The 56,855-nt window shown below is 65.2% G+C and carries 50 protein-coding genes and 1 pseudogene (2 of these 51 only partly in view); 24 read left to right on the top strand and 27 right to left on the bottom strand.

Features of this window, described 5'->3' with window-relative positions; all coding sequences use genetic code 11:
- The 6 genes and pseudogenes from rlmH to ACVJ5M_RS05300 form a co-directional block, all read left to right on the top strand.
- A protein-coding gene (rlmH, locus tag ACVJ5M_RS05325; protein WP_014490595.1) for a 23S rRNA (pseudouridine(1915)-N(3))-methyltransferase RlmH crosses the window boundary here: on the top strand, positions 1–270 show its 3' portion. 213 nt of this gene lie to the left of the window's left edge; only the last 270 of its 483 coding nucleotides appear in the window; its start codon lies off the left edge, out of view; the stop codon is at positions 268–270.
- Positions 271–302: 32 nt separating this feature from the next.
- Positions 303–1,640: a murein hydrolase activator EnvC family protein gene (locus tag ACVJ5M_RS05320; RefSeq protein WP_063980429.1), complete on the top strand. Its 1,338-nt coding sequence runs from the start codon at positions 303–305 to the stop codon at positions 1,638–1,640.
- Positions 1,637–2,992 carry a S41 family peptidase gene (locus ACVJ5M_RS05315; RefSeq protein ID WP_014490597.1) on the top strand — a complete coding sequence of 452 codons (1,356 nt, stop codon included), beginning with the start codon at positions 1,637–1,639 and terminating at the stop codon, positions 2,990–2,992. The genes ACVJ5M_RS05320 and ACVJ5M_RS05315 overlap by 4 nt, the downstream gene beginning before the upstream one ends.
- 145 nt (positions 2,993–3,137) lie before the next feature.
- Positions 3,138–4,362 (top strand): annotated as a pseudogene (locus ACVJ5M_RS05310) (divergent polysaccharide deacetylase family protein).
- Positions 4,363–4,434: 72 nt separating this feature from the next.
- Positions 4,435–4,938 (top strand): RNA pyrophosphohydrolase, encoded by a 504-nt coding sequence (locus ACVJ5M_RS05305; protein WP_063980427.1) that lies wholly within the window; start codon positions 4,435–4,437, stop codon positions 4,936–4,938.
- 63 nt (positions 4,939–5,001) lie between these two features.
- Positions 5,002–5,502 (top strand): RNA pyrophosphohydrolase, encoded by a 501-nt coding sequence (locus tag ACVJ5M_RS05300; RefSeq protein WP_063985996.1) that lies wholly within the window; start codon positions 5,002–5,004, stop codon positions 5,500–5,502.
- A 136-nt stretch (positions 5,503–5,638) separates the two neighbouring features.
- Here the strand turns inward: ACVJ5M_RS05300 and ACVJ5M_RS05295 are convergent, their stop codons facing one another.
- The 6 genes from ACVJ5M_RS05295 to ACVJ5M_RS05270 all read right to left on the bottom strand — a co-directional run bounded on the left by ACVJ5M_RS05295 (position 5,639) and on the right by ACVJ5M_RS05270 (position 12,572).
- Positions 5,639–7,315 (bottom strand): adenylate/guanylate cyclase domain-containing protein, encoded by a 1,677-nt coding sequence (locus tag ACVJ5M_RS05295; protein WP_063980426.1) that lies wholly within the window; start codon positions 7,313–7,315, stop codon positions 5,639–5,641.
- Positions 7,316–7,464: 149 nt separating this feature from the next.
- A complete protein-coding gene (locus tag ACVJ5M_RS05290) occupies positions 7,465–7,872 on the bottom strand; it encodes a F0F1 ATP synthase subunit epsilon (protein ID WP_063980425.1) in 408 nt (135 codons plus the stop codon).
- 96 nt (positions 7,873–7,968) lie between these two features.
- Positions 7,969–9,411, bottom strand: a complete 1,443-nt coding sequence (atpD, locus tag ACVJ5M_RS05285; protein ID WP_063980424.1) for a F0F1 ATP synthase subunit beta — start codon at positions 9,409–9,411, stop codon at positions 7,969–7,971.
- A gap of 54 nt (positions 9,412–9,465) precedes the next feature.
- Positions 9,466–10,341, bottom strand: a complete 876-nt coding sequence (locus ACVJ5M_RS05280; RefSeq protein ID WP_063980423.1) for a F0F1 ATP synthase subunit gamma — start codon at positions 10,339–10,341, stop codon at positions 9,466–9,468.
- Positions 10,342–10,482: 141 nt separating this feature from the next.
- Positions 10,483–12,012, bottom strand: a complete 1,530-nt coding sequence (atpA, locus tag ACVJ5M_RS05275; RefSeq protein ID WP_063980422.1) for a F0F1 ATP synthase subunit alpha — start codon at positions 12,010–12,012, stop codon at positions 10,483–10,485.
- On the bottom strand, positions 12,012–12,572 hold the full coding sequence (locus tag ACVJ5M_RS05270) for a F0F1 ATP synthase subunit delta (RefSeq protein ID WP_063980421.1): 561 nt from the start codon (positions 12,570–12,572) through the stop codon (positions 12,012–12,014). The genes atpA and ACVJ5M_RS05270 overlap by 1 nt, the downstream gene beginning before the upstream one ends.
- Before the next feature lie 635 nt (positions 12,573–13,207).
- Between ACVJ5M_RS05270 and ACVJ5M_RS05265 the strand changes: the two genes are divergently transcribed.
- On the top strand, positions 13,208–13,717 hold the full coding sequence (locus ACVJ5M_RS05265) for a septal ring lytic transglycosylase RlpA family protein (protein WP_028150468.1): 510 nt from the start codon (positions 13,208–13,210) through the stop codon (positions 13,715–13,717).
- Positions 13,718–13,944: 227 nt separating this feature from the next.
- On the opposite strand, the gene ACVJ5M_RS05260 is transcribed toward ACVJ5M_RS05265, so the two are convergent.
- Positions 13,945–16,155, bottom strand: a complete 2,211-nt coding sequence (locus ACVJ5M_RS05260; protein ID WP_063980420.1) for a primosomal protein N' — start codon at positions 16,153–16,155, stop codon at positions 13,945–13,947.
- A 122-nt stretch (positions 16,156–16,277) separates the two neighbouring features.
- Here ACVJ5M_RS05260 and ACVJ5M_RS05255 point away from each other — a divergent pair, with 122 nt between their 5' ends.
- Both ACVJ5M_RS05255 and ACVJ5M_RS05250 read left to right on the top strand, forming a co-directional pair.
- Positions 16,278–17,243, top strand: a complete 966-nt coding sequence (locus ACVJ5M_RS05255; RefSeq protein ID WP_063980419.1) for a tyrosine recombinase XerC — start codon at positions 16,278–16,280, stop codon at positions 17,241–17,243.
- A gap of 88 nt (positions 17,244–17,331) precedes the next feature.
- Entirely contained in the window at positions 17,332–17,919 is a 588-nt protein-coding gene (locus ACVJ5M_RS05250) for a DUF4337 domain-containing protein (protein WP_063980418.1), read from the top strand.
- A 177-nt stretch (positions 17,920–18,096) separates the two neighbouring features.
- Here ACVJ5M_RS05250 and ACVJ5M_RS05245 read toward each other — a convergent pair whose 3' ends face one another.
- From ACVJ5M_RS05245 to ACVJ5M_RS05190, 12 genes are all read right to left on the bottom strand, one after another.
- A complete protein-coding gene (locus ACVJ5M_RS05245) occupies positions 18,097–18,627 on the bottom strand; it encodes a hypothetical protein (RefSeq protein WP_063980417.1) in 531 nt (176 codons plus the stop codon).
- Positions 18,628–18,662: 35 nt separating this feature from the next.
- A complete protein-coding gene (gene lpdA / locus ACVJ5M_RS05240; protein WP_063980416.1) occupies positions 18,663–20,063 on the bottom strand; it encodes a dihydrolipoyl dehydrogenase in 1,401 nt (466 codons plus the stop codon).
- Between the two features lie 38 nt (positions 20,064–20,101).
- Positions 20,102–20,863 (bottom strand): SDR family oxidoreductase, encoded by a 762-nt coding sequence (locus tag ACVJ5M_RS05235; RefSeq protein ID WP_094183824.1) that lies wholly within the window; start codon positions 20,861–20,863, stop codon positions 20,102–20,104.
- A 56-nt stretch (positions 20,864–20,919) separates the two neighbouring features.
- Positions 20,920–22,167: a 2-oxoglutarate dehydrogenase complex dihydrolipoyllysine-residue succinyltransferase gene (gene odhB, locus ACVJ5M_RS05230; RefSeq protein WP_354098225.1), complete on the bottom strand. Its 1,248-nt coding sequence runs from the start codon at positions 22,165–22,167 to the stop codon at positions 20,920–20,922.
- A gap of 176 nt (positions 22,168–22,343) precedes the next feature.
- Complete coding sequence (locus tag ACVJ5M_RS05225) at positions 22,344–25,313, bottom strand: 2-oxoglutarate dehydrogenase E1 component (RefSeq protein WP_063980415.1); 2,970 nt, start codon at positions 25,311–25,313, stop codon at positions 22,344–22,346.
- Positions 25,314–25,450: 137 nt separating this feature from the next.
- Positions 25,451–26,335, bottom strand: a complete 885-nt coding sequence (gene sucD / locus ACVJ5M_RS05220) for a succinate--CoA ligase subunit alpha (protein ID WP_025575976.1) — start codon at positions 26,333–26,335, stop codon at positions 25,451–25,453.
- 33 nt (positions 26,336–26,368) lie between these two features.
- Positions 26,369–26,848: a DUF1579 family protein gene (locus ACVJ5M_RS05215; protein WP_063980414.1), complete on the bottom strand. Its 480-nt coding sequence runs from the start codon at positions 26,846–26,848 to the stop codon at positions 26,369–26,371.
- Between the two features lie 4 nt (positions 26,849–26,852).
- Positions 26,853–28,049, bottom strand: a complete 1,197-nt coding sequence (gene sucC / locus ACVJ5M_RS05210; RefSeq protein WP_063980413.1) for an ADP-forming succinate--CoA ligase subunit beta — start codon at positions 28,047–28,049, stop codon at positions 26,853–26,855.
- Positions 28,050–28,254: 205 nt separating this feature from the next.
- Complete coding sequence (gene mdh, locus ACVJ5M_RS05205) at positions 28,255–29,223, bottom strand: malate dehydrogenase (RefSeq protein ID WP_063980412.1); 969 nt, start codon at positions 29,221–29,223, stop codon at positions 28,255–28,257.
- A 264-nt stretch (positions 29,224–29,487) separates the two neighbouring features.
- On the bottom strand, positions 29,488–30,672 hold the full coding sequence (gene zapE, locus ACVJ5M_RS05200; protein WP_063980411.1) for a cell division protein ZapE: 1,185 nt from the start codon (positions 30,670–30,672) through the stop codon (positions 29,488–29,490).
- 240 nt (positions 30,673–30,912) lie between these two features.
- Positions 30,913–31,449 (bottom strand): RNA 2',3'-cyclic phosphodiesterase, encoded by a 537-nt coding sequence (thpR, locus tag ACVJ5M_RS05195; protein WP_063985994.1) that lies wholly within the window; start codon positions 31,447–31,449, stop codon positions 30,913–30,915.
- Between the two features lie 174 nt (positions 31,450–31,623).
- On the bottom strand, positions 31,624–32,259 hold the full coding sequence (locus ACVJ5M_RS05190; protein ID WP_063985993.1) for an arylesterase: 636 nt from the start codon (positions 32,257–32,259) through the stop codon (positions 31,624–31,626).
- Positions 32,260–32,314: 55 nt separating this feature from the next.
- Between ACVJ5M_RS05190 and ACVJ5M_RS05185 the strand changes: the two genes are divergently transcribed.
- The 4 genes from ACVJ5M_RS05185 to ACVJ5M_RS05170 all read left to right on the top strand — a co-directional run bounded on the left by ACVJ5M_RS05185 (position 32,315) and on the right by ACVJ5M_RS05170 (position 37,497).
- Positions 32,315–33,037 (top strand): ABC transporter ATP-binding protein, encoded by a 723-nt coding sequence (locus ACVJ5M_RS05185; protein ID WP_063980410.1) that lies wholly within the window; start codon positions 32,315–32,317, stop codon positions 33,035–33,037.
- Complete coding sequence (locus tag ACVJ5M_RS05180) at positions 33,034–35,604, top strand: ABC transporter permease (RefSeq protein WP_063980409.1); 2,571 nt, start codon at positions 33,034–33,036, stop codon at positions 35,602–35,604. Before ACVJ5M_RS05185 ends, ACVJ5M_RS05180 begins: the two co-directional genes overlap by 4 nt.
- Before the next feature lie 270 nt (positions 35,605–35,874).
- A complete protein-coding gene (locus tag ACVJ5M_RS05175; protein ID WP_014490629.1) occupies positions 35,875–36,666 on the top strand; it encodes a Bax inhibitor-1/YccA family protein in 792 nt (263 codons plus the stop codon).
- A gap of 303 nt (positions 36,667–36,969) precedes the next feature.
- Complete coding sequence (locus ACVJ5M_RS05170; protein WP_063980408.1) at positions 36,970–37,497, top strand: GNAT family N-acetyltransferase; 528 nt, start codon at positions 36,970–36,972, stop codon at positions 37,495–37,497.
- A gap of 148 nt (positions 37,498–37,645) precedes the next feature.
- Here ACVJ5M_RS05170 and ACVJ5M_RS05165 read toward each other — a convergent pair whose 3' ends face one another.
- The 3 genes from ACVJ5M_RS05165 to acnA form a co-directional block, all read right to left on the bottom strand.
- Positions 37,646–38,017 carry a DUF2794 domain-containing protein gene (locus ACVJ5M_RS05165; RefSeq protein WP_063980407.1) on the bottom strand — a complete coding sequence of 124 codons (372 nt, stop codon included), beginning with the start codon at positions 38,015–38,017 and terminating at the stop codon, positions 37,646–37,648.
- A gap of 612 nt (positions 38,018–38,629) precedes the next feature.
- Positions 38,630–39,406, bottom strand: a complete 777-nt coding sequence (locus ACVJ5M_RS05160) for a DUF1223 domain-containing protein (protein WP_063985992.1) — start codon at positions 39,404–39,406, stop codon at positions 38,630–38,632.
- A 217-nt stretch (positions 39,407–39,623) separates the two neighbouring features.
- Positions 39,624–42,344, bottom strand: coding sequence for an aconitate hydratase AcnA (gene acnA / locus ACVJ5M_RS05155; protein WP_063980406.1), 2,721 nt, complete (start codon positions 42,342–42,344; stop codon positions 39,624–39,626).
- A 243-nt stretch (positions 42,345–42,587) separates the two neighbouring features.
- Here acnA and ccmA point away from each other — a divergent pair, with 243 nt between their 5' ends.
- The 5 genes from ccmA (at position 42,588) to ACVJ5M_RS05130 (ending at position 45,744) form a co-directional block, all read left to right on the top strand.
- Entirely contained in the window at positions 42,588–43,190 is a 603-nt protein-coding gene (gene ccmA, locus ACVJ5M_RS05150; RefSeq protein ID WP_063985991.1) for a heme ABC exporter ATP-binding protein CcmA, read from the top strand.
- Positions 43,191–43,467: 277 nt separating this feature from the next.
- Positions 43,468–44,136, top strand: coding sequence for a heme exporter protein CcmB (gene ccmB, locus ACVJ5M_RS05145; RefSeq protein ID WP_028150494.1), 669 nt, complete (start codon positions 43,468–43,470; stop codon positions 44,134–44,136).
- A gap of 90 nt (positions 44,137–44,226) precedes the next feature.
- The gene (locus ACVJ5M_RS05140; RefSeq protein WP_063980405.1) at positions 44,227–44,958 is read left to right on the top strand and encodes a heme ABC transporter permease; all 732 of its coding nucleotides are present in this window, start codon (positions 44,227–44,229) and stop codon (positions 44,956–44,958) included.
- Entirely contained in the window at positions 44,955–45,140 is a 186-nt protein-coding gene (gene ccmD / locus ACVJ5M_RS05135) for a heme exporter protein CcmD (RefSeq protein WP_014490637.1), read from the top strand. The genes ACVJ5M_RS05140 and ccmD overlap by 4 nt, the downstream gene beginning before the upstream one ends.
- 10 nt (positions 45,141–45,150) lie before the next feature.
- Positions 45,151–45,744, top strand: a complete 594-nt coding sequence (locus ACVJ5M_RS05130) for a DsbE family thiol:disulfide interchange protein (protein WP_063980404.1) — start codon at positions 45,151–45,153, stop codon at positions 45,742–45,744.
- A gap of 196 nt (positions 45,745–45,940) precedes the next feature.
- Here the strand turns inward: ACVJ5M_RS05130 and ACVJ5M_RS05125 are convergent, their stop codons facing one another.
- The gene (locus ACVJ5M_RS05125; RefSeq protein WP_063980403.1) at positions 45,941–46,543 is read right to left on the bottom strand and encodes a septation protein A; all 603 of its coding nucleotides are present in this window, start codon (positions 46,541–46,543) and stop codon (positions 45,941–45,943) included.
- A gap of 2 nt (positions 46,544–46,545) precedes the next feature.
- A complete protein-coding gene (ftsY, locus tag ACVJ5M_RS05120) occupies positions 46,546–47,493 on the bottom strand; it encodes a signal recognition particle-docking protein FtsY (RefSeq protein WP_063980402.1) in 948 nt (315 codons plus the stop codon).
- A gap of 60 nt (positions 47,494–47,553) precedes the next feature.
- Here ftsY and ACVJ5M_RS05115 point away from each other — a divergent pair, with 60 nt between their 5' ends.
- Together ACVJ5M_RS05115 and ACVJ5M_RS05110 are read left to right on the top strand one after the other, a co-directional pair.
- A complete protein-coding gene (locus tag ACVJ5M_RS05115) occupies positions 47,554–48,255 on the top strand; it encodes an RluA family pseudouridine synthase (RefSeq protein ID WP_063985990.1) in 702 nt (233 codons plus the stop codon).
- A 248-nt stretch (positions 48,256–48,503) separates the two neighbouring features.
- Complete coding sequence (locus tag ACVJ5M_RS05110) at positions 48,504–49,613, top strand: DUF2336 domain-containing protein (protein WP_071908656.1); 1,110 nt, start codon at positions 48,504–48,506, stop codon at positions 49,611–49,613.
- A 133-nt stretch (positions 49,614–49,746) separates the two neighbouring features.
- Here the strand turns inward: ACVJ5M_RS05110 and mtaB are convergent, their stop codons facing one another.
- Positions 49,747–51,000, bottom strand: a complete 1,254-nt coding sequence (mtaB, locus tag ACVJ5M_RS05105) for a tRNA (N(6)-L-threonylcarbamoyladenosine(37)-C(2))-methylthiotransferase MtaB (RefSeq protein WP_063980400.1) — start codon at positions 50,998–51,000, stop codon at positions 49,747–49,749.
- The gene (dapF, locus tag ACVJ5M_RS05100; RefSeq protein WP_063980399.1) at positions 51,000–51,875 is read right to left on the bottom strand and encodes a diaminopimelate epimerase; all 876 of its coding nucleotides are present in this window, start codon (positions 51,873–51,875) and stop codon (positions 51,000–51,002) included. Before dapF ends, mtaB begins: the two co-directional genes overlap by 1 nt.
- Positions 51,876–52,081: 206 nt before the next feature.
- On the opposite strand from dapF, the gene ACVJ5M_RS05095 reads away from it, so the two are divergent.
- Complete coding sequence (locus ACVJ5M_RS05095; RefSeq protein WP_071908659.1) at positions 52,082–52,825, top strand: GyrI-like domain-containing protein; 744 nt, start codon at positions 52,082–52,084, stop codon at positions 52,823–52,825.
- 5 nt (positions 52,826–52,830) lie between these two features.
- Entirely contained in the window at positions 52,831–53,550 is a 720-nt protein-coding gene (locus ACVJ5M_RS05090) for an SIMPL domain-containing protein (protein WP_063980398.1), read from the top strand.
- 158 nt (positions 53,551–53,708) lie between these two features.
- On the opposite strand, the gene ACVJ5M_RS05085 is transcribed toward ACVJ5M_RS05090, so the two are convergent.
- A complete protein-coding gene (locus tag ACVJ5M_RS05085; protein WP_063980397.1) occupies positions 53,709–54,773 on the bottom strand; it encodes an MBL fold metallo-hydrolase in 1,065 nt (354 codons plus the stop codon).
- A 448-nt stretch (positions 54,774–55,221) separates the two neighbouring features.
- Here ACVJ5M_RS05085 and ffh point away from each other — a divergent pair, with 448 nt between their 5' ends.
- Together ffh and rpsP are read left to right on the top strand one after the other, a co-directional pair.
- Positions 55,222–56,766, top strand: a complete 1,545-nt coding sequence (ffh, locus tag ACVJ5M_RS05080) for a signal recognition particle protein (RefSeq protein WP_354098224.1) — start codon at positions 55,222–55,224, stop codon at positions 56,764–56,766.
- An 85-nt stretch (positions 56,767–56,851) separates the two neighbouring features.
- Positions 56,852–56,855, top strand: partial view of a 30S ribosomal protein S16 gene (rpsP, locus tag ACVJ5M_RS05075; RefSeq protein ID WP_063980395.1) — the start only. Its footprint extends 329 nt past the window's final position; 4 of the gene's 333 nt are visible here — the first part of the coding sequence; its start codon is at positions 56,852–56,854; the stop codon falls past the right edge of the window.

Genomic DNA, 56,855 nt, shown 5'->3' with positions numbered 1-56,855 from the left:
ATCCTGGTGGCGCTGGACGAGCGCGGCCAGAATCTCGACTCCACCGTATTCGCACGGCACCTCGGTCGCTGGCGCGACGAGGGTGCCGGACATACTATCTTCGTGATCGGAGGGGCGGACGGACTTTCGCCCGAATTGCGCCGTAAGGCCAAGCTCGCGATCGCGTTCGGCTCTGCGACCTGGCCGCACCAAATGGTCCGCGTCATGCTTCTGGAACAGCTTTATCGGGCCGCCACCATTCTGGCCGGCCACCCCTATCACCGCGCGTGATGCGCGCACAACGAGCACCTTTGCGTAAAGCGATGCGAGCGCCGATCCTCAACCTGCTGCTGATCGCCGGCGTCACGGGCGCAAGCCTCGCGCAAGCTCAGACGCAAGGTCCGATAATTGCGCCCGCGCCACAGACGGCGGCCGCCTCGCCCGATGCGATCAAGCAGCGCGAGCAGGAGCTCGAGGCCGCCCGCGCGAGGCAGAAGAGCGCCGAGGAAGCGCAGGCCAAGCTCAAGGCCGAAATCACCTCGCTCGGCCAGGACCGCACCCAGCTCAATCAGCAGCTGATCGATACCGCAGCCAATGTGCGGGCCGTCGAGACCAAGATCGACGAAGCCGAAGCGCGGCTGCGCTCGCTCAACGGCCGCGAGCAGCAGATGCGCACCTCGCTGGAGTCGCGCCGCGCCGACATCGTCGAGGTGCTGGCGGCCCTGCAGCGCGCCGGCCGGCGCACGCCGCCGGCGCTGTTGGTGCGGCCAGAAGATGCGCTGCAATCACTGCGCACCGCCATGCTGCTCGGCGCCGTGGTGCCGGAATTGCGCGGCCGCGCCGAGAAGCTCGCCGGCGACCTCGGCGAGCTCGTGGCCTTGCGCAAGAACATCGCCGCCGAACGCGACCAGCTTGCCACCGACCGCGACAAGGTCCGCAACGACCAGACCCGGCTGACCGCCCTGGTCGACGAGCGGCAGCGTCAGCAGGCGTCGCGCGAAAAAGACCTAGACGCCGAGAACTCGCGCGCCATCGCGCTCTCCAGGCAGGTCGGCGATCTCCAGGGGCTGATCACCAAGATGGAGCAGGATCTGCAGAGCGCCGCCAAGGCCGCCGAGAAGGCGGCTGAGGCCGCCAAGCAGGCCGAGGCCAAGGCGGCCGCCAGCGCCAAGCCCGGTCCGGGCACTTTCAAGGACCGGTCCCGGACCACCCCGGCGATCGCCTTCGCGGCGGCCAAGGGGCTCCTGCCTCTCCCGGTTAACGGTAACAAGATCAGGGATTTTGGCGGTTCCGACGGGGTCGGCGGTGTCCAGAAGGGCATTTCGCTGGCAACCAGGCCCGGCTCCCAGGTCACGACGCCGTGTGATGGCTGGGTTGTCTATTCCGGCCCGTTCCGCAGCTATGGACAACTCTTGATCCTCAACGCCGGGGGCGGGTATCATGTCCTGATCGCCGGGATGGAGCGCATTTCGGTTAACATCGGTCAGTTTGTGCTCACGGGGGAGCCGGTCGCGACCATGGGATCGACCTCACAAGTCGCCTCCATTCTCGCCACGAACGCGAGTCAACCTGTGCTGTATGTCGAGTTCCGTAAGGACGGCACTCCAATCGATCCAGGCCCATGGTGGGCCGCAAATGAAGGCGAGAAGGTTCGCGGATGATGCGCAAGACTTCAGTTATCCTCCTCAGCGCGGCCACCGGTGCTGCGCTGACGCTGTTCGTGACCCAGCCGCGCGCGGTCTTCATGGGCTCCAGCGCGCGAGCCGCAACTGCAGACACTTATCGCCAGCTCAATCTGTTCGGCGATGTGTTCGAGCGCGTGCGCTCGGACTATGTCGAGAAGCCCGATGACACGAAGCTGATCGAATCCGCCATCAGCGGCATGCTCACCGGCCTCGATCCGCATTCGAGCTACATGGACGCCAAGAGCTTCCGCGACATGCAGGTGCAGACCCGCGGTGAGTTCGGCGGCCTCGGCATCGAAGTCACGATGGAGGACGGCCTGATCAAGGTGGTCTCGCCGATCGACGACACCCCCGCTTCGCGCGCCGGCGTCATGGCCAACGACATCATCACCAATCTCGACGACGAAGCCGTGCAGGGCCTGACCCTGAACCAGGCGGTCGAGAAGATGCGCGGTCCGGTCAACACCAAGATCAAGCTCAAGATCATCCGCAAGGGCCAGGACAATCCGATCGACGTCACCCTGGTGCGCGACAACATTCGCGTCCGCTCGGTGCGCGCGCGCATCGAGGCCGACGACATCGCCTATATCCGCATCACCACCTTCAACGAGCAGACCACCGAAGGCCTGAAGCGCGAGGTCGCCAACCTCTCGAATCAGATCGGCGACAAGCTCAAGGGCTACATCATCGATCTCCGCAACAACCCGGGCGGCCTGCTCGAGGAAGCGGTCACCGTCTCCGACTCGTTCCTGGAGAAGGGCGAGATCGTCTCGACCCGTGGCCGCAATGCCGAGGAGACCCAGCGCCGCACCGCGCATGCGGGCGACCTCACCAAGGGCAAGCCTGTTATCGTGCTGGTCAACGGCGGTTCGGCTTCGGCATCGGAAATCGTCGCCGGCGCGCTGCAGGACCACAAGCGCGCGACCATCGTCGGCACGCGCTCGTTCGGCAAGGGCTCGGTGCAGACCATCATTCCGCTCGGCTCGGGCAACGGCGCGCTGCGCCTGACCACGGCGCGCTACTACACGCCGTCGGGCAAGTCGATCCAGGCGAAGGGCATCGTGCCCGACATCGAAGTGCTCCAGGATGTGCCGGACGAGCTGAAGTCGCGCACCGACACCAAGGGCGAGGCTTCGCTGCGCGGCCATCTCAAGAACGACGGCGACGAGAAGACCGGCTCGCAGTCCTACGTCCCGCCGGACGCCAAGGACGACAAGGCGCTCAAGCTCGCGGACGACCTGCTCCACGGCATCAAGAACAGCGCCTCCGCGGCGCCGACGCCGGGCGACAACAAGGCCACGACCGACAAGCCCAAAGCGGCGAACTAAGTCGGCGCGTCACCTCATCTCTCGAAAAGGGCGGCTCCTGGAGCCGCCCTTTTTGCTTGGGGCTCCTGCTACCCCCGGCCTATCCCGGCCTGACGCCGCTTGACCTCGGCGTGGTATCGTCGGCGGGAGTGATTCGGGATCTCGCATGACTGAAACGGCCGATGATCTGAGCGCCCCGCTCGGACAGGACAAGCCGCGCCGGAAACGGCGGCTGCGGCTGCCGTTCACAGCCATGCAGGCCCTCACGGTCATGCTCGGCCTGTTCCTTGGTCGCCTTCGCCGGCTTCGCCATCTTCAACAAGGATCCGCTCGGCGGTGAGCCGATGACGCGGATTGCGATCCGCGAGCCCAGGGCCACCGACGAGAAGCCGGCCGCCGCGAGCCTTGGCCAGGAGAGCAAGCCAGAGAGCAAGCACGAGGCCAAGGAGGCGCCGAAGCAGGCGGGCGAGCAGAAGACCGTCACCATGATCGACGGTTCCACCGGCACGCGCCACGACGTGGTGATCGGTGGCGGCGATGCCGCCGACAAGGGGGACGCGGCAGCCGCCTCCGCCCCTCCGCCCGTCATGGCCGGGATCGACCCAAAACTGCTGGAAAAATCGCGCTACGGCATGATCCCCGTGACGGCCGAGGGCGCGAAGCCGTTCAACGTCTACGCGGCGGATGCCGACCGCGCCAAGGCGGCAAAGATGCCTGTGGTCGCGATCCTGATCGGCGGCCTTGGCGTCGGCGCGGCCAAGACCACCGACGCGATCATGCGGCTGCCGCCGGCGGTGACGCTGGCCTTCACGCCCTATGGCGCCGATCCCGGCAAGCTCGCCGAGCGGGCCCGCGCCCAGCGGCACGAGATCTTCCTCCAGATCCCGATGGAGCCCTACGACTTCCCGGACAACGACCCGGGCCCGCAGACGCTGCTGACCTCGCTCACCACCGACCAGAACATGGACCGCCTGTACTGGCACCTGAGCCGGATGCAGGGCTATGCCGGCCTCACCAATTTCATGGGCGCCCGTTTCGTGGCGACCGACGCCGCGATGCAGCCGATCATCCGCGAGGCGGCCAAGCGCGGCCTCGGCTTCTTCGACGACGGCTCCTCGCCGCGCAGCATCGCGCCCCAGGCCGCGGGCAGCCAGGCGATGCCGTTCGGCAAGGGCGATATCGCGATCGACGTGGTGCCGACCCCGGCGGAGATCGACCGCGCCCTGAACAAGCTCGAATCGATGGCGCGCGAGCGCGGCGTTGCAATCGGCACCGCCTCCGCCCTGCCGGTCTCGATCGAGCGCATCGGCAGCTGGACCAAGACATTGAGCGACCGTGGTATCCTTTTGGTGCCGTTGACAACCGCGATGCTGAAATCAAAATCTAGCTAAATCAACGGATTGGTACGTTACGGGCCCTCGGGACCGGCATACCCACCAAAAGCACGCGAGAGGTCTGGCGGAATGGCACGTTACGAGGATCTGCCCTACCGTACCTGCGTCGGTGTGATGCTGATCAACATGAAGGGTCTGGTGTTCATCGGCCGCCGCGCCGGTGGCATCGAGCATGTCGACGACGCCCATGTCTGGCAGATGCCGCAGGGCGGCGTCGATCCCGGCGAGGACACCTGGGATGCCGCCAAGCGCGAGCTCTATGAGGAGACCAGCGTGCGCTCGGTCGAGCGGCTCGGCGAGGTCCCGGACTGGCTCGTCTACGACATCCCGCGCACGGTTGCCGGGCGCGCCTGGAAGGGCCGCTATCGCGGCCAGCGCCAGAAATGGTTCGCGGTCCGGTTCACCGGCAAGGACAGCGAGATCAATGTCGAAAAGCCCGGCGGCGGCCACAAGGCCGAGTTCGTGAGCTGGCGCTGGGAGCCGATGAAGAACCTGACCGGTTTGATCATCCCGTTCAAGCGCCCGGTCTATGAGCGCGTGGTGAAGGAATTTTCCGCGCTGGCGGATGAATAAATCAAATCGTCATCCCGGGTTCGGTGCTAATGCATCGCCGGAATGACGATGAAAGACGCGCGCGTGACCAATCAAAAACCCTACCGTCCCAACGTGGGGATCGCCCTCTTCAATGCCGATGGCCGCGTGCTGATCGGCCACCGCTTCAAGGGCGACGGCCCCGAGATCATCCTGCCGGGCCTCGACTGGCAGATGCCGCAAGGTGGTGTCGATGAGGGCGAGAACCTGCGCGATGCGGCGCTGCGCGAACTTTGGGAAGAGACCAGCGTCAAGAGTGCGGACTATCTCGGCGAGACAGACTGGCTGACTTACGAGTTCCCGCCCTACGACGGGCCGCAGACGCATCGGCTGGCGAAGTTCCGCGGGCAGCGCCAGAAATGGTTCGCGCTGCGCTTCACCGGCCGCGATGACGAGATCGATCCGCTGACGCCGCGCAACGAACAGCCCGCGGAGTTCGACGCCTGGCGCTGGGAGCGGCTCGACCGCGTCACCGAGTTCGTGGTGCCGTTCCGTCGCGACGTCTACCGCGCGGTCGCGCAGCAGTTTGCGCCCTTCGCAAACTAAAACCGCGAAAACAACCCCATGCACAGTAGCCGGCGATTGCCGGCGCGATGCGCGGTGGTTGTGGCGAAGTTTTTGAAGCGTCAAAGAGAATCGGCCGCGGGGCACAAGCGGCGTGGCGGCCTACGTCCAGCAAGCTCTAATTCGTCGGTCCGACCGTGAACGGGCCGATCGCGATGACGTGGCAATCGCTGTCGCGCTTGGCGCAGTCGGCGAGCGCGGAGTTGACGGCGGTCTGCTCGTCCGCCACCTTCAGGCCGAGGCCCGGCCGGCCCGCGGTTCCGACCGCGACCGCGTTCCAGCCCATGCCATCGGCGAGCTTGCGTACGACCTCGGCCCGCGCGTCGGCGGCGATCGAGGCGTTGGAAGCGGCATGGAAGAAGCCGGTGATCCTGAGCAGGGTCGGGATCGGCACGACGAAATTGTCGTCGACCGCGACGATCAGACAGGCCATGCCGGCGATGGCGCCGCACGATTCCAGCGAACGCCGCGCCGAATCGTCGACGGATGACGCGCCCAGCACCATGAAATATTGACCGCCCGGGCCGAGCGCGATCGCGCGGGATTTCGCCGCCGGCACGAACATGTTCTCGAGCCGGACTTTTGCCGGATCGCGCACCATAGGAAAATCCTTCGGCACGAAGGCCCGCTCGGTCATGGCGTCGTGGCGCACCCAGGGCTGCGGCGGCATCGGCGGCTTGCCGTGCGTGTAGACGACGTCGTTGCCGACCGCATAGAGCTCGCAGCGCCGCGGCGATTGCGCGGCATCGGCGCGCTTCTGGCATTGCTCGAGCGCCATGTTGCGCGCGGCTTCCTCGGTCGGCTGGTTCAACGCCGCGCCTGTGAAGCCGCCGACATTGAGCGCGAAGGCCTTGTAGTCGCCGGAGGCGGAATAGTCGCCAGCCAGATAGTTGCGGATGCGCTCGTTGATGAAGGGCACGCTGTCGGCGGCCAGCTTGCCCGATAGCGGCGCGGCGGATGGTGAGGACGCGGGCATCGGCGCCATCGCAGCGCCGGCTGGGCTCATCGGAGCCATCGGCGCCTTTGCCATCTGGGTCGGCATCGGGCTCGGCGCCACGGCATCTGCCGCTGGCGCTGCGCTTGGCATTGCAGCACTTGGCGTCGCGGCCGGCGCGACTGCGGCGGTGACCGTCTGCTTGAGCTTGGTGTTGTAGAGGAAGCCGGTGACAAGGATGGCGACGACCGAGACGACGGCGACCACCAGCGGCCACATCCAGACGGGTGCCGCGGCCAGCTTGGAGGCGGGCTTCTTCAGTTTCGGCGTGGCGTAAGTGCCGTCCTCGCGCCGCATCGCCACCATGTAGGCATGCACCGGCGTCGGGATGTTCTTGATCTCCTGCGCGCCGATGTCGGCGAACTGCACCGACAGCTTGTTGGCGACCTGCTCGTGCACGGCGCGGGAGACGCAAATGCCGCCGACCTCGGCGAGGCCTTCGAGCCGGGCGGCGATATTGACGCCGTCACCGAGCAGATCGCCGTTGCGCTCGACCACGTCACCGATGGTGATGCCGATGCGGAACGACATCTGCCGGCTCGGCGGATAGGCCATGTTGCGGGTTCGCAGGGATTCCTGGATGTCGATCGCGCAACGCACCGCATCGACCGCGCTCGGAAACTCCGCGAGCACGGCGTCACCCGCCGTGTTGAAGATGCGGCCGTTGGCCTTCGCGATGAAGTCGTCGACGACCTCGCGATAGGAGGCGAGACGCCGCAGCGTCTCCTCTTCGTCTTCCGCGACCAGTCTTGAGTAACCGGCAATATCGGCTGCGAAAATCGCTGCGATCTTGCGTTTCATCTGCTGCCAGCCCCGAAACAAATTCGCGGGCGCAGAATGCCGCTATCGGCGGCGCGGTGCAACAAAGTTTCAGCGCCCGCCACTTTCGTGACGAGCGCTGAACCTGTTCAGGAATTTTTAGCTTGAGCCCCGGAGCAGTGCACCGGGGCTTAGTGCATAGCCGTGCTGTTGAGCTGCTGCTGGATGCTCTTGAAGTGGTCGAGCCGCTCGATGGCCTGATCGAGCTCGCCGCCCTCGTGCTCCTTCAGGCCGTCTTCCATCTCGGAGATGGTCGCGGCGAACTGGGCACGGTCGAGTTCGTCGAGCGACGTCGCGACGTCGGCGAGCACGGTGAGGCCCTTTTCGGAGACTTCGGCGAGACCGCCGAGCACGATGATCTTCACGTGCCTGCCGCCCGTGGTCACGGTGAGGATGCCGGGCCGGATCGCAGCCACGACCGGCGCATGTCCCGCCAGCACGCCGAAGTCACCCTCGACGCCGGGGATATCGACCTGATCGACCTGGCCCGAGAATGCGAGCTTTTCCGGCGAGACGAGATCGAAGTGGATGGTGGCCATTGGAAACCTGCGAATGGTGAGTAGCGAACGCGCGAGTGACGAGCAGCGAATGGCGAATAGATTCTACTCGCCACTCCCTATTCGCTATTCGCCAGCTTAGGCGGCTTCCGCCGCCAGCTTCTTGCCCTTCTCGACTGCCTCTTCGATGGTGCCGACCATGTAGAAGGCGGCTTCCGGCAGGTGGTCATACTTGCCTTCGCAGAGGCCGCGGAAGCCCTTGATGGTATCCGCGAGGTCGACGAACTTGCCGGGCGAGCCGGTGAAGATTTCGGCGACGTGGAACGGCTGCGACAGGAAGCGCTCGATCTTGCGGGCGCGGGCCACCGTCAGCTTGTCCTCTTCCGAAAGCTCGTCCATGCCGAGAATGGCGATGATGTCCTGGAGCGACTTGTAGCGCTGCAGCACCTGCTGGACCTGACGCGCGGTGTCGTAGTGCTCCTGACCGACGACGAGCGGCGAGAGCATGCGCGAGGTCGAGTCGAGCGGGTCCACCGCGGGGTAGATGCCCTTTTCCGAGATCGCGCGGTTCAACACCGTGGTCGCGTCCAGATGCGCGAACGAGGTCGCGGGCGCCGGGTCGGTCAAGTCGTCGGCCGGAACGTAGATGGCCTGCACCGAGGTGATCGAGCCCTTCTGCGTGGTGGTGATGCGCTCCTGCAGCGCGCCCATGTCGGTGGCGAGCGTCGGCTGATAACCCACCGCCGAAGGAATACGGCCGAGCAGCGCCGACACTTCCGAGCCGGCCTGGGTGAAGCGGAAGATGTTGTCGACGAAGAACAGCACGTCCTGGCCCTGGTCGCGGAAGTGCTCGGCGACGGTGAGACCGGTGAGGCCGACGCGGGCGCGGGCGCCCGGCGGCTCGTTCATCTGGCCGAACACCAGCGCGCACTTGGATTTCACGCTCGGATCCGGATTGTGCGGATCGGCGTTGACCTTGGACTCGATGAACTCGTGATAGAGGTCGTTGCCTTCGCGGGTACGCTCGCCGACGCCGGCGAACACGGAGTAACCACCGTGCGCCTTCGCGACGTTGTTGATCAGCTCCTGAATCAGCACGGTCTTGCCGACGCCGGCGCCGCCGAACAGGCCGATCTTGCCGCCCTTCGCATACGGAGCAAGAAGATCGACGACCTTGATGCCGGTGACGAGAATTTCAGCTTCGGTCGACTGGTCGGTGTAGCTCGGCGCTTCCTGGTGGATGGCGCGGAGACCTTCGGACTTGATCGGGCCGGCTTCGTCGATCGGCTCGCCGATGACGTTCATGATGCGGCCGAGCGTGCCGTCACCCACCGGAACCGCGATCGGCTGGCCGGTGTCGGTCACTTCCTGGCCGCGCACCAGACCTTCGGTCACGTCCATCGCGATCGTGCGGACGGTGGACTCACCGAGATGCTGCGCAACTTCCAGCACGAGGCGGATGTTGCCGTTCCGGGTTTCCAGCGAATTGAGAATGGCGGGCAGGTGGCCCTCGAACTGCACGTCGACGACGGCGCCCATGACCTGGGTGACGCGACCGACCTGGTTAGCTGCTGTAGCCATGAATAGCTCTCCTTCGAAATTCTGGACTTGAACGACCGTCGTTTGGTTCGTGCGTCAGACCGCCTCGGCGCCGGAGATGATCTCGATCAGCTCCTTGGTGATCTGGGCTTGACGGGTTCGGTTGTAGATCTGGGTTTGCTTGCGGATCATTTCGCCGGCATTGCGGGTGGCGTTGTCCATCGAACTCATCTGCGCGCCATAGAACGAAGCGTTGTTTTCCAGCAGCGCGCGGAAGATCTGCACCGCGATGTTGCGCGGCAACAGGCCGGACAGCAGTTCGTCCTCCTCCGGCTCGTAATCGTAGGACGTCGTCGGCGCGTTCGCCGCCTTTTCCTCGACGACCAGCGGGATGATCTGCTGCGCGGTCGGGATCTGGGCGATCACCGACTTGAACTGCGCGTAGAACAGCGTGCAGACGTCGAACTCACCGTTGTCGAAACGGGCCAGCACCTTCTTGGCGATGTCCTCGGCGTTGACGAAGCCGAGCTGACGAACGCTACGCAGGTCGAGGTGCTCGACGATCTGCTTGTCGAACAGGCGGCGGAGCTGCTCATAGCCCTTGCGGCCGACACAGAAGAATTTCACTTCCTTGCCCTGCGCGATCAGCGCCTGGGCGCGCTCGCGGGCGAGGCGCACGATCGAGGAGTTGAAGGCGCCGGACAGACCGCGCTCGCCGGTGCAGACCAGCAGCAGGTGGACCTGGTCCCTGCCGGTGCCGGCCAGCAGCGCCGGCGCGCCGGGCGAACCCGCAGCGGCGCTGGCGATGTTGGAGATCACCGCGCTCATCTTGTCGGCATAGGGCCGCGCCGCCTCGGCCGCTTGCTGGGCACGGCGCAACCTCGACGCCGCGACCATCTGCATCGCCTTGGTGATCTTCTGCGTCGCCTTGGTGGAGGCGATGCGGACGCGCATGTCTTTAAGTGACGCCATTCTTCGTCCCCGACGATCCGACCCTTTGGCCTGATCGCAAACCTATCCAGTCGTCATGCCCGGGCTCGCCCCGGGCATCCACGCGGTGCCTCACACGCCGTTAGACGTGGATGGCCGGGACAAGCCCGGCCATGACGGCATTTACGCGAAGCTCTTCGCGAAGCCTTCGACCACCGACTTCAGCTTGGCGGCGGTGTCGTCGGAGAGATCGCGGCTGTCGCGGATCGCGTTGAGGATCTCGGCGTTCTTGCCGCGCAGCAGCGACAGCAGACCGTCCTCGAACGCGCGCACCTTGTTGAGCGGGAGCGGATCGAGATAGCCGTTGGTGCCGGCCCAGATCACGCAGACCTGCTCTTCCATCTTCAGCGGCGCGAACTGCGGCTGCTTGAGCAGCTCGGTCAGGCGCGAACCGCGGTTGAGCAGGCGCTGGGTCGAGGCGTCGAGATCGGAGCCGAACTGCGCGAACGCCGCCATTTCGCGGTACTGCGCGAGCTCGCCCTTGATCTTGCCGGCGACCTTCTTGGTGGCCTTGGTCTGCGCGGACGAACCGACGCGCGACACCGACAGACCGACGTTCACCGCGGGACGGATGCCCTGGAAGAACAGGTCGGTTTCCAGGAAGATCTGGCCGTCGGTGATCGAGATGACGTTGGTCGGAATGTAGGCCGACACGTCGTTGGCCTGGGTTTCGATGACCGGCAGCGCCGTCAGCGAGCCCGAGCCCTGGTCCTTGTTCAGCTTCGCCGCGCGCTCGAGCAGGCGGGAGTGCAGATAGAACACGTCGCCCGGATAGGCTTCGCGGCCCGGCGGGCGGCGCAGCAGCAGCGACATCTGACGGTAGGCGACGGCCTGCTTGGACAGATCGTCATAGATGATGACGGCGTGCATGCCGTTATCGCGGAAGTACTCGCCCATGGTGCAGCCGGTGAACGGCGCGATGTACTGCATCGGAGCCGGATCCGAAGCGGTGGCGGCGACGATGATCGAGTATTCGAGCGCGCCCTGCTCTTCCAGCACCTTCACGAACTGGGCGACGGTCGAACGCTTCTGGCCGATCGCGACGTAGACGCAATACAGCTTGATGTTCTCGTCCGGCTGCGCGTTGAGCGGCTTCTGGTTCAGGATGGTGTCGAGCGCGATCGCGGTCTTGCCGGTCTGACGGTCGCCGATGATCAGCTCGCGCTGGCCACGGCCGATCGGGATCAGGGCGTCGATCGCCTTGAGGCCGGTCGCCATCGGCTCGCTCACCGACTTGCGCGGAATGATGCCGGGCGCCTTGACGTCGACGCGCATGCGCTTGTCGGCCTGGATCGGGCCCTTGCCGTCGATCGGGTTGCCGAGCGCGTCGACGACGCGGCCGAGCAGGCCCTTGCCGACCGGCGCGTCCACGATGGCGCGGGTGCGCTTGACGGTCTGGCCTTCCTTGATCTCGCGGTCGGCGCCGAAAATAACGATACCGACGTTGTCGGTTTCGAGGTTCAGCGCCATGCCGCGGGTGCCGTTCTCGAATTCGACCATTTCGCCGGCCTGGACGTTGTCCAGACCATAGACGCGGGCAATACCGTCGCCGACGGACAGCACCTGTCCGACTTCGGAGACTTCAGCTTCCTGGCCGAAATTCTTGATCTGGTCCTTCAGGATCGCGGAAATTTCCGCGGCGCGGATGTCCATCAGCCTGCCTCTTTCATCGCGTGCTTGATCGAATTGAGTTTGGTGCGAAGCGAACTATCGATCATGCGGCTGCCAAGCTTGACCACGAGGCCACCGATGATCGAGGGATCGACCTTCACGTTGAGCGCGACGTCCTTGCCGGTCACCGACTTCAGGGCAACCTTGAGGGCGTCGAGATTCTTGTCCGAAAGCGCCTCCGCCACGGTGACGTCGGCCGTCGTCTCGCCCTTGAACCTGGCGACGAGGGCGCGATAGGCGCGAATGACGTCAGCCACCGCGAACAGGCGGCGGTTGGCGGTCAGGACTTTCAGGAAATTGGCGGAGATGCCGGCGATGCCCGCCTTGTCCAGAACGGCCGAGAGGGCCCTGGACTGGGTATCGGCCGCAAACACCGGGCTGCGGACGAGGCGCGTCAGATCGGCGCTTTCGCTCAGCAAGCCCTCGAATTTATCGAGATCGGCTTTGACCTCGTCGACCACATTCTGGTCGCGGGCCAGTTCAAACAAGGCCGTTGCATAACGGCCGGACACACCGGAAACGGACGTATCTTCTGCAGCCACAGACGCGCTCTTTTTGCTGTCAAACTCGCAAGGGAAAAACCGTCGCCACAAAGCGGCGCCAAGCGATCCAAGCCCTTGGAATTCAAGCGGGACTTCGATTTTCGGCCGACACGGGAGGTGCCGGGTCCGTTAAAATCGCGGCTTTGCTAACATAGCAGGCGCGCACGTGCAACATGACGCCAAATTAAAGGCACGACCTTCTGTCGCCAGTTCGTCGCAGCCGACGGCACCGCGACAGCGGCCTGCCACGTCGCGGAATGACGCGCCCCCTCGGCGGCATCGCGGCCATTCGTTCCTGCCCTCAGCGCATAGCGGCCATGAACACGAATCGCTGAGGCGTGAGTCGGACGTGACGAGCGGCCTCCCCTGAATACTTTCCTAATTCTAAACATGAAGTATAATGACCTCGTTTTACAGTATTAATGAGTAATAAAATAGTTAAATAATTGTTAAAGCGAAAGATTCCAGAACATCGGCTGCAACATTGATGCCAATCACAGAATATTTCATGACGACACAGAACGGATTTACTGCCCAATTCACGCCTCATTAGGAATCGAAACGCGATCCCGCTCACAGACTTACGGGGGCTCCACTTGCCACATATGTGGCAATACTAGATTAGGGACCACTAAATGCTGTCTTTGAAGACGCTGGGCTCCGTGCCCCGGCCGCGCACGGCGATCGCTTTCGTTGCCGCCACTCTCCTCGTCGGTGGAACCGCCACCGAAGCTTCTGCCAAATCCCGGCATCACCACCGGTACTCTCACCATCATCACCGCCACCACGCCCAGAGCGATGCCAACACGACCTCCGATTGGCGCAACGCCAACGCGTCGATGACGCCGTCGTCGGGCACGGGCCGCAGCTTCTCCGGCATGGCCTCCTATTATGGCAACGAATCCGGCAGCCGGACTGCATCGGGCCAGCGCTTCAACCAGAACGCCATGACCGCAGCGCACCGTTCGCTGCCGTTCGGCACCAAGCTGCGCGTCACCCATGGCGGTTCGAGCGTCATCGTCACCATCAATGACCGTGGCCCGTTCATTCGCGGCCGCGTCCTCGACCTCTCCACGGGCGCTGCCCGCGCCATCGGCCTCACCGGCGCCGGCGTCGGCCGCGTCACCGCGGAAGTCGTCTCCTAAGGCGCCACCAGCGCCTCACCGACAAAGCGCAAATCTCGCCATCGTCCGCGGACGTGTGAGCGGCGAGACCAGTTCGGGCGAAACAAGCCCGCCGTCTTGGGGGACGGCGGGCTTTTTGATTCTTTCGTCATTGCGAGGAGCGCAGCGACGAAGCAATCCAGACTGCCTCCGCGGAGGGATTCTGGATTGCTTCGCTGCGCTCGCAATGACGGGGATGGATCGCAGCCTTACAAAAAGCTCTGCGGGTCGACGTCGACCTCGAGCTTTTGGTTGCCCTTCGGCTTCGGACACACCGCCAGCCAGTTGCGCAAATAGTCCGACAGATCGAAACCACGCGCCGATTTCACCAGGATGCGGAAACGGTAGCGACCCTTGATCACGGCGAGCGGGGCCTCCGCCGGTCCCAGCACCACGACGCGCTCGTCGCGCGGTGCGAGCGCAACGAGGCGGCGACCCAAACCTTCGGCGCTCGGGCGGTCGCCGGCCGAAATGATCAGGCTCGCGAGCCGGCCGAACGGCGGATAGAGCGTGCGCTCGCGCAGATCGATCTCGCTGTCGTAGAAGGCCTCGCGGTCGCAGGCGATCAGCGCCTTCATCACGGGATGATCGGGCTGGTGGGTCTGGAGATAGCCGACGCCGCGGCCCTGCTCGCGCCCGGCACGGCCGATCACCTGGTTGAGCAGCTGCCAGGTGCGTTCCGACGCGCGCGGATCGCCGTTGGACAGGCCCAGATCCGCGTCGACCACGCCGACGAGATTGAGCCGTGGAAAGTTGTGGCCCTTGGCGACGAGCTGCGTGCCGATGATGATGTCGACGCGGCCCTCCGCGATCTCGGTAAGCTCGGAGCGCATTGTCTCGATCGAGGTGATGAGATCGCTCGACAGCACCATGGTGCGCGCGTCGGGGAACAGCGCGGCCGCCTCTTCCTGCAAGCGTTCGACGCCCGGTCCGACCGCGACCAGCGATTCCTCCGCCGCGCAATGCGGGCAGGTCTGCGGGCGCGGCATCGAGAAGCCGCAATGGTGGCAGACCAGCCGCTGGCGAAAGCGGTGATCGACCAGCCAGGCATCGCAGATGGTGCAGGCGAAGCGATGGCCGCAGGCACGGCACAAGGTCAGCGGCGCATAGCCGCGGCGATTGAGGAACAGCAGCGCCTGCTCGCGCTTTTCGACCGCTTTTCTGATCTCGGAAGCCAGCCGCGGCGAGATATAGCGGCCGCGCGCGGGCGGCTCGCGGCGCATGTCGATCGCCTCGATATGCGGCATGTGCTGGCCGCCGAAGCGCGAGGGCAGCGCGATGCGCTGATAGCGGCTCTTGCGCGCATTGACCTCGGATTCGACCGACGGCGTGGCGGAGGCCAGCACGATCGGGATCTTGGCGATATGCGCGCGGACCACCGCCATGTCGCGGGCGTGATAATGCACGCCCTCGTCCTGCTTGTAGGCCTGGTCGTGCTCTTCATCGACCACGATGAGGCCGAGATTGGCGTACGGCAGAAACAGCGCCGAGCGCGCGCCGACCACGACCGGCGCACTGCCATCGGAGATCGCGGCCCAGTTGCGTGCGCGGGTGCGCGGCGTCAGCTCGGAGTGCCATTCGATCGGACGCACGCCAAAGCGCTGCGCGAAGCGGTCGAGGAACTGGCCGGTCAGCGCGATCTCCGGCATCAGGATCAGAGTCTGCTTGCCGCGGCGGATGGTCTCTGCAATCGCCTCGAAATAGACCTCGGTTTTGCCGGAGCCGGTGACGCCGTCGAGCAGCGCAACGTGAAAGGTGCCGTTGGCGGCGAGCGCGCGCATTGCATCCACCCCGGCGCGCTGGAGCGGTGAAAAATCCGGCTGGCCAAAATCCGGATCGGGTGCCGGCGGCGGCGGAGGCGGCGGCATCGGCTCGACCGTGAGCGTGCCTTCGTCGACGAGGCCGTCGATCACGCCGGCCGAGACCCCTGCTTCCTTGGCGGCCTCGGACTTGCCGTGCAGCAGGCGATCCGACAGCAGCTCGATCACGCGCTGCCGCGCCGGCGTCAGCCGTCGCGGCGGATCGCCGACCAGGCGCACACCGGCGCGCACCCGCTCCGGGCCGAGATTCTCGCCCATGCGCAGGCACATCCGCAGCACCATGCCGCGCGGGCTCAGCGTGTAATTGGCGACCCAGTCGACGACCGAGCGCAGCTCAGGCTTCAGCGGAGGAAGATCGAGCTTTTCGCTGACCTCCTTGAGCCGGTTGTGCAGGCGCGGGTCGGGATTGGCGTTCTCCGCCCAGACCACGGCCAGCACCTCGCGCGGGCCGAGCGGCACGCCGACGAGATCGCCCGCCTTCAGCTCCATCCCCCGCGGCACCTTGTAGGAATAGGTCTGGTCGAGCGCGACCGGCACCAGCACGTCGACCATGCGGGTCGCGTTGGCGGGGGTGGTCGTGCTGCGCGACGAATGATCCATCAAAGATCTTTGGAGGGAGAATCGGAACCTTGGGCCTTGAGGCTAGCGCCCAGGGGCGGCCTTAGCGAACAGTAAACGGGTGTGATGCGATATACTGAGTGGAATCATTACGTCCAGAGCGCATGAGCAAAGCGGCCGCCCCCCCAATCGAGCTCGCCAGCGCCGATCCCTCGATCGCGCAGGAGATGACGCGCTGGCTGTCGCATCTTGGCGCCGAGCGGCGGCTGTCGCCGAAGACGCTGGAGGCCTATGGCCGCGACCTGCGGCAATGCCTGGATTTCCTTTGCGCCCATTGGGGCGAGCGCGTGACGCTGGCGCGCTTTGCCGCGCTGGAAGCCACCGACATCCGCGCCTTCATGGCGATGCGCCGCGCCGACGACATTGCCGGCCGCTCGCTGATGCGCGCGCTGGCGGGCTTGCGCTCGTTCGGCCGTTTCCTCGAACGCGAAGGCAAGGGCAAGGTCGGCGCACTCTCGGCTATCCGCGCGCCCAAGGTGGCCAAGACTTTGCCGAAGCCGCTGCCGATGGCATCCGCAAAACGTCTCGCCGATGCCGACGAGCGCGCCGGCGAGGAACGCGAGACGTGGGTTCTGGCCCGCGACGCCGCGGTGATGGCGCTCTTGTATGGCTCGGGCCTGCGCATCTCCGAAGCGCTGGGGTTGAAGCGCCGCGAGGTGCCGCGTCCCGGCGAAGGCGACGTGCTGATCGTGACAGGCAAAGGCAACAAGACCCGCATGGTGCCGGTGCTGCAGAACGTGCTCGCGCTCGTGCAGGAATACGTTGCGATGTGCCCCTATCCGCTGCCGGCGGAAGGCCCGATCTTCCTCGGCGCGCGCGGCGGGCCCTTGAGCCCGCGCATCATCCAGCTCGCGATGGAGCGGCTGCGCGGCGCGCTCGGCCTGCCCGACAGCGCGACGCCTCACGCGCTCCGGCATTCCTTCGCGACGCATCTGCTGTCGCGTGGCGGCGACCTGCGCGCGATCCAGGAGCTGTTGGGTCACTCCTCGCTCTCGACCACGCAGATCTACACCGGCATCGATTCGGAGCGGCTGCTCGAAGTCTATGCGAGCGCCCATCCGCGGCGATGAACCTGACATGAAGCTGTCATAGCGCGCGTGCCTCTTGCGCGGCGCCCGCGGTTCGGTCAATCGTGGGGAACCGCGACTGGAGGGAATCATGAGCGCACACGAAAGCATGGAGCATGCCGAACACGCCGAGCACGCGTCCGGATCGAACAAGAAGATCGCTCTTCTGATCGCCGTGCTGGCGCTGTTCCTGGCGATCTCCGAGACGCTCGGCAAGGGCGCCCAGACTGAATCGATCAGCAAGAACGTCGAGTCCGCCAATCTCTGGGCGTTCTTCCAGGCCAAGACCATCCGCCGCACCGTGGTGCTGACCGCATCCGAGCAGGGCAAGCTCACGCTCGCCGCCGCCGACGAGGCTCAGAAGCCGGCGGTGCAGAAGCAGGTCGACGACTGGACCAAGACCGCGCAGCGCTATCGCTCAGAGCCCGAGACCGGCGAAGGCACCGAGCAGCTCGCCGAGAAGGCCAAGCACGCCGAGCACGAGCGCGACGAGGCGACCGCGAAATATCATCACTTCGAGCTGGCCTCCGCCGCCTTCCAGATCGGCATCGTTCTGGCCTCGGCCACCATCATCACCGGCATGATCGCGCTCGCTTATGTCGCCGGCGTCCTGACCCTGGCCGGCCTCCTCATGACCGCGCTCGGCCTGTGGTGGCCGCATCTGGTGCATTTGCATTAGCGGCGTTGAGGCGCGCGCAGCCGTCACATCTTGGGTGTCATGCCCCGCGAAAGCGGGGCATCCAGTACGCCGCAGCTTCTCGGTTCTAGCCTTACCGTCGCTGGAATACTGGATTGCCCGCCTTCGCGGGCTATGACACCGAGTATGTGACGATGACAGTGTGTATGTCGCGAGCAGCTAGCGCGCCTGGTGCACGCTCTTGCGAAAGCGCTGGATCAGGCGGAGCGTACGGGCGGACCAGCCTTCGCCGTTGCCGGCGATCAGCTCGCGGATGCGCTGCTTGATCGGGTCGACCAGCTCGGCGGCCTTGGCGCGCAGCTTCATCACGAGATCGTAGAGCCGCTCGAACCAGTGCATCTCCATCAGCTTGTCGCGCGTCACGTCGAACACGAAGGCGGTGACGCCGACGCCGAGCAGCTTTGCGAACAGAAACGTGGATACGCCGCTCAGCCAGTATTCATGCGTGAGCAGATACAGGCCCATCAGCTTGAGCGGAAACAGCGGGATGATCGGCACCGCGAACACGATCAGTGTCATGGCCGGCGGCAGCGCATCGACGCGCTCCGTCAGCCATTGCTTGAAGCGTGCGAGCGGGATGGCTGCGACAACCCGCGCGACGATCGGCTCGAGATGGTCCCACAGCCAGGCTTCGATCAGGAAGATGATCGCCAGCAGGACCCAGACCGGTTGAAGTAGGCGGCGCAGCATGTGTTTCCCGCCCGATTCGACGCTAGGCGCGTCGCCTACATATGGATGGCCCGCTTGCCCACCGCAAGCGCGGCTTCCTTGATGGCCTCTGAACGGGTCGGATGCGCGTGGCAGGTGCGCGCAAGATCTTCCGCGCTGCCGCCAAACTCCATGAGAACGCAGGCCTCATGGATCATTTCGCCGGCTTCACGGCCGATAATGTGCACGCCGAGCACGCGATCGGTCTTCGCATCTGCGAGAATCTTCACGAAGCCGTCGGTGGTCTGGTTGACCTTGGAGCGGCCGTTGGCGGTAAAGGGAAACTTCCCAACGGTATACGCTTGACCCGCCTGCTTCAGCTCCTCCTCGGTCTTGCCGACGGAGGACACTTCTGGCGTGGTATACACGACGCCTGGGATAACGTCGTAGTTCACGTGGCCGGCCTGCCCTGCGATGATCTCCGCAACGGCTACGCCTTCATCCTCGGCCTTGTGCGCGAGCATCGGGCCCGCGACGACGTCGCCGATGGCATAGACGCCCTTCACGCTGGTCGCGAAATGCGGATCGATCTGCACGCGGCCGCGATTGTCCAGCGCCACGCCGGCTTCCTTCAGGCCGAGCCCATCCGTGTACGGCACGCGACCGATGCAGACGAGAACGACGTCGGCTTCCAGCGTCTCGGCAGCGCCGCCGGCCGCAGGCTCGATGGTCGCCTTCAGCGACTTGCCGGAGGTGTCGACGGCGGTGACCTTGGCGCCGAGCTTGAATGCAAAGCCCTGCTTCTCCAGGATGCGCTGGAATTGCTTGGCGATCTCGCCATCCATGCCGGGCAGGATGCGATCGAGGAATTCGACGACGACGACTTCAGCGCCGAGCCGCTTCCACACCGAGCCGAGTTCGAGGCCGATCACGCCGGCGCCGACGATCAAGAGCTTGCCGGGGACCTTGTCCAGCGACAGCGCGCCGGTGGACGACACGATGCGCTTCTCGTCGATCTCGATGCCCTTGAGGCGCGCGATGTCGGAGCCGGTCGCGATGACGATGTTCTTGGTCTCGACCACTTGCGACTTGCCGTCGGCGGACACTTCCACCTTGCCGGTGCCCAGGATCTTGCCGGTGCCCTTGAGCACGTCGATCTTGTTCTTCTTCATCAGGAACTCGACACCCTTGACGTTGCCGTCGATGCCCTGCTGCTTGAAGTTCATCATCGCCGGAAGCTCGAGCTTCGGCGCGGAAACGGAAACGCCCATCTTGGCGAAGGAGTGCGCGGCTTCCTCGAACATTTCGGACGCGTGCAGCAGCGCCTTCGATGGCATGCAGCCGACGTTCAGGCAGGTGCCGCCGAGCGTGGCGTCCTTTTCGACCACGGCGACTTTCATGCCGAGCTGGGCCGCGCGCACCGCGCAGACATAACCGCCAGGTCCGGTGCCGATGACGACGAGATCGTAGGTAGCCATGAGAGAAAGTCCCGTAAGTTTAGCGTGATGAGGATGTGTCAGCGTCCGCCGGACACATCGAGAATGGCCGAGGTGACGTAGGAGGCTTCGTCCGACATCAGCCAGACGATGGCGTTGGCGATTTCGTCGGCGGTACCGACGCGCTTCATCGGCACCATATGGGCCAGACGATGGGCGCGATCGGGCTCGCCGCCGGCGGCGTGGATTTCGGTGTCGATCAGGCCGGGGCGGATGCCCGCGACACGAATGCCTTCGCCTGCGACCTCATAGCCGAGACCGACGGTGAAGGAATCGATCGCGCCCTTGGACGCGGCATAGTCGACATAGGTATTCGGCGCACCAAGTCTGGCAGCGACCGATGACAGATTGACGATGACGCCGCCCTGGCCGCCGTGCTTGGTCGACATCCGCTTCACCGCTTCGCGCGCGCAGAGGATGGAGCCGGTGACGTTGACGGCCATCACGCGCCGGATGCGCTCCGCCGACATCTCGTCGACGCGCACGCCGCTCTGGCCGACGATGCCGCCATTGTTGACGAGTGCACCGAGCGTGCCGAACTTGTCGGCAGCCTTGAACAGCTCGATGATGTCGCTTTCCTCGGCGACATCGCATTTCACCGCGATGGCCTTGCCGTTGCTGGCCGCGATCTGGGCGACCACCTCGTCAGCAGCCGTTTTGTTGCTGGCGTAGCCGACGACGACACGGAAGCCGCGCGCGGCCGCCGCAATCGCGGTCGCCCGCCCGATGCCGCGGCTGCCGCCGGTGATGACAACGACTTTATCCGTCACGCGCGCCTCCATGGTTCGACCCGCGCCGTCGCACGATTAAGGCGACGGCGCTCGCAGAGCTTCAGGGATCAGAGATCGAGCACCAGGCGCGCCGGATCTTCCAGGCTCTCCTTGACGCGGACCAGGAAGGTGACGGCTTCCTTACCGTCGATGACGCGGTGATCGTAGGACAGTGCCAGGTACATCATCGGGCGGACCTCGATCTTGCCGACGACGACCATCGGCCGCTCCTGGATCTTGTGCATGCCGAGGATGCCGGACTGCGGCGCGTTCAGGATCGGGGTCGACATCAACGAGCCGTAGATGCCGCCATTGGTGATGGTGAAGGTGCCGCCCTGCATCTCGTCGATCTTGAGCTGGCCGTCACGGGCGCGGCGACCGAAATCGGCGATGCCCTTCTCGATGTCGGCGATCGACTTGTTGTCGCAGTCGCGCACGACCGGCACGACCAGACCCTTGTCGGTGCCGACGGCGACGCCGATGTGGTAGTAGTTCTTGTAGATCAGATCGGTGCCGTCGATCTCGGCGTTGACCGCCGGGATGTCCTTCAGCGCCTGCACGACGGCCTTGGTGAAGAAGCCCATGAAGCCGAGCTTCGAGCCGTGCTTCTTCTCGAACGCATCCTTGTAGTGGGCGCGTAGCGCCATCACGTTGGTCATGTCGACCTCGTTGAAGGTCGTCAGCATGGCCGCGGTGTTCTGCACGTCCTTGAGGCGGCGCGCGATGGTCTGGCGCAGACGGGTCATCTTGACGCGCTCTTCGCGGGCGGCGTCATCGGCGGGCGACGGCGCGCGGACCTGGACGGCGGCGGCGGGCTGGTTGACCGGGGTCGGCGCGGAGGCCGCACGCTCGATCGCGGCGAGCATGTCGCCCTTGGTGACGCGGCCGTCCTTGCCGGAGCCCGGAACGGTCGAAGCGTCGATGCCGGTCTCGGCCGAGAGCTTTCGCACGGACGGGGCGAGCGGGGCGTCGGCCGGCGGCGCTTTCGCGGCCGGAGCCGGCGCAGGAGCAGCAGCCACGGCGGCCGGAGCAGCAGCGGCGGCGGGCTTCGCGGGAGCAGCGGCGGGCTTCGCAGCGCCGGCACCGTCGGTGATCTGGCCGAGCAGCGCACCGACCGCAACGGTTGCGCCATCGGCAGCGACGATCTCGCTCAGCGTGCCGGCGGAGGGCGCCGGGACTTCGATGGTGACCTTGTCGGTCTCGAGCTCCACCAAGGGCTCGTCGACGGCGACGGGATCGCCGGCCTTCTTGAACCAGCGGCCGATGGTGGCCTCGGTGACGGATTCGCCGAGCGTCGGCACACGAATTTCAGTCATGGTCTTTTCCTTAAGGGATCGCCGGTGCGGTCAAAAATTCGGTCGTCATCGGCCCGCGAAAGGCAAGCCATCCAGCAAGCCGGACGTTCGTATTCTGCACGGACGCCGCGGCGTACTGGTGCCCCGCTCCAGTGCGCGATTGCGCACGAGGCGGGGCATGACGCAGTTCAGAAAGATCAGCTCAGTGCTTCGTCCAGGAACGCCTTCAACTGCGCCTGATGCTTGGACATCAGACCAGTGGCGGTCGCGGCGGAAGCGGCGCGGCCGACATAACGCGGACGCCGGCTCACACCGTGCACCTGGTTCAGCACCCATTCCAGATAGGGCTCGATGAAGTGCCAGGCGCCCATGTTGCGGGGCTCTTCCTGGCACCACACCACTTCAGCCTTCTTGAAGCGCGACAGCTCGGCCACCAGCGCCTTCAGCGGCACCGGATAAAGCTGCTCGACGCGCATCAGGTAGATGTCGTCGATGCCGCGCTTCTCGCGCTCCTCGTAGAGGTCGTAATAGACCTTGCCGGAGCAGAGCACGATGCGGCGGACCTTCTCGTCGGGGACGAGCTTGATCGCCTCGTTCGGCAGCATCTGGGCGTCATCATAGAGGATGCGGTGGAAGGTCGTTCCCTTCGCGAGCTCCTCGAGGCGCGACACCGCCCGCTTGTGGCGCAGCAGCGACTTCGGCGTCATCAGGATCAGCGGCTTGCGGATCTCGCGATGAAGCTGGCGACGCAGCACGTGGAAGTAGTTCGCCGGCGTGGTCGGGTAGACCACCTGCATGTTGTCTTCGGCGCACATCTGCAGATAACGCTCCAGACGCGCCGAGGAGTGCTCCGGTCCCTGGCCCTCATAGCCGTGCGGCAAGAGGCAGACGAGGCCGGACATGCGCAGCCATTTGCGTTCGCCCGAGGAGATGAACTGGTCGAACACGACCTGCGCACCGTTGGCGAAGTCGCCGAACTGGGCTTCCCACAGGGTCAGCGTGTTCGGCTCGGCGAGCGAGTAGCCGTATTCGAAGCCGAGCACGGCTTCTTCCGACAGCAGCGAGTTGATGACCTCGTAATGGCCCTGCTCGTGGCCGAGATGGTTGAACGGCGTGTAGCGGCTCTCGTCTTCCTGGTCGATCAGGACCGAATGGCGCTGCGAGAAGGTGCCACGCTCGGAATCCTGGCCCGACAGGCGGACATGGTGGTTCTCGTTGAGCAGCGTGCAGAACGCCAGTGCTTCACCGGTCGCCCAATCGATGCCGGCGCCGGTGTCGATTGCCTTGGCGCGATTGTCGAGGAAGCGCTGGATGGTGCGGTGGACGCGGAAGCCATCCGGCACCTTGGTGATCTTGCGGCCGATTTCCTTCAGCTCGGCGGTGTCGACGCCGGTGACGCCGCGGCGCGCATCCTCTTCCTGGTCGGCGATCTTGAAGCCGGACCACTTGCCATCGAGCCAGTCGGCCTTGTTCGGCTTGTAGGAGGTGCCGGCCTCGAACTCGGCGTCGAGCCGCGCGCGCCAATCGGCCTTGGCCTTGTCGACCTCGCCCTCGGTCATCACGCCTTCGCTGATCAGGCGGCGGGCGTAGAGCTCGAGCGTCGACGGATGGGCCGCGATCCTCTTGTACATCACCGGTTGGGTGAAAGCCGGCTCGTCGCCTTCGTTATGGCCATGCCTGCGGTAGCAGAACATGTCGATGACGACGGGCTTGTGGAATTTCTGCCGGAATTCGGTCGCGACCTTGGCCGCGAAAACCACTGCTTCCGGATCGTCGCCGTTCACGTGGAAGATCGGCGCGTCGATCATCTTCGCCACATCCGACGGATAGGGCGACGAGCGCGAGTAGCGCGGATAGGTGGTGAAGCCGATCTGGTTGTTGACGATGAAGTGCACGGAGCCGCCGGTGCGGTAGCCCTTCAGGTCAGACAGGCCGAAGCATTCCGCGACCACGCCCTGGCCGGCGAACGCCGCGTCGCCATGCATCAGGAGCGGCATCACCGAGATGCGCTGGTCCGGCGGATCGCCGTGCTGGTCCTGCTTGGCGCGGACCTTGCCGAGCACCACGGGATCGACGATCTCGAGATGCGAGGGGTTGGCGGTCAGCGACAGATGGATGCGGTTGCCGTCGAACTCGCGGTCCGAGGAGGCGCCGAGGTGATATTTGACGTCGCCGGAGCCTTCGACAGCATCAGGGTTGGCCGAGCCGCCCTTGAATTCATGGAACAGGGCGCGGTGCGCCTTGCCCATCACCTGGGTCAGCACGTTGAGGCGGCCGCGATGCGGCATGCCGAGCACGACTTCCTTCACGCCGAGATTGCCGCCGCGCTTGATGATCTGCTCGAGCGCGGGAATCAGCGATTCACCGCCGTCGAGGCCGAAGCGCTTGGTGCCGGTGAACTTGGTGTCGCAGAACTTCTCGAAGCCTTCGGCTTCGACCAGCTTCGTCAGGATGGCGCGCCGGCCTTCGCGGGTGAACGAGATTTCCTTGTCCGGCCCCTCGATGCGCTCCTGGATCCACGCCTTCTGCGCGGCGTTGCTGATGTGCATGAACTCGACGCCGAGCGTCTGGCAGTAGGTGCGCTCGCAGATCGCGGTGATCTCGCGCAGCGTGGCGTATTCGAGACCGAGCACGTGATCGAGGAAGATCTTGCGGTCGAAATCGGCTTCGCTGAAGCCGTAGGTGCGCGGATCGAGCTCTTCGCGGTTGCGCGGGGCTTCGATGCCGAGCGGATCGAGCTTGGCGTGGAAGTGGCCGCGCATGCGGTAGGAGCGGATCAGCATCAGCGCGCGGACCGAGTCGCGCGTGGCCTGGAGCAGGTCGGCGGACGAGAAATCAGCGCCCTTGTTGCCCGCCTGGGCCTGCGCCTTGGCGGCGATCTTGGCACCGACCGCCTTCTCGACCTGGGCCCAGTTGCCGTCGAGGGCGGAGGTGAGGTCGTCCTGCGGGGTCAGCGGCCAGTTGGCGCGCTCCCAGGACGGGCCTTCGGCATTCTTGCTGATATCGCCGGGCTGGTCGTTGAGGCTCTTGAAGAACTCCTGCCACTCGGCGTCGACCGAGGACGGGTCCTTCTCGTAGCGGGCGTAGATTTCGTCGATGTAGGTGGCGTTGGTGCCCTGCAAAAAGGAAGAGAGGGCAAAGGCTGCGTTCGCGTCCTGGCGAGACATGCTTAAGTTCCTGGCGATTTCGGTTCGCGCATAACAAACGGCGCTGGCGCTGAGCTCCCCGGCAGAGGCCCAGCGCGACAGGCACCATTTATCCTATTTGCTACGAAACTTCGCCCGGAAAAGTACGAAGAAGTGAATTAGCCTTTCAACTTTTCGGCAAGCGTGTGGCCGAGGCGGGCGGGAGACGGAGACACTGTAATCCCAGCCGATTTCATCGCATCGGTCTTGGAACCGGCGTCGCCCTTGCCGCCGGAGATGATCGCGCCGGCATGGCCCATGCGGCGGCCGGGAGGCGCGGTGACACCGGCAATGAAACCGACCATCGGCTTCTTGCGGCCGCGCTTGGCCTCGTCCTTGAGGAACTGGGCGGCGTCTTCCTCGGCGGAACCGCCGATCTCGCCGATCATGATGATCGATTCGGTCTTGGGGTCGGCGAGCAGCATTTCCAGCACGTCGATGAACTCGGTGCCCTTGACCGGGTCGCCGCCGATGCCGACCGCGGTGGTCTGGCCGAGGCCTTCCTGCGAGGTCTGGAACACGGCTTCATAGGTCAGCGTGCCGGAGCGGGAGACGATGCCGACGCTGCCGGTCTTGAAGATGTTGGCGGGCATAATGCCGATCTTGCACTCGCCGGCGGTCATGACGCCCGGGCAGTTCGGCCCGATCAGGCGCGACTTGGAACCGGCCAGCGAGCGCTTCACGCGCACCATGTCGATAACAGGAATGCCTTCGGTGATGCAGACGATCAGCGGGATCTCCGCGTCGATGGCTTCGCAGATCGCATCGGCCGCGCCCGGCGGCGGCACGTAGATCACCGACGCATCGGCACCGGTCTTCTCACGCGCCTCGCGCACCGTGTCGAACACCGGCAGGCCCAGATGCGTGGCGCCGCCTTTGCCCGGCGAGGTGCCGCCGACCATCTTGGTGCCGTAGGCGAGCGCGGCCTCCGAGTGGAAGGTGCCGTTCTTGCCGGTGAAGCCCTGGCAGATGACCTTGGTGTTCTTGTCGATCAGGATGGACATGAGGTCTGCTTTCGCGAACTAACGAGTGAGAGGTCAGTGGATGCGGCGGTAGATGCCGGTGAGCACGTCGGCCCAGCCTTCCGCGTCCGGCGAGAACTGGATCTTCAACGAGTAGGAATTGTCGTCGATGATTTCGTAGACGTGGCGCGCATTGCCGCGGAGCGAGCCGCGCACCAGCGTCAGGGTCTTGCCGACCCAGCCGCCGGAGGCGGGCGAGGGCGGCGTATAGCCGAGCGAGTCGTACCAGAACAATTTGTAGGTCCGGTCCTCACGATCGTAGGTGAAGAGGCCGTGGGTGGCGAAGACCTGCTTGCCGTCGCGGATCTGGACAGCATCTTGGATCAGGTAGAATCCGTTCAGGTCCATGCGCGCGACGACATGCGAAGTTGCCGGCCCACCCTCCGTCCAGCGTGACGGGAAGACCACCTCTTCGCCATTCCATTCGCCGGCGAACGCGGCGAGGCGCGTGTGCTCTGCAAGCGGAGATGATGCGGCGAGATGGTCCTGGGTCATGGCCTCAGCCTCCCTTGACGGCCTTCACGATCTTCTGCGCGGCGTCGTCGAGATTGTCGGCCGGCACCACGTTCAGGCCGGATTCACGGATGATCTTCTTGCCGAGCTCGACATTGGTGCCTTCGAGGCGAACCACCAGCGGCACGCTGAGGCCGACCTCGCGCACGGCGGCCGTGACGCCCTCGGCGATCACGTCGCACTTCATGATCCCACCGAAGATGTTGACCAGGATGCCCTTCACGTTGGGATCGGCGGTGATGATCTTGAAGGCGGCCGCAACCTTCTCCTTGCTGGCGCTGCCGCCGACGTCGAGGAAGTTCGCCGGCGCCATGCCGTAGAGCTTGATGATGTCCATCGTCGCCATGGCGAGGCCGGCGCCGTTGACCATGCAGCCGATGTTACCGTCGAGGGTGACGTAGTTGAGATCGTATTTCGACGCCTCGATTTCCTTGGCGTCTTCCTCGGTCTCGTCGCGTAGCGCGAGCACCTCGGGATGACGGAACAGCGCGTTGTCGTCGAACGACACCTTGGCGTCGAGCACGCGGAGCTGGCCCTGCTTGGTCACGACCAGCGGGTTGATCTCCAGCATCGACATGTCCTTGGCGACGAAGGCGGTGTAGAGCTGCGCGGTGAGCTTTTCGGCCTGCTTGGCGAGATCGCCGGACAGCTTCAGCGCGTTCGCAACGGTGCGGCCGTGATGGCCCATGATGCCGGTCGCGGGATCGATCGAGAAGGTGACGATCTTCTCGGGCGTGTTGTGCGCGACGTCCTCGATGTTGACGCCGCCTTCGGTCGACACCACGAAGGAGACGCGGGAGGTCTCGCGGTCGACCAGGAGCGAGAGATAGAATTCCTTGTCGATGTCGGAGCCGTCCTCGATATAGAGGCGGTTGACCTGCTTGCCGGCGGGGCCGGTCTGGATCGTCACGAGGGTCGCGCCCAGCATCTGCTTGGCGAATTCGGTGACCTCAGCGGCCGACTTGGCGATGCGGACGCCGCCCTTGTCGCCGGCCGAGGCTTCCTTGAACTTGCCCTTGCCGCGGCCACCAGCGTGGATCTGGCTCTTCACCACCCAGACCGGGCCCGGGAGGGCCTTGGCGGCAGCTTCCGCGTCCGCGGGCTTCAGGACGGGGACGCCCTTTGAGATCGCGACGCCGAACTCGTTCAGCAGCGCCTTGGCCTGATATTCATGGATATTCATATGGTCGCTCCCTGAACCCGCGGGCGGTGACCTCTAGGGCCCACCTCAGTCTTGTGGCTGGCATACCATATACCACAGGAACTGCAACCCGGATTCTTTGACATCGAGATCTCTGGACTGCCGAACCGGGCGCCGCCCGACGCGGGGCCCGGAAATGAAACCGCCGAAGACCGGTTTTTCGATCTTCGGCGGGGATTGCTCTCGCTTAGCGGCCGAGAAGATCGGGTGCGATCTTCTTGCAGGCATCGACCAGGCCCTGTACGGCGCCGACCGACTTGTCGAACGCCTCGCGGTCCTTGCCGGTGAGCTCGATCTCGACGACGCGCTCGACACCCTTGGCGCCGATCACGACGGGCACACCGACATACATGTCCTTCACGCCGTATTCGCCGTTGAGGTAGGCGGCGCTGGCCAGCACGCGCTTCTTGTCCCGCAGATAGCTCTCGGCCATCGCGATCGCGGAAGCAGCAGGCGCGTAGAAGGCCGAGCCGGTCTTGAGCAGATTGACGATCTCGGCGCCGCCGTTGCGGGTGCGGTCGACGATCTCGTCGAGGCGCGCCTGCGAGGTCCAGCCCATCTTGACGAGGTCGGGCAGCGGAATGCCGGCGACGGTGGAGTACTTCACCAGCGGCACCATGGTGTCGCCGTGTCCGCCGAGCACGAAGGCGGTGACGTCCTCGACCGAGACGTTGAACTCGTCGGCCAGGAAGTAGCGGAAGCGCGAGGAATCCAGCACGCCGGCCATGCCGACGACCTTCTTGTGCGGCAGGCCCGAAGCCTTCTGCAGCGCCCACACCATCGCGTCGAGCGGGTTGGTGATGCAGATGACGAAGGCGTCGGGGGCGTATTTCTTGATGCCGGCGCCGACCTGCTCCATGACCTTCAGGTTGATGGAGAGGAGATCGTCGCGGCTCATGCCGGGCTTGCGCGGCACGCCGGCGGTGACGATGCAGACTTTGGCGTTGTCGAGGGCTTCGTACGAATTGGCGCCGGTGTAGTGCGCGTCAAAACCGTCGACCGGCGAGGACTGGGCGATGTCGAGCGCCTTGCCCTGCGGCACGCCCTCGGCGATGTCGAACATCACCACGTCGCCCAGTTCTTTCAGGCCGATGAGATGAGCCAGCGTTCCGCCGATCTGACCGGAGCCAATCAAAGCAATCTTGTCGCGCGCCATGTGAACCTGTCCTTTAGACACGTTAAGGAGGGGAAAACTGAGACGGGTGGTTATCCCTTTCGCTCCCCCCGTTCAAGTCGGTGGATGCCCAATTGTCGGGCTTGGCGAACATTGAAGCGCATCCCTGTCATTCCGGGGCGCGACGAAAGTCGCGAGCTACGATGCGCAATTGCGCATCTGAGAATCCATAACCACCAGCGGGAGTATGGATTCCGGGCTCGTCGCTTTGCGACGCCCCGGAATGACAGCGCTGGCAAATAGGACTTAAGTCTCCACCAGACCCTTGGTGGAGCCGCTGGCGGTGGAATCCTTGCGGCCGTGAGGCAGCGCCAGATAGGATTCCGAGCTCATCTCGATCAGGCGCGAGGCCGTCCGCTTGAACTCCATGGCCTCGTTGCCCTCGTGGGCGAGGTAGAGCGAGATCGGATTGGCATCGGCCGAGGCCATCAGCTTCACGGCATTGTCATAGAGCGTATCGATCAGCGTGATGAAACGCTTGGCGGCGTTGCGCTGGGAAAAATCCATCACTGGAATATGGTCGACCAGGATGGTGTGATAGTCGTGCGCGAGGCGGAGGTAGTCGGACGCGCCGAGCGGTTTTTCGCAGAGATCCGCAAATCCGAACCGCGCCACGCCATGGGCCGAGCACGGCACGTGCAGGATGCGGCCCTTGAACGAAATATCGCGCGACTTGCATTTGGCGCCGCCGGTCATCTTCGACCAGGCGCGGTCGAGGGCTGCGTCCGCGTCGCCGTCGGCCGGCGTCAGCCACATCGGCACGCCCTGAAGCTTTTCCAGGCGGAAATCCGTGCGCGCATCGAGCCGCAACACGTCCATGTGGTCGGTGATCTGCTTGATGAAGGGCAGGAACAGCGAACGGTTCAGGCCGCCCTTGTAGAGATCGTCGGGTGCGACGTTGGAGGTCGCGACCACCACGGTGCCGAGCTCGAACAGCTTTGCGAACAGGCGGCCGAGGATCATCGCGTCCGCGATGTCGGTGACGTGGAATTCGTCGAAGCAAAGCAGCCAGCTTTCCTCAAAGATCGCGTTCGCGGTCAGCGTGATGACGTCGCCATCGGCGATCTCGCCGCGCGAGATGCCCTGGCGATAATCGTAGATGCGCTCATGCGCTTCCGCCATGAACTCGTGGAAATGCGCGCGGCGCTTGTGCTCGACGGTACTGTGCTGGAAGAACAGGTCCATCAGCATGGTCTTGCCGCGGCCGACTTCGCCATGGACGTAGAGCCCGCGCGGCGCCTCGTCCTTGTCGCCGCTGAACAAACGGCTGAGCAGGCCCTGCTTGCGCTGCGGCTTGTAGTTCGCGAGCCGTTGGTCGAGCGCCGCATAGGCTTCGGCGATGTCGGCCTGCGCAGCATCGGGCTCGATCGCGCCGGACGCGATCTGGGCCTGGTATGCCTCGCGGAATGAGGAACTGGGGGTGGAGAGCATGGCTCTTTACCGCCAGAGATGCGCGGAAATTGCAAGCCGTGAATTGGTGGGCGGGGTATGCGTTCCGCGTCCCGGACGCGCTACGGGAAGCAGTGACGGTGCGCAGAGCGGGGACCCACTATTTCGTACATCCATCGTGGAGCGATGGGCCCCGGCCCAGCAGCGCACCGCCGTAGCGTGTCGAAGACGCGCGTAAACGCGCTGATGGCGCTGCGCCGCGTCCGGGGCACGAGAGCGGTGCTACTCACACAGCTCGTAGGCGTCCTCGACCACATAGGGGCCGCCGCCGGTCGATGCGCGGGACGAGAACAAGACAAACCGTTCGGCCATGAACGCCTTGCTCGGGAAGTAACCGCGCAGCGAGAGATAGTCGGCGACGTCGCGGTCGGACGCGTCGTGCAGCCGGGCCAGCGTGACATGCGGGGTGAACTTGCGCCCCTCAGGGTCGAGGCCGATCCGCTGCATCATGCGTTCGAGCTCGGCCTGCAATTCCATCAGCGGCTTGCTCGGCGCGATGGTCGCGACCACCGCGCGCGGCTTGCGGCCGCCGAAGCTCATGAGCCCCTGCACCTTCACCTCGAAGGGCTTGCGATCAACGCGAAACAGCATCGATGCGATCTCGTTGGCGGACATGCCGTCGATATCGCCGATGAAGCGCAGGGTAACGTGATAATTTTCGGGATCGATCCAGCGGGCGCCGGGAAGGCCGCCCCGCAAATTGGAAAGCGTCTGGCCGATCTCGGCCGGAATTTCCAGACCTGTGAACAAACGCGGCATCGTTTCGCACTCCCGATGCTTGGGCATGATCCCTGGGAAGGATCATATCCAAATTGTAGAGCCGGCGACGAATCACCGGTACCCTGATTCCTATCGCAGTTGTGTGACTCTGCGAAGCATCGCGCGCCTCACCCCGGTAAAACCCTGGGAATTACGGTTAGCGCTGCCCGCTTTTCAGCGGCGCTGCTCGCTTATGTTGCGCAAAAATGCCTCCACGGTGGGCATGATGTTGTTAACGATAATGTCGACGCCGGCCGCGGTCGGATGAATGCCGTCGGCCTGGTTGAGCTTGGCGTCGGCCGCGACACCGTCGAGGAAGAACGGATAGAGCGGCACGTCGAATTTTTTCGCAAGATCCGGATAAATCGAATTGAAGCGCGCGGCGTATTCCGCGCCGTAATTCGGCGGCGCCAGCATGCCGCACAGCATCACCGCGATCTTGCGTGCCTTCAATCGCTGGACGATGTCGGTCAGCGCAGTACGCGTCAAATCGGGGTCGATGCCGCGCAGCGCGTCGTTGGCGCCGAGCTCGATGATCACGCCGTCGGTTCCGTCCGGGACCGACCAGTCGAGCCGGTCACGGCCGCCGGACGAGGTATCTCCGGACACGCCCGCATTGGTCATCTCGACCGCTATGCCTTTGGCCTGCAAGGCTTTTTGAAGTTTTGTGGGGAATGCGTCCTGGGCCGGGAGGCCGAGGCCAGCGCTCAGGGAATCGCCGAGAACGACCAGCTTGACCGGCTTTGCCGCTTCGGCCCATGCCGGATCCGCCACCGTCATCAAAGCGATCATCAACACGGCTATGTGCATGAAGAATCCGTAACGCCTCTCGACCGCGTATGCGGAGTTGCCATATGACCGGACCATGGACAGTCGCATCGAAACCTCTTCGCTCGCCGGCACCGCGCCGGACACCATCGCCATCTCCAACGTCAATCTTTCATTGGGTACGGGCGCGGCACGCGTTCACATCCTCAAGGATATCAGCCTGCGGGTCGCCTCGGGCGAGACGATCGGCCTGATCGGCCCGTCAGGCTCGGGCAAATCCACGCTGCTGATGGTGATGGCGGGGCTGGAGCGTCCTGATAGCGGAGAGGTGGTGGTGTCAGGCACGCCTTTCAATGCCCTCGACGAGGACGCGCTGGCCCGCTTCCGCGGCCGCCAGGTCGGCATCGTCTTCCAGTCCTTCCATCTGATCCCGACCATGACGGCGCTCGAGAACGTCGCCGTGCCGCTCGAACTCGCCGGCAACCCTGACGCTGCAAGACGCGCGGCGCAGGAGCTGCAATCGGTCGGGCTTGGCGATCGCCTGCATCACTATCCGACGCAGCTGTCCGGCGGCGAGCAGCAGCGCGTCGCGCTCGCCCGCGCGCTGGCGCCCGATCCCGCCATCCTCGTCGCGGACGAGCCGACCGGCAATCTCGACGAGGCCACCGGAAAACAAATCGTCGATCTTCTGTTCACCAAACATGCCGAGCGCGGCATGACGCTGGTGCTGGTCACGCACGATTCCTCGCTCGCGCAGCGCTGCGATCGCGTGATCCGCCTGCGCTCCGGCCGCATCGACACCCAGTCTGCACCGGCATGAGCATCGCGGCCGAACCGTTCGCGAAGCCCAACGGCGTCGCGCTGTCGCTGCGCTACGCGCTGCGTGAATTGCGCGGAGGCCTGCGCGGCTTCTATGTCTTCATCGCCTGCATCGCGCTCGGCGTGATGGCCATCGCCGGCGTCGGCTCGGTCTCGGCGAGCCTGAGCGACGGTCTCGCGCGCGAGGGCCGTACGTTGCTCGGCGGCGACGTCTCCTTCGTGCTGTTCCAGCGCGAGGCGAAGCCCGAGGAGGTCTCCTTCCTGCGCTCGCGCGGCACCGTCTCCACCGCCGCGACCTTGCGCGGCATGGCGCGCGCCGCCGACGGCCAGCTCGCGCTGGTCGAGATGAAGGCGGTCGACGACACCTATCCGATGCTGGGTCAGCTGACGCTGGCGCCGCCGCTGCCGATGTCCGACCTGCTCGCGGAGCGCGACGGCGCGTTCGGTGCCGCCGCCGATCCGACGCTGCTGGCGCGGCTGTCGCTGAAGACCGGCGACCGCGTCACCATCGGAAGCGCAACGTTCCAGATCCGCAGCACCGTCGAAGCCGAGCCCGACAAGCTCGCCGGCGGCATCGGTTTCGGGCCGCGCTTCCTGATCAGCGAGGCGGGTCTGCGCGCCACCGGCCTGATCCAGCCCGGCAGCCTGGTGCGCTGGGTGTACCGGGTGAAGCTGCCTGATACCGGCAACAGCGAGCGCGCCACCGACGCCTTCATCGCGGACGCGCGCAACGCCGCGCCGCAGGCCGGCTGGGAGATCCGCAGCCGCTCCAATGCCTCGCCGCAGCTCGAGCGCAACATCAACCGCTTCACGCAATTCTTGACGCTGGTCGGCCTCGCCGCGCTCCTGGTCGGCGGCGTCGGCGTCGCCAATGCCGTCAAGAGCCATATCGACCGCCGGCTCGAGGTCATCGCGGCCTTCAAGGCGGTCGGCGCCACCGGCCGCGACGTGTTCGGCATCTATCTGGCGCAGGTCCTCCTGCTGGCGGGAATTGGCTCGGTGATCGGCCTTGCGCTCGGCGCCGCCATGCCGTTCGCCATCGTCGGCCTGTTCGGAAAACTGCTGCCGCTGCCGGTGGTGCCGGCCGTGCATGCCGACGAGCTCGCGCTGTCCTTCGTCTATGGCCTGCTCACGGCGCTCGCCTTCGGCCTGTGGCCGCTCGGGCGCGTGCACGACGTGCCAGTCGCCGCGCTGTTCCGCGACACCATCAGCTCCGAATGGCACCGGCCGCGCTGGAGCTATGTCGTGTTCATGGCCGTCGTGATCGCGCTGCTGATCGCGGTCGTGATTGGATTGTCCTTCGACAAGCGCATCGCCGCGGTGTTCGTGGCCTCCTCCGTCGTCGTATTCGCCCTGCTCCGCGGCATCGCCGCCCTGCTGATGACGATCGCGCGCCGGCTGCCGCGCACGCGCCTGCCGATGCTGCGGCTGGCGATCGCCAACATCCACCGGCCCGGCGCGCTGACGCCCTCCGTCGTGCTGTCGCTCGGGCTCGGGCTCGCCGTGCTCGTCACCATCACCCAGATCGACGGCAATCTGCGCCGGCAGTTCCTTGCGGCCCTCCCCGAGCACGCGCCGTCGTTCTTCTTCATCGACATCCCGAGCACGCAGGCCGAGCAGTTCGACGGCTATCTGCGCCGGATCGCGCCGGGCGCAAAGGTCGAGGACGTGCCGATGCTGCGCGGCCGCATCGTCGCCGCGCGCGGCGTGCGTGCCGAGGACCTCAAGCCCACCACCGATTCCGAATGGGTGCTGCAAAGCGACCGCGGCCTGACCTATACCGCCGAATTGCCGAAGGGTTCCAAGGTGGTCGAGGGCGAATGGTGGAGCGCCGACTATTCCGGCCCGCTGCTGGTCTCGATGGAGAAGAAGATCGCCGACGGGCTCGGTCTCAAGCTCGGCGACGAGATCGTGGTCAACGTGCTCGGCCGCGACATCCCGGCCAAAATCGGCAATCTGCGCACCATCGACTGGCAGGGCATGGGCATCAATTTCGTGCTGGTGTTCTCGCCCAATGCCTTCAAGGGCGCGCCCCACACCCATATCGCGACGCTGACTGAGGCCGGCGGCACTGCGGCCGGCGACGGCAAGATCATCAGGCAAGTCGCCGACACCTATCCGATGGTGACGAGCGTGCGCGTGCGCGAGGTGATGGAGACGGTCGGCTCGGTCGTGACCAATCTGGCGCTGGCGATCCGCGGCGCCAGCGCGGTGACCCTGATCTCGGCGATCCTGGTGCTGGGCGGCGCGCTCGCCGCCGGCCACCGCCACCGGGTCTACGATGCGGTGATCCTCAAGACCCTCGGCGCGACCCGGCTGCGGCTGCTCGGCGCCTACGCCCTCGAATACCTGCTGATCGGACTTGCCACCGCGGTGTTCGGCGTGATCGCCGGCAGCGTCGCGGCCTGGATGATCGTGACGCGGCTGATGACGCTGAGTTTCGTCTGGCAGGCCGGCAGCGCGGCCGGCGTGGTCGCGGCGGCCCTGGTCGTCACGGTCGGACTTGGGCTCGCTGGGACGCTGCTGGCATTGAACAAAAAGCCCGCCACGGTGTTGCGGAATTTGTGACAAATGGTAGCGGGCGACCCCGCGATGTCGGAATCGCACGATTCCAGCGATTAACCACGTCTGCTCGCCAGGATTGCGGGCGAGGGCGACATTCAGCCGCGCGTGGACGGTTGCAGCGAATGTGTTAGTTTCCCACATATCCAATGGGTTCGGACCCCCGATTATGAGCCAGAATTTAGTCGGCACAGATCGGTATCCGAGATAGAATTTGACGAACCGGCGGCATGGCGACCCTCATGCCGGACCGGGCTAACCAACGGGAATTCGACCATGTCGGACCTAGACCGTAACTACGCTTCTCCTTTCGGCAGGGCCGCCGGGCGTGTTGACGCCGCGACGGTCGATGCCGGCCTGCGCGCCTATATGCTGCGCATCTACAATTACATGAGCATCGGCCTCGCCATCACCGGCCTGGCCGCGCTCGGCGTCTATATGGCCGCCGTGACCGACGTTCCGACCCCGGAGGCCGTCCGCGTCGGCAAGCTGTTCCTGACGCCGTTCGGCTACGCGATGTTCGTCAGCCCCCTGAAGTGGCTGTTCATGCTCGCGCCACTCGCGATGGTGTTCGTGATCTCGGCGGGCATCAACCGTCTCGCCCCCTCGACCGCGCAGATCCTGTTCTGGGTGTTCGCGGCGCTGATGGGCATCTCGCTGTCCTCGATCTTCCTGGTGTTCACGCACACCTCGATCGTGCGGGTGTTCTTCATCACCGCGGCCACGTTTGGCGCACTGAGCCTCTACGGCTACACCACCAAGCGTGATCTGACCGGGATGGGCTCGTTCCTGTTCATGGGCCTGATCGGCATCATCATCGCGAGCCTGGTCAACCTGTTCCTGGCGAGCACGATGCTGCAGTTCATCGTCTCGGTGGTGGGCGTGCTGGTGTTCGCGGGCCTCACCGCCTGGGATACCCAGCGGCTGAAGAACGACTACATCTACGGCTACGCCTCGGCCGGCGGTGACATCGCAGAGCGTGCGGCCATCACCGGCGCACTGTCGCTGTACCTGAACTTCATCAACCTGTTCACGCTGCTCCTGCAGCTCCTTGGCCAGCGCGACTAAGCGCTTCGACGAGAGAACGGATACGAACCCCGGCCGAGAGGCCGGGGTTTTTGTTTGGGCCGGGATGCGCGACGCCCCCCCGCTTGTCATCGCCCGCCTTGTGCGCAATTGCGCACTGGGGCGGGCGATCCAGTACGCCGCAGCGGCTCGGTTCTAGCCGCGCTGTCTCGGAGTACTGGATGCCCCCCTGCGCGGGGCATGACAGCGGAGAAGATTGGAGGGCTGCTGCGCTGGCAATGACGGAGCATGGGGAAGCGGCGTTGCCCCTTCCAGTGACCGCGGGAAGGCTCTAATCTCGCCGCCATGTCCGCACCTGAGATCAGGCCCGCCATTGAGGCCGACCTTCCCGCCATCACCGCCATCTACAAGCAGGCCGTCCGCGAGGGCACCGCGACATTCGAGCTGGCGCCGCCGGATCTGGCCGAGATGACGCGCCGCTACCGCGCGCTGATCGACGGCGGCTATCCCTATTTCGTCGCCATCCTCGATCGTAGCGTCGCCGGCTATGCCTATGCCGGCGCCTACCGACCGCGGCCGGCCTACCGCTTCACGGTCGAGAACTCGATCTATCTCGATCCCGCGTTCCACCGCCGCGGCATCGGCTCATTGCTGCTGGACCGGCTGATCGCTGAATGCGAGGCGCGCGGCTTCCGCCAGATGATCGCGGTGATCGGCGATTCCGCCAATGCCGGCTCGATCGGCGTGCACACGCGCGGCGGTTTCAAGATGATCGGCACGCATCCCAATGTTGGCCTGAAATTCGGCCGCTGGCTCGACACGGTGATGATGCAGCGGGATCTGGGCGAGGGCGCGAGTACGGTGCCGAAATAACCTCGGTCTCGTAGGGTGGGCAAAGCGACTTGTCCGCCGTAGCTCGGAGAGCGAAGGCGGAAGCGTGCCCAGCATGCCCGGTGATTGAGGAAAGATGGTGGGCACGGCGCGGTGCGCCTTTGCCCACACTACGGCACCGTCCGTAAGGCTAAACCACCGCCAATTTTCGATCGATCACCAGCAGCACGCGCTCGAGCTCGTGGCCGCGGCGCAGGATCAGGCCGGTCGCCGAGATCACGCTGTACATGCCCTGCTTGCGCGCCAGCCGCGGGTCCTTCTCGATGCGATAGATCGGCACCTCCGAGGCGCGGCGGAAGACCGAGAACACCGCGCGGTCCTTCAGGAAGTCGATGGCATAGTCGCGCCACTCGCCGTCGGCGACCATGCGGCCGTACAGGTTGAGGATGCGGTTCAGTTCCAGCCGGTTGAATGTCACCCGGTTGGGTTGGGCATTCGCAGCGGTGGGGCGCGCCACGGCGCGCTGCTCGCTCGGATCGGCATCCTCCGGCGTCAGACTCATCGAGCGCCTCCTCATCTCGCGGCATGATCGCATCCGCGAAGGACCGTCCCCGGAACCGCGGATCATGACAATTGCATGATCGCGCCAACTGTTCCCCGCCGCAAGGGGCTCTTCACTCAACTGATTGAATCGGGTGCGAATCGGAGCACACGCAGGAGTGGAATTCTGTCGCGGCAAACCGTCACGGGATCGTTAGAAGGAATCTTGATATCGCCGCTTTTCCGCCAAGCGCCTGCCGCCCTGCATTGCGAAAAGACCTGTGTGCGTTGACCCGGTCCTTTCGGTTCCGGATTCCTCAGCCCCCAGCCCCCCGGGGCCGTCAGGATCGGGTCTGTACGCGCGACAAGGAGGGCCAACGCAAGTTGGTCCTTTTTGGTTTGTGCCGAGATGTTTCCGGCACGACCAACTTCTCTCTGATTAACGCGAAGACAACTCTCACCCCTCATCGTGGGGAGCCGCGAAGCGGTGACTCGCAGGATGAAGGCCGCGCTGCATCAGCCGCGCCTGCATGGTTCTCGCGGCGATGCGTAGCATCGTCCGCCTCGCGCGCGAGGGCGCGCTCCTCACCATGAGGCGTGAGAGCGAGTGCGACGTTGGCGAGAGAGATCGGATCTAGTGCAGCGACGTGTACGCCGCGCCAAGCATCGCACCCGGCTTCTCACGGCTGCCGTCCTGGACATAGACCACAGCGCCGTCGACGCCGTCGCGCGTGAGATTTTCCAACGGCACCGTCCAGCTTTCCGGACGCCCGTTCCAGTCGCCGACCTTGAGCAGGTTGCGCACGACGTTGTGATAGGTGATCTGCTGTCCGCGATTTTCGCCGCGGCTGATTGCGATCGGCACCGATTTCGTGATCGAGCAGATCCAGACCTCACCGTGCGAGACCGCCGACTCCTTGCTCGCCGCCACCGACACGTTGATCTGCTTGCCTGCAAGCGACATCGTCACCGGCACGCTCATTACGCCTGTGCCGTTGTCGGTCTTGCCGATCGCGCTCTCGATGCCGGCGCGATCGCTGCCGATGACATGCGTCGAACCGTTGACCACGACTTGCGGCGTATAGACCTCGCGGTCGCCGCGCATGCGCGAATAGGCGCGCTGCCGCGCCGAGAAGCGCGAATCCGCAAGCGTGTCCTTCCAGCCGAGATAATCCCAATAGTCGATCGGCATGCTCAGCGCGATGATCGACGGGTCGTTGGAGAGATCGCCGATGACCTGGTCGGCGGGCGGGCAGGAGGAGCAGCCCTGCGATGTGAAGAGCTCGACTACGGCGCGAGGATCAGCCTCGGCGGGACGGATGACGGCGACGATGGCGCAGATACCAAGTGCTCCCGACCAGAGTGCACCGGACCAGCGCGAAACCAGATTAGAAGCCATCATTGCAGTCATGTTGAACGTCACACCTCGCACGCGTGGGGGAAGATCCTATCGCCTGATGGTCACCGTAGTCTTACGGGCATCGTACACTCAACCGTCCGGGGCGAGGTTTTCCGCCGGGCGGGACCATCGGACGCGTGTTCTAACGCACGAAGGCGGCCTTGTGATAGGCCGCCCTCGTTTAACCTTCTACTCACGTCGCGGTGAGCCACCGTTCACAAATTCGCGCTTAGGCCGCGAGCTTGCGCAGCACGTAGTGCAGAATGCCGCCGTTCCGGTAGTAATCGAGCTCATCCAGCGTATCGATGCGGCAAAGCAGCGAAACCCGCTGCAACGAACCGTCGCCGGAGACGATCTCCGCGGTCAGCTTCTGACGCGGCTTCAGGTCGCCGACCAGGCCGCGCAGCGTGACCTTCTCGTCGCCCTTCAGGCCGAGCGACGACCAGGAGGTGCCTTCCTCGAAGGTCAGCGGCAGCACGCCCATGCCGACCAGGTTGGAGCGGTGGATACGCTCGAAGCTCTGGCAGATCACGGCGCGGACGCCGAGCAGGCGCGTGCCCTTCGCAGCCCAGTCGCGCGAGGAACCGTTGCCGTATTCGGCACCGGCGAACACCACCAGCGGCACCTGCTCCTGCTGGTACTTCATCGCGGCGTCGTAGATCGACATCTGCTCGCCGTCGGGCCAGTGCTTGGTGAGACCGCCTTCCGGGATATTTCCGTCAGCGCCCTTCAGCATGAAGTTCTTGATGCGGATGTTGGCGAAGGTGCCGCGCATCATCACTTCATGGTTGCCGCGACGCGTGCCGTACTGGTTGAAGTCGGCCGGACGCACCTGGTGTTCGCTGAGATATTTGCCGGCGGGCGAGGTGAGCTTGATCGAACCGGCCGGCGAGATGTGGTCGGTGGTGATCTTGTCGCCGAACATGGCGAGGATGCGCGCCTCGATGATGTCGGTGACCGGCTCCGGCTCCTTCTTCATGCCGTCGAAATAGGGCGGGTTCTGCACATAGGTCGAGCTCATGTTCCAGCGGTAGGTCTCGCTCTCGACCGTCTTGATCTTGCGCCAGTTGGTGTCGCCCTTGAACACGTCGGCATACTTCTTCTTGAAGATCGACGCGGTCACGAACTTCTTCATGAAGGCGTTGATCTCCTTCGTCGTCGGCCAGATGTCCTTGAGGTACACCGGCTTGCCGTCCTTGCCTTCACCGAGCGGCTCGACGGCGAGGTTCTTGGTGACGCTGCCCGCAAGCGCGTGGGCGACGACCAGCGGCGGCGAAGCGAGATAGTTCGCCTGCACGTCCGGCGAGACGCGGCCTTCGAAGTTGCGGTTGCCGGAGAGCACGGCGGCCGCGACGATGCCGTTGTCGTTGATCGACTTCGAGATCTCCTCGGGCAGCGGACCGGAATTGCCGATGCAGGTGGTGCAGCCGAAGCCGACCAGGTTGAAGCCGACCTTGTCGAGATCGGCCTGCAGACCGGAATCGGCGAGATAGGCCGCGACCACCTGGCTGCCCGGGGCGAGCGACGTCTTCACCCACGGTTTTGCCTTGAGGCCCTTGGCGGCAGCGTTGCGCGCAAGCAGGCCGGCGCCGATCAAGACGCTCGGATTCGAGGTGTTGGTGCAGGAGGTGATGGCGGCGATCACGACGTCGCCATGACCGATCTCGAAGTTCTTGCCGTCGACGGCAAAGCGCTTCCCGGGCTCGTCGGTCTTCTTGTACTCGGTGCCGAGCGCGAGCGAAAAGCCTTCGGCGACCGACGGCAGCGCGATGCGGCCTTCGGGACGCTTCGGACCGGCCATCGAGGGAACGACGTCGCCGAGGTCGAGGGTCAGCGTTTCCGTGAACACCGGATCGGCCGACTTGGCGGTGCGGAACAGGCCCTGCGCCTTGGCATAGGCCTGCACCAGCGCGACGCGCGCCGGAGCGCGGCCGGAGGTCTTGAGGTAATCGAGCGCAGCAGCGTCGACCGGGAAGAAGCCGCAGGTCGCGCCATATTCCGGCGCCATGTTGGCGATGGTCGCCTTGTCGGCGACGGACAGGTGATCAAGGCCGGGACCGAAGAACTCGACGAACTTGCCGACCACGCCGAGCTTGCGCAGCATCTGCGTCACGGTCAGCACGAGGTCGGTGGCGGTGACGCCTTCCTTCATCGCGCCCTTCAGCTTGAAGCCGACGACGGTGGGCAGCAGCATCGACAGCGGCTGGCCGAGCATGCAGGCTTCCGCCTCGATGCCGCCGACGCCCCAGCCGAGCACGGCGAGACCGTTGACCATGGTGGTGTGGGAGTCGGTGCCGACCAGCGAGTCGGGATAGGCGACCTCGAAGGTGCCGGTCTTCTTGCCGACCGTCATCTTCTCCTTCTTGGTCCAGACCGTCTGGGAGAGATATTCGAGATTGACCTGATGGCAGATGCCGGTGCCGGGCGGCACGACCGAGAAGTTCGAGAACGCCTTCTGGCCCCACTTCAGGAACTCGTAGCGCTCCTGGTTCTGCTTGTATTCCTCGGTGACGTTCTTGCCGAAGGCCTTGTTGTCGCCGAAGAAATTCACGATCACGGAGTGGTCGATGACGAGGTCGACCGGCACCAGCGGGTTGATCTTCTCGGCATCGCCGCCGAGCTTCTGCATCGCGTTGCGCATCGCGGCGAGATCGACCACGGCCGGCACGCCGGTGAAATCCTGCATCAGCACGCGGGCCGGGCGGAATGCGATCTCATGCTCCAGCGACTTCTTGCGCAGCCACTTCGACACCGCCACGATGTCTTCCTTCTTGACCGTGCGGCCGTCCTCGTTGCGCAGGAGGTTCTCGAGCAGAACCTTCATCGAATAGGGGAGTTTCGAAATTCCCTTCAGACCATTCTTCTCGGCCGTGGGCAGGCTGTAATAGACATAGGTCTTGGCGCCGACCTTGAGGGTCTTTTTGCATTTGAAGCTGTCGAGCGAGGTCATGTAGGAAATCCCAATTGTTAGTTATACCCGGCAAGGGGTATTTTAACACCGTCAGCGAGTCCGGCTGGGTCGCTTGCAGGGGCAGGTTAAGTTGCTGCATCAAGTAGTTCCGGGCTTATAGAAGCTTTCTAACCGCGCCGCCACAGCCACAAACGTGCCGCAGCAATCCGCGAGCCAAAAATTCCCATGCGCTACCCCAAGATTTCCTGAGGCCAGGCTTTGAGCGGATTGAACCAAGGCAAGATGCAGCTGTCCGGACGCGGGGTCGTCTGCGTGCGCGGCGGCCGCGAGGTGTTCTCCGGGCTCGATTTCGAGGCGGTCTCGGGCGAGGCCGTGGCGGTCGTGGGCCGCAACGGCTCGGGCAAGACCTCGCTGCTGCGGCTGATCGCGGGTCTGCTGATTCCGGCCGGCGGGACAATCGCGCTCGCCGGCGGCGATGCCGAGCTGACGCTGCCGGAGCAGTGCCACTATCTCGGCCATCGCGACGCCCTGAAGCCAGCACTGAGCGTGGCGGAAAACCTGTCATTCTGGGCTGATTTTCTGGGCGGCGAGCGCAGTGATGCGGCCAAGAGCCTCGCCATCGTCGGGCTCGATCACGCCACTCATTTGCCGGCCGCCTTCCTGTCCGCCGGCCAGCGCCGCCGTCTGTCGCTGGCCCGGCTGCTGACGGTGCGCCGCCCGGTCTGGCTGCTGGACGAGCCGACTACGGCGCTGGACGTGGCCGGCCAGGAGATGTTCGAGGGCCTGATGCGGGAGCATCTGGCCCGGGGCGGCATGATCATCGCTGCGACCCATGCGCCGCTCGGCATCGATTCGCGGGAGCTGAGGATTGGGGGTTCAGCATGATTCCGATGGACCCTCAGTTTTCCAAGCGGCCGGGCCCGGCTCTCTCCGTTCCCTCCCCCCTTACGGGGGAGGGTCGGGGAGAGGGGTGCGGCACGGTAGGGCGATTCGGTTCTAGCGCTGGGGAGGCGAGCGCTCTGTCGCTCGCCGTCAGCCCTTCAAAAGCATCTCTCTCGGGGCTACCCCTCTCCCCCGCCCTCCCCCGCAAGGGGGGAGGGAGCGCAGTTTGCCTGGGGCACGAATCAGGCTCCCATGGCGGCCTCGACGTCGGATACACCCCATGACCGCCCTGTCCGCCCTCATCCGCCGGGACATCCGGATCGCGCTCCGCGTCGGCGGTGGGGCATTGATCGGCGTGCTGTTCTTCCTGACCGTCGTCGTCCTGATGCCGTTCGCGGTGGGGCCGGATCTGGCGCTGCTGTCGCGGCTCGGGCCGGCGATCCTGTGGCTCGGCGCGCTGCTGGCAAGCCTGCTCACCCTGGACCGGCTGTTCATGGCCGACCACGAGGACGGCTCGCTCGACCTGATCACGATGAGCCGAACGCCGCTGGAACTCGCCTGCGCCGCCAAGGCGCTGGCGCATTGGCTGGCCGCCGGCCTGCCACTGATTGTCGCAACCCCGGTGCTCGGCCTGCTGCTCAACCTCGACATGGTCGCGACCGGGGCGGTGGCGCTGACGCTCCTGGCCGGTACGCCGGCGCTGACCTTCACCGGCATGATCGGCGCGGCGCTCGCGGTGACGCTGCACCGGGGTGGACTGTTGATGGCCGTGCTGGTGCTGCCGCTGTCGATCCCGGTGCTGATTTTCGGGGTCGCGGCCTCGCAGGCCGTGATCGTCGGTCCCATGACGTTCGGCGCGCCGTTCTCGATCCTGTGCGCGCTGTCGCTGGTCAGCCTCGTCATCGGCCCTTTCGCGGCGGCGGCGAGCCTGCGCCATGGTCTCGATTGAAATGGGCCGGATGCCCTTGACCCCGATCAACTTTCGCTGCGCGCTTTTATGCTGATTGCGTGAGTGCTGACCTGTGATTATCAGAATACCATGACGCTGATCGATCTCGCCAATCCGACACGGTTCCTCGCGCTGACGGCGCGGCTGCTGCCGTGGCTTGTGGCCGCGACCGTCATCCTGCTCACCATCGGCCTCTACCAGTCCGCTCTCGCGCCCGACGACTACCAGCAGGGCGCGACGGTGAAGATCATGTTCATCCACGTGCCCAACGCCTGGCTGTCGATGTTCGTCTGGGGCGTGATGAGCATCGCCTCATTGGGCACGCTGGTGTGGCGGCATCCGCTCGCCGACGTCGCCGCCAAAGCCGCCGCGCCGATCGGCGCCGCCTTCACCTTCCTCGCGCTGCTCACGGGATCGCTGTGGGGCCGGCCGATGTGGGGCACCTATTGGGAATGGGACGCGCGGCTGACCTCGGTGCTGATCCTCTTCCTGATGTATCTCGGCCTGATGGCGCTGTGGCGCGCGGTCGAGGATCCCTCGCGCGCGGCGCGCGCCGCCGCGGTGCTGACGCTGGTCGGCGCGATCAACCTGCCGATCATCAAGTTCTCGGTCGACTGGTGGAACACGCTGCACCAGCCGGCGTCGGTGATGCGCATGGGCGGCTCGACGCTCGACAAATCGTTCCTGATTCCGCTGCTGCTGATGGCCATCGCGTTCACGCTGCTGTTCGTCACGTTGCATATCGCGGCGATGCGCAACGAGATTTTGCGCCGCCGTGTCCGCTCCTTGCAGATGATGCAGGCGAGCCAGAAGGCCGCATGACGATGTCACTTGGTCCCTACGCGTCCTTCATCGTGACGTCCTATGCCGCGGCCGCGCTCGTCGTCGTGATCCTGATCGGCTGGATCGTGCTCGACTATCGCAGCCAGACCGAGCGCCTGCGCGAGCTCGACCGCAGCGGCGTCACGCGCCGCTCCGGACGCAGCGCAACGGACACGCCGTGAGCGATCAATCATGAGCGATCAACCGACTTCCGCTCCGCCGCAGCGCCGCACCTTCCTGATGGTGCTGCCGCTGATCGCCTTCATCGCCCTGGCGCTGCTGTTCTGGTTCCGGCTCGGCAGCGGCGATCCCTCGCGGATTCCGTCCGCGCTGATCGGCCGGCCGGCGCCGCAGACCGCGCTGCCGCCGCTCGAGGGATTGCAGGCCGACAGCGCGCAGGTACCGGGCCTCGATCCCGCCGCGTTCAAAGGCAAGGTCAGCCTGGTCAATGTCTGGGCGTCCTGGTGCGTACCCTGTCATGACGAAGCACCGCTCCTGACCGAACTGGCAAAAGACAAGCGCTTCCAGCTCGTCGGCATCAACTACAAGGACGCGGCCGACAACGCGCGCCGTTTCCTCGGCCGCTACGGCAACCCGTTCGGCCGCGTCGGTGTGGACGCCAACGGCCGCGCCTCGATCGAATGGGGCGTCTATGGCGTGCCGGAGACGTTCGTCGTCGGGCGCGAAGGCACCATCGTCTACAAGCTGGTCGGACCGATCACGCCGGACAATCTGCGCACGGTGTTGTTGCCGCAGATGGAGAAGGCGTTGAAGGCAGGGAGCTGAGCTCCGCTCTCGCGCGAGCGCAGGGGCCAGCACCACGCACCGCTGTCATGCCCCGGCTTGACCGGGGTATCCAGTACGCCGCGGCCTCACCGTATCTCACGACTGTCTCTGGAATACTGGATCGCCCGGTCAAGCCGGGCGATGACAGTTGAGTGTATGGCCGCATTTCAGCTCGCAATGACGAGCTGAGAGACCGTCAGCCCTTCCGCACATCCCCCGCGTCGGCCTCGCTCGCCTCCAGCGACGCCGGCTCGATCCCGTAGCGCTTGGTCAGCGGCATCTGGGCGATGGCGAAGACCATCGTGATCGGCGTGACGCCGAACACCTTGAAGTTCACCCAGAAATCCGTGCTCTGGGTGCGCCAAACGATCTCGTTCAGGATGGCCATGCCGGCGAAGAACAGCGCCCAGCGCAGCGTGAGGATGCGCCAGCCCTGCGGGGTCAGGTTGAACATCTGGTCGAACATGACGGCGATGAAGGAGCGGCCGAACAACAGGCCGCCGCCGAGGATCGCCGCGAACAGGCCGTAGATGATGGTCGGCTTGACCTTGATGAAGGTCTCGTCGTGCAGCACCAGCGTCAGCGTGCCGAACACCAGCACGATCACGCCTGTCACGATCGCCATGATCGGGATATGGCGCGTCACCACATAGGACGCGATCATCGCCGCCACGATCGCGACCATGAAGGCGCCGGTCGCGGCGAACAGATTGAACTTCGCATTCACGAAGAAGAACACGAGCAGCGGACCGAGCTCGGTCGCGAGCTTGAACAGCGGATGCGGCTGGGTCTTGTCCATTCTCAGCTTTCGATTCCGGCGATCGCACGGGCGAAATCGCGCGCGGTGAACGGCGCGAGATCGTCGACGCCTTCGCCGACGCCGATGAAATGCACCGGCAGTTTGAATTTCTCCGCGAGCGCCACCAGAATGCCGCCGCGCGCGGTGCCGTCGAGCTTCGTCATCACGAGGCCGGTGACCCCCGCCGTGCGATGGAAGGCCTCGACCTGCGACAGCGCGTTCTGGCCGACCGTAGCATCAAGCACCAGCAAGACGGCATGCGGCGCAGTGTCGTCCACCTTGCGGATCACGCGCACGACCTTTTCGAGCTCGTTCATCAGCTCGGCCTTGTTCTGCAGGCGGCCGGCGGTGTCGATCAGGAGCACGTCGATGGCCTGCTCCTTCGCTGCCGTCAGCGCGTTGAAGGCGAGGCTTGCCGAATCCGAGCCCTGGGTGCCAGCGATGACCGGCGTCCTGGTGCGCTCGCCCCAGACCTTGAGCTGCTCGATCGCGGCCGCGCGAAACGTGTCGCCGGCGGCCAGCATCACCTTGCGGCCCTCGGATGCGAATTTTTGCGAGAGCTTGCCGATGGTCGTGGTCTTGCCGGAACCGTTGACGCCGACCACGAGGATGACGAACGGCTTCTTGGCCGTATCGATCTCGAGCGGCTTTGCCACCGGCGCCAGCACCTTCTCGACCTCGGTGGCGACGACGTCCTTGACCTCGTCCGCCGAGATCGCCTTGTCGTAGCGGCCCGTGCCGACGGCGTCCGCGATCCGCACCGCGACCGACGTGCCGAGGTCGGCGCGCAGCAGCACGTCCTCGATGTCGTCGAGCATGGCGCGGTCGAGCTTGCGCTTGGTGACGAGGTCGGCGACCGCGGTCCCGAGCGAGGACGAGGTGCGCTTCAGCCCGTTGGACAGGCGGCGCCACCAGCTCAGCTTGGGGGGATCTGACGTGGTATCGTTCATGGTGGCGGTGTGTTAGCCGTTCCGGCTCCCAAACGAAAGTGTTGACCGAAAGTCTTGCAATTGCTCGATGTTCCCGAATTGACCGCCGACGAGATCCTGGCGCGCGTGCTCCATCGCGACGGGCTGATGCTGGTCATCGACAAGCCCGCCGGCCTGCCGGTGCACCGCGGCCCAAAGGGCGGGGCCAATCTGGAAACGTCGTTCGATGCGCTTCGTTTCGGCCTGCCGCGGCCGCCGGTGCTGGCCCACCGGCTGGACAAGGACACCTCCGGTTGCCTCGTGCTCGGCCGCCATCGCAAGGCGACGGCCTCACTCGGCCTCCTCTTCAAGCACGGCAAGATCGGCAAGACCTACTGGACCGTGGTCGAGGGCGGCCCTGCCGAGGACGAAGGCACCATCGACATGCCGCTCGGCCGGCTCAATGCCGAGCGCGGCTGGTGGCAGAAGCCGGACCCGGAAGGGCAGAAAGCCGTCACAAATTGGAAGGTGATGGGCCGGGGCGACGGGCTGACCTGGCTCGCCATGGAACCGGTGACCGGCCGAACCCATCAATTGCGGGTGCATTCGGCGTCGACCGGCTGGCCGATCTTCGGTGATAACATTTACGGCAACGGCCCGCGCTTCGGCGAGCCGCGGCTGCACCTGCATTCCCGCGAGATCGTGGTACCGATCTCCCGGAACAAGGAGCCGATCCGCGTGGTCGCGCCGGCCCCGCCCCACATGCACGACAAGCTCCGCGCCTGCGGGTGGAATGGGGAATAGTTTTAGCCCCTCATGGTGAGGAGGCGCATCAGCGCCGTCTCGAACCATGAAGGCCCGACTGTCGCCCGCGGCCATCCTTCGAGACGCCCGCTTCGCGGGCTCCTCAGGATGAGGAGCAGTGGCCGGTCGGGGAGCAAAGCAGTGCTCGCCTTCCGCCCCGTGGTTTACGAAACGTTCAGTGCTCGTCTCTATTGATAGCGATTGCTTAGAACAAGCTTCCGTCATTCGCTCAGGACGAGCAACGCGTCATGTCCACGGCCGAGTTTTCGATCATCGATGAAGTCGAATCAGCGATTCGGCTCGGCTCGGCGGAAAAGGGCCTGGAAACGGCCCGCCGCGTCACCGACCTGTTCCTCTCCTCCGCCGGAAGTTTTGGCAACGAGCAGATCGCGCTGTTCGACGACGTGCTCGAGCGCCTGATCGGCACCATCGAGCTGCGCGCCATCGCCGACATGGGCGCACGCGTTGCGCTGGCCGAGATCAGCGCGCAGCTTGCGCCGATCGCGCAGGCGCCGCCCTCCGTGATCCGCCGCCTCGCCAATAATGACGAAATTCGCATCGCCGGCCCCGTGCTCCAGGAATCCGCGCGCCTCGACGATGGCGAGCTGGTGAAGATCGCCTCCAGCAAGGGCGAATCGCATCTGCTCGCGGTCGCCGGTCGCTGGTGGCTCAAGGAGATCGTCACCGACGCGCTGCTGGCGCGGCGCTATCCCAGCGTCAGCCGGCGGCTTGCCGCCAATCCCGGCGCGCGCGTTTCCGGAAACGGATTTGCCGTCATCGTCGGGCAGGCGGAGGCCGATCCCGAGCTCGCCGTGAGCGTCGGCGTCCGCGTCGACCTGCCGTCCGATTTGCGCCGCCGGTTGCTGCGTTCTGCGACGGATGCCGTGCGCACCCGGCTGCTGTCGCGCGCACCGCCGCATCTGTTCGAGGAGATCCAGGGCGCGATCGCCGCCGTGACCGTCGGTGTCGAGCGCGAGATGTCGGCCGTCCGCGATTTCGAAGGCGCCAAGCGGGCCATCGCAAATCTCAAGGCGACGGGCCAGCTGACCGAGGCGACGCTGCTCGGCTTCGCCACGCAGCGGCGCTACGAGGAAACCGTGGCTGCATTAGCGGCCCTGTCCGGATCGACCGTCGAAGTGATTCGCCCGCTGATGCAGAGCCTGCGCGAGGACGGCTTGCTGGTGCCGTGCAAGGCGGCCCAGCTCAGCTGGGAAACCACAGCCGCCGTGCTCGAGAGTCGCTTTGCCACCGGCGCGATGAAACCCGCCGATATCGCGAGGGCGAAAAGCAATTACGCGCGAATGACGTCGGAGAACGCGCGGCGGACGCTGCGATTCTGGCAGGTGCGGGCGTTGTAGGCCTGCTGCTCATCACACACTCCGCTGTCATTGCCCGCGAAAGCGGGCAATCCAGTATTCCAGAGACGGCAGCGATAGAACCGAGGAGCCGCGGCGTACTGGGTCGCCCGGTCAAGCCGGGCGACGACACTGATTACGTGGTTAGCCGCTCGCCATCGCTGCCGGCGATCATCAGCGGCACCACACGGCCAATACGTTCACCCGCGATCGCCACCGGCAGATAATGCTCCGTGCGGCCCTGGCTGTCGCTCTCGATCAGCACATCGCGCGTCGTACCCACTTCCTCTTGCAGCCGCCGTCGTAATGCCACTTCGCCCGCCGCACGCAGCCGCTTCGCACGCTCCTTGATCGCACCGCCCGCGACCTGCGGCATCCGCGCGGCCGGCGTGCCGGGGCGTGGCGAATACGGGAAGACGTGCAGGAACGTCAGACCGCACTCCTCCACGAGATCCAGCGAGCGCGAAAACATCTCCTCGGTCTCGGTCGGAAAGCCCGCGATGATGTCGGCTCCGAACGCGATGTCCGGGCGCAGGCGGCGGACCTGGTCGCAGAACGCGATCGCGTCGTTGCGCGAATGCCGCCGTTTCATGCGCTTCAAAATCATGTCGTCGCCGGATTGCAGCGACAGGTGCAGATGCGGCATCAGGCGCGCATCGTCGCCGATGGCATCCAGCAGATCGGCATCGGCCTCGATCGAATCGATCGAGGAGATGCGCAGGCGCTTGAGCTCCGGCACGTGCCGCAAGATCTGCTTCGTCAGCATGCCGAGTCTTGGTGCACCCGGCAGGTCGGCGCCATAGCTGGTGAGGTCCACACCGGTCAGCACGATCTCGGCATGGCCGCGCGCAACAAGCGCCCGCACCTGATCGACCACCGCGCCCATCGGCACCGAGCGTGAATTGCCGCGGCCATAGGGGATGATGCAGAACGTGCAGCGATGGTCGCAGCCGTTCTGCACCTGCACGAACACGCGCGGCAGGCCGCTCGCAAAGCCGTCGATCAGATGCGGCGCCATCTCCTTCACCGCCATGATGTCGCTGACGGCGATCTTTTCGCTCGCACCGAGATCGAACGCGGCACGCGCATCGCGCCAGGCTTCGCTGCGCATCTTGTCGTCATTGCCGAGGACGCGATCGACCTCGGCCATGTCTGCGAACATCCGGCTCTGCGTCTGCGCCGCACAGCCGGTGACGACGATGCGCGCGCCCGGTCGTTCGCGCTTCAATTTACGGATCGACTGGCGCGCCTGCGCCACCGCCTCGTTGGTGACGGCGCAGCTGTTGATGACGATGGTATCGGAAAGGCCAGCGCCTTCAGCCTCGCGGCGGATCAATTCGGCCTCGAAGGCATTGAGGCGGCAGCCGAAGGTGACGACGTCGACGGCCATCAGCCGACCGGCGCGAACAGCGCCGGATCGAAGGAGCCCTCATATTCGAAGGTCGCGGGGCCCGTCATCAGCACGTGGTCATCGCTTTCACGCCATTCGATCCCGAGCTTGCCGCCGGGCAGCGCGATCTCGACATTGCGCTCGGTGCGCTTCAGCCGCGCGGCCGCGACCGCGGTCGCGCAGGCCGCCGAACCACAAGCTCTGGTCAGGCCCGCGCCACGCTCCCAGGTGCGGATCGTGACGTGGTCGCGATCGACGATGTGGGCGAGCGTGATGTTGGCGCGTTCGGGGAAGATCGGGTGATTTTCCAGCAGCGGACCGAAACGCTCGAGATCATAGGCGTTGACGTCCTCGACCCAGAAGATCGCATGCGGATTGCCCATGCTCACCACTGAAGGCGAATGCAGGATCGGATTGTCGATCGGCCCGATCTGCAATTCGATGTAGCGGGTGTCGCGAAACTCTTCCGCCAGCGGAATCTCCTGCCAGCCGAACTTCGGCGCGCCCATATCGACGGTGTAGAGATCGGGCGCCGGGCCCTGCCAGCAATTGAGCAGGCCCGCGGCGGTCTCGAACGTTGCCGTGGTCTGCCCGGTCTTCTCGAAGATGCGCCGCACCACGCAGCGCATGCCGTTGCCGCAGGCGCCGGCCTCGGAGCCGTCATTGTTGTAGATGCTGATGAAGGCCTCGGTCCCGTCGAACCGCGGCTTCCGGAGCACCATGAGCTGGTCGTAGGGCACGCCGCCCGGCGCGGACGCGACCGCGCGGGCGTCGTCCGGCGTCACCGGCGCGGCGGAATCACGCATGTCGACAACGACGATCTCGTTGCCGATGCCGTTCATCTTGGCAAATGCGTGGTTGGCCAGAGCGCTCATGAAATGTCCCGAATTTCGCCTGCCTTATATGGCGATCCTTGGCGGCTTGGCCAGTGATTTGCCGCCATAGCCATGACGCATCTGTCATGGGACGAATTCGGCACTCGCGTGTTAGAACGGCAGGGTTCGCGCAATCCGGGACGCGCGGCCGGCTCAAGGCCTTGGGGATGTAAGGCCTTGGCGCATAAGCCCTTGGGGAGAATAGAATGAATCGTTTTTGTCGCCTCGCACTGCTCGCGCTGATCCCGGCAGCGACCATGTCGTTTGGCGTGCCCGGCGCTCTGGCGCAGACCCCGAGCCCGGCGCCCGCCGCGTCGGCCAGCCCTTCGCCGGCTCCGTCGGCCTCGCCCTCCCCGGCCGCAAGTGCGGCACCTGCGCCCGCGGCGGCGCCCTCTCCGGCGCCATCGCCTGCGGCCAGCGCTTCGCCCTCACCCGCTCCGGCGGCCCCGCCGCCCGCTGCGGCCGCGACGCCCGCCCCGGTGCAGACCGCCGATCCCTTTGGCCTGGAGACCACGCTCGAGCCGAAGAAGGTCGTGATGGTCAAGGGCACTGCCAATTGGGATTCGGCCTTCGACACGCTGATCGACGCTTTCAAGGCGCTGAACACGCTGCTGGACAAGCAGGGCATCAAGCCCGCCGGCAATTCGATGATCGTTTACACCTCGACCGACGACACCGGCTTCACCTTCCTGGCCGAGATCCCGGTCGAGCAGGACCCGAAGAACCTGCCCAAGGACATGAGCATCGGCAAATCGCCCGAAGGCAAGGCGCTGAAATTCGTTCATCGCGGCTCCTACGACAACATGGACAACACCTATGAGGCGATCACCAATCACCTCGACGACAAGAAGCTGGAAGCCAAGGACACCTTTATCGAGGAGTACCTCACCGATCCCCTGAAGACGGCGGAGGACAAGCTCGTGATCAACGTGTTCGTGCCATTGAAGTGAGAGAGATGAAGAAGCCTGCCGTCCTTTTTACGTCCCTTGCCGCCGCTTTCGCCGCCACGCTGCTGGCGACGCCCGCACGCGCGGACGATTTTCCCTCCGCGATCTCGGTGAGCGGCGAAGCCACGATCTCCGCGGCGCCCGATCTCGCGCAGATCGACGCCGGCGTCGCCAACGACGCCAAGTCGGCGAAGGAAGCCTCCGACGCCAACAACGCCGCGATGGGCAAGGTACTGCTGGCGCTGAAGGGCGCTGGCATCGCCGAGAAGGACTATCAGACCTCGCGCCTGTCCTTGCAGCCGCAATACGGCCAGAACAAATCCACCGGCGCTTCGCCCGTGGTCGGGTTCCGCGCCTCTAACCGCGTTACCGTGAAGATCCGCGACGTGACCAAGGTCGCTGGCATCATCGACACGCTGGTCGGCGCCGGCGCCAACGACATCGGCAACATCTCCTTCGAGGTGACGCAGGCCTCAAAGCTGCTCGACGACGCCCGCGAACAGGCGGTCGTGGACGCCCGCCGCAAGGCCGAGATCTATGCCAAGGCCACCGGCGTCACGCTCGGCTCGCCGCTCAGCGTATCCGAGGGCGGCGCTCCGGTGCCGCTGTTCAAGGCAAGAATGGCGACCGCGCCGATGGCGGCGCCCGCGGCAGTCGCCCCGGGCGAGGAAACGCTGTCGGTGACGGTGAATGTCAGCTGGGCGATTATTCGCCCTGAAGGCAAATAAGTCTCTTGTCCCGGACGCGCTGCAGCGTGAAACGCCGCTGCGCAGGGCCGGGACCCAGAAAGCCAACGGCACGTGCTGCTGCATGGGCCCCGGCTCTGCAGCGCACCGTCGAAGAGACGCTGCGCTGCGTCCGGGGCAAGTTGTGTACGTGGATGGATTTAGATCTCCACCACCTGTCCCGGCTGCATCGCCACGAACCGTTCCTGCGGAAGCTTCGCGGCATCCAACGCTTCGACCAGCGCCTTGGCCGGCGCGTCGATCGCTTCATCGGTCAGCTGGAACGTGCCGTGATGATGCCCGAGCGCGGCTTGCGCGCCGCAATCGGCCAGCGCTTTCACGGCGTCTTCCGGATTCATGTGCTGGTCGCGCATGAACCAGCGCGGTTCGTAGGCGCCGATCGGGAGGATCGCCAGACGCAGCGGCCCGTGCTTCTCTGCGACGCGGCGAAAGTGCCCGCCGTCGCCATAGCCGGAATCGCAGACCACGTAGATTTTCCCCGCCGGTGTCTCCAGCACGAAACTCGCCCACAGTGCCTTGTTGCGATCGAACATGCCGCGCGCCGACCAGTGCCGGGTCGGCACCAGCGTCACGGCGATGCCGCCGCCGAGCTCGACGCGATCGTGCCAGTCGAAGGCCTCCACCTTGATGGAGGAGTCGGCGCTGCGCATCGTTACGTCGTTGCCGAGTGGCGTCACCACGCGCGGCGCAAAGTTCTTGGCAAGCCGCGACAGCGTCGCGATGTCCAGATGATCGTAATGACCGTGCGAGACCAGCACGACGTCGATCTTCGGCAGCTTCTCGAACGCGATACCGGGGTCGTTGTGCCGCTTCGGTCCGGCAAAGCTGACGGGCGAGACCCGCGAGGACCAGACGGGATCGACGAGGATGTTGAGGCCGCCGGCCTGGACCAGCCAGCTGACGTGGCCGACGAAGGAGAGCCGCACCTTGTCGCCCTCGACGCGCTGCGGCGGCGTGTCGGCATGGGGGTTGGGCACCCAGTCGGGCCAGTCCGCGCGCTGCCCCCGGCCACCTAATTGCCACCGCAGCACCTCGCCGAGCGATCTCGGCGGCGCCCCGTCGGGATCGAAGAAGGTCAGGCCGTCAAAATGGTCGGAGACCGGGCCGTCATAGGTTTTCATGCGGGACATCCAGAGGGGCGGAACACCAACCAGCGCGGCGCCACCGGCGAGCGATCCAAAGAGGCGGCGGCGGGTGATCGGCACAAGCGGGCTTCAGGGATGGTAACGGAGGTAAGTCATCGTCTTCTATATGGGCGGAGCCCAGGCAAAAGGAACCGGCCGCGAAAAGTTCCGTATTCTCAGGGCCTTGCCCTGGCAAAGGCACCCCGGCACCCTAACTTTCCTTGACTTTTGGGCGGGAGCGGCGTTTAACCCCGCCACTTTCTCGGAAAGGCTTTCTTTTCGACCCGCCTACTGGCCCTGGAGGCCAGAGGCCAACGCCCGACAGCGCTGTGCGCCCTCGGGCGCAAAGGTGTTTGGAAGATCGCTTGCTTTGGAAGTGGTCATCGCCCGACTTGATCGGGCGATCCAGTATCCCAGAGGCAGCTCGGCTGAACCGAGGTGCCGCGGCGTACTGGATGCCCCGGTTAAGCCGGGGCATGACGATGGTGAACGCGGCAACCCTGCGCGAGCAGGACAAGGGACAACGGCATTGTTCGACAATCTGTCGGAACGGCTTGGTGGCATTCTCGATCGTCTGACGGGGCGCGGTGCGCTGACCGAAAAGGACGTCGACGCCGCGATGCGCGAGGTGCGCCGCGCGCTGCTGGAGGCTGACGTCGCGCTCGAAGTGGTGCGCAGCTTCACCGAGCGCGTCCGCGAGCAGGCGATCGGCGCCACCGTCGTCAAATCGGTCACGCCCGGCCAGATGGTGGTCAAGATCGTCCATGACGAGCTGATCAACACGCTCGGTGCCGAAAGCCAGACCATCGACGTCAATTCCGTGCCGCCGGTGCCGATCATGATGGTCGGTCTGCAAGGCTCCGGTAAAACGACCACCACCGCAAAGCTCGCCCGCCGCATGGTCCAGCGCGACAAGCGCAAGGTGCTGATGGCTTCGCTCGACATCTATCGCCCGGCGGCGATGGAGCAGCTGGCCGTGCTCGGCCGCGATCTCGACATTCCGACCCTGCCGATCGTCGCCGGCCAGCAGCCGGCTCAGATTGCGAAGCGCGCGCTGGAAGCCGGCAAGCTCGGCGGCTACGACGTCGTGCTGCTCGACACCGCCGGCCGCACCACGCTCGACGAAGACATGATGGCGGAAGCGGCTGCGATCAAAGCCGCTGCCAATCCGCATGAAGTGCTGCTGGTCGCCGACAGCCTCACCGGCCAGGACGCCGTGAATCTCGCGCGCGCCTTCGATCAGCGCGTCGGCCTCACCGGCATCGTGCTGACACGCGTCGACGGCGACGGCCGCGGCGGCGCCGCGCTGTCGATGCGCGCCGTCACCGGCAAGCCGATCAAGCTGATCGGCACCGGTGAAAAGACCGACGCGCTGGAAGATTTCCATCCCGATCGTATCGCCGGCCGCATCCTCGGCATGGGCGACGTGGTGTCGCTGGTCGAACGTGCCGCCGCCAACATCGACGCCGAAAAGGCCGCGCGCACCGCCGAGCGCATGCGCAAGGGTCAGTTCGACCTCAACGACATGCGCGAGCAGCTGTTGCAGATGGCGAACATGGGCGGCATCAGCGGGCTGATGGGCATGATGCCCGGCATCGCCAAGATGAAGAACCAGATCGCGGCCGCCGGCATCGACGACAAGATCCTGAAGCGCCAGGTCGCGGTGATCGATTCCATGACGCGCGACGAGCGCCGTCATCCCGACCTGCTCAAGGCCAGCCGCAAGAAGCGCATCGCCGCAGGAAGCGGCCAGAGCGTCGAGCAGGTCAACAAGCTGCTCAAGATGCACCGGAACATGGCCGACGTGATGAAGGCCATGGGCTCGGGCAAGCGTGGCCCGCTCGCCGGCATTGCGCAGGCGATGGGCTTTGGCGGCGGCATGAAGCCGCCCTCGCCCGAAGAGATGAAGGCGTTGCAGGAGAAGATGAAAGGCGGCGGACAAGGTCTGCCCAGCCTGCCGAAGGATTTGCCCGCTGGTCTGCGCACCGGCCTGCCCAACGTTCCCGGACTGACCGGGCTGAGCGGCAAGCCGACGCTGCCGGGCCTCGGCGGATTTCCGGGCAAGAAGAAATGAGGAATTCGTCGCGAGGGATCCTAAGCATCTCGCGCGACGCGGAATACCAACCAACCGAACAAACTGTACTTTGAAGGAGAACCAGATGT

It is taken from the genome of Bradyrhizobium sp. S3.7.6 (genome assembly GCF_054061875.1).
This window is presented reverse-complemented; position numbering and strand designations above follow the sequence as displayed.

Excerpts from the sequence above, each read along its gene's own strand:
- thpR (WP_063985994.1), bottom strand. The coding sequence starts at position 31,449 with ATGCCGCGTTTGTTCACAGGTCTGGAAATTCCGGCCGAGATCGGCCAG.
- ACVJ5M_RS05125 (WP_063980403.1), bottom strand. The coding sequence starts at position 46,543 with ATGGACAAGACCCAGCCGCATCCGCTGTTCAAGCTCGCGACCGAGCTC.
- ACVJ5M_RS05260 (WP_063980420.1), bottom strand. The coding sequence starts at position 16,155 with ATGGATCATTCGTCGCGCAGCACGACCACCCCCGCCAACGCGACCCGC.
- ACVJ5M_RS05250 (WP_063980418.1), top strand. The coding sequence starts at position 17,332 with ATGAGCGCACACGAAAGCATGGAGCATGCCGAACACGCCGAGCACGCG.
- ACVJ5M_RS05320 (WP_063980429.1), top strand. The coding sequence starts at position 303 with ATGCGAGCGCCGATCCTCAACCTGCTGCTGATCGCCGGCGTCACGGGC.
- ACVJ5M_RS05245 (WP_063980417.1), bottom strand. The coding sequence starts at position 18,627 with ATGCTGCGCCGCCTACTTCAACCGGTCTGGGTCCTGCTGGCGATCATC.
- lpdA (WP_063980416.1), bottom strand. The coding sequence starts at position 20,063 with ATGGCTACCTACGATCTCGTCGTCATCGGCACCGGACCTGGCGGTTAT.
- ACVJ5M_RS05110 (WP_071908656.1), top strand. The coding sequence starts at position 48,504 with ATGTCCACGGCCGAGTTTTCGATCATCGATGAAGTCGAATCAGCGATT.
- ACVJ5M_RS05165 (WP_063980407.1), bottom strand. The coding sequence starts at position 38,017 with ATGAGTCTGACGCCGGAGGATGCCGATCCGAGCGAGCAGCGCGCCGTG.
- ACVJ5M_RS05095 (WP_071908659.1), top strand. The coding sequence starts at position 52,082 with ATGAATCGTTTTTGTCGCCTCGCACTGCTCGCGCTGATCCCGGCAGCG.
- sucC (WP_063980413.1), bottom strand. The coding sequence starts at position 28,049 with ATGAATATCCATGAATATCAGGCCAAGGCGCTGCTGAACGAGTTCGGC.
- atpD (WP_063980424.1), bottom strand. The coding sequence starts at position 9,411 with ATGGCTACAGCAGCTAACCAGGTCGGTCGCGTCACCCAGGTCATGGGC.
- ccmB (WP_028150494.1), top strand. The coding sequence starts at position 43,468 with ATGACCGCCCTGTCCGCCCTCATCCGCCGGGACATCCGGATCGCGCTC.
- atpA (WP_063980422.1), bottom strand. The coding sequence starts at position 12,012 with ATGGACATCCGCGCCGCGGAAATTTCCGCGATCCTGAAGGACCAGATC.
- mdh (WP_063980412.1), bottom strand. The coding sequence starts at position 29,223 with ATGGCGCGCGACAAGATTGCTTTGATTGGCTCCGGTCAGATCGGCGGA.
- ACVJ5M_RS05265 (WP_028150468.1), top strand. The coding sequence starts at position 13,208 with ATGCTGTCTTTGAAGACGCTGGGCTCCGTGCCCCGGCCGCGCACGGCG.
- ACVJ5M_RS05305 (WP_063980427.1), top strand. The coding sequence starts at position 4,435 with ATGGCACGTTACGAGGATCTGCCCTACCGTACCTGCGTCGGTGTGATG.
- ACVJ5M_RS05175 (WP_014490629.1), top strand. The coding sequence starts at position 35,875 with ATGTCGGACCTAGACCGTAACTACGCTTCTCCTTTCGGCAGGGCCGCC.
- ccmD (WP_014490637.1), top strand. The coding sequence starts at position 44,955 with ATGACGATGTCACTTGGTCCCTACGCGTCCTTCATCGTGACGTCCTAT.
- ACVJ5M_RS05255 (WP_063980419.1), top strand. The coding sequence starts at position 16,278 with ATGAGCAAAGCGGCCGCCCCCCCAATCGAGCTCGCCAGCGCCGATCCC.
- mtaB (WP_063980400.1), bottom strand. The coding sequence starts at position 51,000 with ATGGCCGTCGACGTCGTCACCTTCGGCTGCCGCCTCAATGCCTTCGAG.
- ccmA (WP_063985991.1), top strand. The coding sequence starts at position 42,588 with ATGCAGCTGTCCGGACGCGGGGTCGTCTGCGTGCGCGGCGGCCGCGAG.
- ACVJ5M_RS05225 (WP_063980415.1), bottom strand. The coding sequence starts at position 25,313 with ATGTCTCGCCAGGACGCGAACGCAGCCTTTGCCCTCTCTTCCTTTTTG.
- ACVJ5M_RS05160 (WP_063985992.1), bottom strand. The coding sequence starts at position 39,406 with ATGACTGCAATGATGGCTTCTAATCTGGTTTCGCGCTGGTCCGGTGCA.
- ACVJ5M_RS05215 (WP_063980414.1), bottom strand. The coding sequence starts at position 26,848 with ATGACCCAGGACCATCTCGCCGCATCATCTCCGCTTGCAGAGCACACG.
- zapE (WP_063980411.1), bottom strand. The coding sequence starts at position 30,672 with ATGCTCTCCACCCCCAGTTCCTCATTCCGCGAGGCATACCAGGCCCAG.
- ACVJ5M_RS05140 (WP_063980405.1), top strand. The coding sequence starts at position 44,227 with ATGACGCTGATCGATCTCGCCAATCCGACACGGTTCCTCGCGCTGACG.
- odhB (WP_354098225.1), bottom strand. The coding sequence starts at position 22,167 with ATGACTGAAATTCGTGTGCCGACGCTCGGCGAATCCGTCACCGAGGCC.
- ACVJ5M_RS05170 (WP_063980408.1), top strand. The coding sequence starts at position 36,970 with ATGTCCGCACCTGAGATCAGGCCCGCCATTGAGGCCGACCTTCCCGCC.
- sucD (WP_025575976.1), bottom strand. The coding sequence starts at position 26,335 with ATGTCCATCCTGATCGACAAGAACACCAAGGTCATCTGCCAGGGCTTC.
- ACVJ5M_RS05185 (WP_063980410.1), top strand. The coding sequence starts at position 32,315 with ATGGACAGTCGCATCGAAACCTCTTCGCTCGCCGGCACCGCGCCGGAC.
- ACVJ5M_RS05290 (WP_063980425.1), bottom strand. The coding sequence starts at position 7,872 with ATGGCCACCATCCACTTCGATCTCGTCTCGCCGGAAAAGCTCGCATTC.
- ACVJ5M_RS05130 (WP_063980404.1), top strand. The coding sequence starts at position 45,151 with ATGAGCGATCAACCGACTTCCGCTCCGCCGCAGCGCCGCACCTTCCTG.
- acnA (WP_063980406.1), bottom strand. The coding sequence starts at position 42,344 with ATGACCTCGCTCGACAGCTTCAAATGCAAAAAGACCCTCAAGGTCGGC.
- ACVJ5M_RS05190 (WP_063985993.1), bottom strand. The coding sequence starts at position 32,259 with ATGCACATAGCCGTGTTGATGATCGCTTTGATGACGGTGGCGGATCCG.
- ACVJ5M_RS05180 (WP_063980409.1), top strand. The coding sequence starts at position 33,034 with ATGAGCATCGCGGCCGAACCGTTCGCGAAGCCCAACGGCGTCGCGCTG.
- ACVJ5M_RS05235 (WP_094183824.1), bottom strand. The coding sequence starts at position 20,863 with ATGGAGGCGCGCGTGACGGATAAAGTCGTTGTCATCACCGGCGGCAGC.
- ftsY (WP_063980402.1), bottom strand. The coding sequence starts at position 47,493 with ATGAACGATACCACGTCAGATCCCCCCAAGCTGAGCTGGTGGCGCCGC.
- dapF (WP_063980399.1), bottom strand. The coding sequence starts at position 51,875 with ATGAGCGCTCTGGCCAACCACGCATTTGCCAAGATGAACGGCATCGGC.
- ACVJ5M_RS05295 (WP_063980426.1), bottom strand. The coding sequence starts at position 7,315 with ATGAAACGCAAGATCGCAGCGATTTTCGCAGCCGATATTGCCGGTTAC.
- ACVJ5M_RS05315 (WP_014490597.1), top strand. The coding sequence starts at position 1,637 with ATGATGCGCAAGACTTCAGTTATCCTCCTCAGCGCGGCCACCGGTGCT.
- ACVJ5M_RS05090 (WP_063980398.1), top strand. The coding sequence starts at position 52,831 with ATGAAGAAGCCTGCCGTCCTTTTTACGTCCCTTGCCGCCGCTTTCGCC.
- ACVJ5M_RS05280 (WP_063980423.1), bottom strand. The coding sequence starts at position 10,341 with ATGGCGTCACTTAAAGACATGCGCGTCCGCATCGCCTCCACCAAGGCG.